General features: G+C 71.2%; 58 protein-coding genes and 1 pseudogene (2 of these 59 cut by a window edge). 27 read left to right on the plus strand and 32 right to left on the minus strand.

The genetic code is table 11. The features are described 5' to 3' along the window. Positions 1-113, plus strand: the 3' portion of a protein-coding gene (locus tag ACFO6S_RS02510) for a TetR/AcrR family transcriptional regulator (RefSeq protein WP_378413791.1). The gene continues 460 nt to the left of window position 1, outside the view; 113 of the gene's 573 nt are visible here — the last part of the coding sequence; its start codon lies beyond the left edge, outside the window; the stop codon is at positions 111-113. Between the two features lie 31 nt (positions 114-144). On the opposite strand, the gene lat is transcribed toward ACFO6S_RS02510, so the two are convergent. Together lat and ACFO6S_RS02520 are read right to left on the minus strand one after the other, a co-directional pair. Next, the gene (gene lat / locus ACFO6S_RS02515; protein ID WP_378413793.1) at positions 145-1,476 is read right to left on the minus strand and encodes an L-lysine 6-transaminase; all 1,332 of its coding nucleotides are present in this window, start codon (positions 1,474-1,476) and stop codon (positions 145-147) included. A gap of 64 nt (positions 1,477-1,540) precedes the next feature. Further along, the gene (locus tag ACFO6S_RS02520; RefSeq protein WP_378413795.1) at positions 1,541-1,978 is read right to left on the minus strand and encodes an Lrp/AsnC family transcriptional regulator; all 438 of its coding nucleotides are present in this window, start codon (positions 1,976-1,978) and stop codon (positions 1,541-1,543) included. Positions 1,979-2,040: 62 nt separating this feature from the next. On the opposite strand from ACFO6S_RS02520, the gene amaB reads away from it, so the two are divergent. Then, positions 2,041-3,564 carry an L-piperidine-6-carboxylate dehydrogenase gene (gene amaB, locus ACFO6S_RS02525; RefSeq protein ID WP_378413796.1) on the plus strand — a complete coding sequence of 508 codons (1,524 nt, stop codon included), beginning with the start codon at positions 2,041-2,043 and terminating at the stop codon, positions 3,562-3,564. Positions 3,565-3,607: 43 nt separating this feature from the next. Here the strand turns inward: amaB and ACFO6S_RS02530 are convergent, their stop codons facing one another. Genes ACFO6S_RS02530 through ACFO6S_RS02540 form a run of 3 tightly spaced genes read right to left on the minus strand, consistent with a single transcriptional unit; the run spans position 3,608 to position 6,836 of the window. Beyond that, a complete protein-coding gene (locus ACFO6S_RS02530; RefSeq protein WP_378413798.1) occupies positions 3,608-4,444 on the minus strand; it encodes an SDR family oxidoreductase in 837 nt (278 codons plus the stop codon). Beyond that, on the minus strand, positions 4,441-5,904 hold the full coding sequence (locus ACFO6S_RS02535; protein ID WP_378413800.1) for a flavin-containing monooxygenase: 1,464 nt from the start codon (positions 5,902-5,904) through the stop codon (positions 4,441-4,443). The genes ACFO6S_RS02530 and ACFO6S_RS02535 overlap by 4 nt, the downstream gene beginning before the upstream one ends. Further along, entirely contained in the window at positions 5,901-6,836 is a 936-nt protein-coding gene (locus ACFO6S_RS02540; RefSeq protein ID WP_378413802.1) for a patatin-like phospholipase family protein, read from the minus strand. Before ACFO6S_RS02540 ends, ACFO6S_RS02535 begins: the two co-directional genes overlap by 4 nt. A gap of 68 nt (positions 6,837-6,904) precedes the next feature. On the opposite strand from ACFO6S_RS02540, the gene ACFO6S_RS02545 reads away from it, so the two are divergent. Both ACFO6S_RS02545 and ACFO6S_RS02550 read left to right on the plus strand, forming a co-directional pair. Continuing rightward, positions 6,905-7,522 carry a TetR/AcrR family transcriptional regulator gene (locus tag ACFO6S_RS02545; RefSeq protein ID WP_378413804.1) on the plus strand — a complete coding sequence of 206 codons (618 nt, stop codon included), beginning with the start codon at positions 6,905-6,907 and terminating at the stop codon, positions 7,520-7,522. Beyond that, positions 7,519-8,541 (plus strand): acyl-CoA dehydrogenase family protein, encoded by a 1,023-nt coding sequence (locus ACFO6S_RS02550; protein WP_378413806.1) that lies wholly within the window; start codon positions 7,519-7,521, stop codon positions 8,539-8,541. The genes ACFO6S_RS02545 and ACFO6S_RS02550 overlap by 4 nt, the downstream gene beginning before the upstream one ends. Positions 8,542-8,569: 28 nt before the next feature. Here ACFO6S_RS02550 and ACFO6S_RS02555 read toward each other — a convergent pair whose 3' ends face one another. Both ACFO6S_RS02555 and ACFO6S_RS02560 read right to left on the minus strand, forming a co-directional pair. After that, positions 8,570-10,279 carry an alpha/beta hydrolase gene (locus ACFO6S_RS02555; RefSeq protein ID WP_378413808.1) on the minus strand — a complete coding sequence of 570 codons (1,710 nt, stop codon included), beginning with the start codon at positions 10,277-10,279 and terminating at the stop codon, positions 8,570-8,572. A 24-nt stretch (positions 10,280-10,303) separates the two neighbouring features. Beyond that, positions 10,304-10,708, minus strand: a complete 405-nt coding sequence (locus tag ACFO6S_RS02560; protein WP_378413810.1) for a DUF7144 family membrane protein — start codon at positions 10,706-10,708, stop codon at positions 10,304-10,306. Between the two features lie 81 nt (positions 10,709-10,789). On the opposite strand from ACFO6S_RS02560, the gene ACFO6S_RS02565 reads away from it, so the two are divergent. Together ACFO6S_RS02565 and ACFO6S_RS02570 are read left to right on the plus strand one after the other, a co-directional pair. Then, positions 10,790-15,328 carry an ATP-dependent helicase gene (locus ACFO6S_RS02565; protein WP_465269182.1) on the plus strand — a complete coding sequence of 1,513 codons (4,539 nt, stop codon included), beginning with the start codon at positions 10,790-10,792 and terminating at the stop codon, positions 15,326-15,328. Positions 15,329-15,331: 3 nt separating this feature from the next. Then, positions 15,332-16,120: a DNA-formamidopyrimidine glycosylase family protein gene (locus ACFO6S_RS02570; protein ID WP_378413814.1), complete on the plus strand. Its 789-nt coding sequence runs from the start codon at positions 15,332-15,334 to the stop codon at positions 16,118-16,120. A gap of 7 nt (positions 16,121-16,127) precedes the next feature. On the opposite strand, the gene ACFO6S_RS02575 is transcribed toward ACFO6S_RS02570, so the two are convergent. From ACFO6S_RS02575 to ACFO6S_RS02590, 4 genes are all read right to left on the minus strand, one after another. After that, entirely contained in the window at positions 16,128-17,477 is a 1,350-nt protein-coding gene (locus ACFO6S_RS02575; RefSeq protein ID WP_378413816.1) for a permease prefix domain 1-containing protein, read from the minus strand. After that, positions 17,474-17,839, minus strand: a complete 366-nt coding sequence (locus ACFO6S_RS02580) for a PadR family transcriptional regulator (protein ID WP_378413818.1) — start codon at positions 17,837-17,839, stop codon at positions 17,474-17,476. The genes ACFO6S_RS02575 and ACFO6S_RS02580 overlap by 4 nt, the downstream gene beginning before the upstream one ends. Before the next feature lie 91 nt (positions 17,840-17,930). After that, entirely contained in the window at positions 17,931-18,515 is a 585-nt protein-coding gene (locus ACFO6S_RS02585; protein ID WP_378413820.1) for a TetR/AcrR family transcriptional regulator, read from the minus strand. Positions 18,516-18,539: 24 nt separating this feature from the next. Continuing rightward, positions 18,540-19,307: an SDR family NAD(P)-dependent oxidoreductase gene (locus ACFO6S_RS02590; protein ID WP_378413822.1), complete on the minus strand. Its 768-nt coding sequence runs from the start codon at positions 19,305-19,307 to the stop codon at positions 18,540-18,542. Positions 19,308-19,389: 82 nt separating this feature from the next. Here ACFO6S_RS02590 and ACFO6S_RS02595 point away from each other — a divergent pair, with 82 nt between their 5' ends. Both ACFO6S_RS02595 and ACFO6S_RS02600 read left to right on the plus strand, forming a co-directional pair. Continuing rightward, positions 19,390-20,055, plus strand: a complete 666-nt coding sequence (locus ACFO6S_RS02595) for a TetR family transcriptional regulator (protein WP_378413823.1) — start codon at positions 19,390-19,392, stop codon at positions 20,053-20,055. Positions 20,056-20,348: 293 nt separating this feature from the next. After that, positions 20,349-20,843, plus strand: coding sequence for a hypothetical protein (locus ACFO6S_RS02600; RefSeq protein ID WP_378413824.1), 495 nt, complete (start codon positions 20,349-20,351; stop codon positions 20,841-20,843). 35 nt (positions 20,844-20,878) lie between these two features. On the opposite strand, the gene glpD is transcribed toward ACFO6S_RS02600, so the two are convergent. After that, positions 20,879-22,609 (minus strand): glycerol-3-phosphate dehydrogenase, encoded by a 1,731-nt coding sequence (glpD, locus tag ACFO6S_RS02605; RefSeq protein ID WP_378413826.1) that lies wholly within the window; start codon positions 22,607-22,609, stop codon positions 20,879-20,881. A 100-nt stretch (positions 22,610-22,709) separates the two neighbouring features. Here glpD and glpK point away from each other — a divergent pair, with 100 nt between their 5' ends. Further along, positions 22,710-24,161 (plus strand): glycerol kinase GlpK, encoded by a 1,452-nt coding sequence (gene glpK, locus ACFO6S_RS02610; protein ID WP_378413828.1) that lies wholly within the window; start codon positions 22,710-22,712, stop codon positions 24,159-24,161. 48 nt (positions 24,162-24,209) lie between these two features. Here glpK and ACFO6S_RS02615 read toward each other — a convergent pair whose 3' ends face one another. Both ACFO6S_RS02615 and ACFO6S_RS02620 read right to left on the minus strand, forming a co-directional pair. Beyond that, complete coding sequence (locus tag ACFO6S_RS02615) at positions 24,210-25,361, minus strand: aminotransferase-like domain-containing protein (RefSeq protein ID WP_378414071.1); 1,152 nt, start codon at positions 25,359-25,361, stop codon at positions 24,210-24,212. 208 nt (positions 25,362-25,569) lie between these two features. Further along, a complete protein-coding gene (locus tag ACFO6S_RS02620) occupies positions 25,570-26,973 on the minus strand; it encodes an NAD(P)H-quinone dehydrogenase (protein WP_378413830.1) in 1,404 nt (467 codons plus the stop codon). Positions 26,974-27,134: 161 nt separating this feature from the next. Here ACFO6S_RS02620 and ACFO6S_RS02625 point away from each other — a divergent pair, with 161 nt between their 5' ends. Beyond that, positions 27,135-27,608, plus strand: coding sequence for a gamma-glutamylcyclotransferase family protein (locus ACFO6S_RS02625; RefSeq protein WP_378413832.1), 474 nt, complete (start codon positions 27,135-27,137; stop codon positions 27,606-27,608). Between the two features lie 42 nt (positions 27,609-27,650). Here the strand turns inward: ACFO6S_RS02625 and ACFO6S_RS02630 are convergent, their stop codons facing one another. From ACFO6S_RS02630 to ACFO6S_RS02640, 3 genes are read right to left on the minus strand one after another with little or no spacing between them, the layout of a single operon-like run. Then, a complete protein-coding gene (locus ACFO6S_RS02630) occupies positions 27,651-28,811 on the minus strand; it encodes a M20 family metallopeptidase (RefSeq protein ID WP_378413833.1) in 1,161 nt (386 codons plus the stop codon). Next, positions 28,808-29,983, minus strand: coding sequence for a M20 family metallopeptidase (locus ACFO6S_RS02635; protein WP_378413834.1), 1,176 nt, complete (start codon positions 29,981-29,983; stop codon positions 28,808-28,810). The genes ACFO6S_RS02630 and ACFO6S_RS02635 overlap by 4 nt, the downstream gene beginning before the upstream one ends. 45 nt (positions 29,984-30,028) lie before the next feature. Then, a complete protein-coding gene (locus tag ACFO6S_RS02640) occupies positions 30,029-30,727 on the minus strand; it encodes an enoyl-CoA hydratase/isomerase family protein (RefSeq protein WP_378413836.1) in 699 nt (232 codons plus the stop codon). A 53-nt stretch (positions 30,728-30,780) separates the two neighbouring features. Between ACFO6S_RS02640 and ACFO6S_RS02645 the strand changes: the two genes are divergently transcribed. The 3 genes from ACFO6S_RS02645 to ACFO6S_RS02655 are packed head-to-tail and all read left to right on the plus strand — an operon-like array spanning position 30,781 to position 33,753. Beyond that, positions 30,781-31,566, plus strand: a complete 786-nt coding sequence (locus tag ACFO6S_RS02645) for a purine-nucleoside phosphorylase (protein ID WP_378413838.1) — start codon at positions 30,781-30,783, stop codon at positions 31,564-31,566. Next, positions 31,563-33,080: a phospho-sugar mutase gene (locus tag ACFO6S_RS02650; protein ID WP_378413840.1), complete on the plus strand. Its 1,518-nt coding sequence runs from the start codon at positions 31,563-31,565 to the stop codon at positions 33,078-33,080. Before ACFO6S_RS02645 ends, ACFO6S_RS02650 begins: the two co-directional genes overlap by 4 nt. A gap of 22 nt (positions 33,081-33,102) precedes the next feature. Then, positions 33,103-33,753, plus strand: a complete 651-nt coding sequence (locus ACFO6S_RS02655) for a hypothetical protein (RefSeq protein ID WP_378413842.1) — start codon at positions 33,103-33,105, stop codon at positions 33,751-33,753. A gap of 40 nt (positions 33,754-33,793) precedes the next feature. Here ACFO6S_RS02655 and upp read toward each other — a convergent pair whose 3' ends face one another. Beyond that, positions 33,794-34,423: a uracil phosphoribosyltransferase gene (gene upp, locus ACFO6S_RS02660; protein ID WP_378413844.1), complete on the minus strand. Its 630-nt coding sequence runs from the start codon at positions 34,421-34,423 to the stop codon at positions 33,794-33,796. Positions 34,424-34,515: 92 nt separating this feature from the next. Between upp and ACFO6S_RS02665 the strand changes: the two genes are divergently transcribed. Beyond that, positions 34,516-34,833: a type VII secretion target gene (locus tag ACFO6S_RS02665; RefSeq protein ID WP_378413846.1), complete on the plus strand. Its 318-nt coding sequence runs from the start codon at positions 34,516-34,518 to the stop codon at positions 34,831-34,833. 250 nt (positions 34,834-35,083) lie between these two features. Here ACFO6S_RS02665 and ACFO6S_RS02670 read toward each other — a convergent pair whose 3' ends face one another. After that, positions 35,084-35,320, minus strand: a complete 237-nt coding sequence (locus ACFO6S_RS02670) for a hypothetical protein (RefSeq protein WP_378413848.1) — start codon at positions 35,318-35,320, stop codon at positions 35,084-35,086. Between the two features lie 166 nt (positions 35,321-35,486). Next, positions 35,487-35,693 carry a hypothetical protein gene (locus ACFO6S_RS21240; protein ID WP_417714993.1) on the minus strand — a complete coding sequence of 69 codons (207 nt, stop codon included), beginning with the start codon at positions 35,691-35,693 and terminating at the stop codon, positions 35,487-35,489. On the opposite strand from ACFO6S_RS21240, the pseudogene ACFO6S_RS02675 reads away from it, so the two are divergent. The 4 genes and pseudogenes from ACFO6S_RS02675 to ACFO6S_RS02690 form a co-directional block, all read left to right on the plus strand. Then, a pseudogene (locus ACFO6S_RS02675) lies at positions 35,629-36,015 on the plus strand (C40 family peptidase); the annotation flags it as partial. The gene ACFO6S_RS21240 and the pseudogene ACFO6S_RS02675 overlap by 65 nt on opposite strands. Beyond that, entirely contained in the window at positions 36,012-36,353 is a 342-nt protein-coding gene (locus tag ACFO6S_RS02680) for a hypothetical protein (RefSeq protein WP_378413850.1), read from the plus strand. The pseudogene ACFO6S_RS02675 and the gene ACFO6S_RS02680, both read left to right, overlap by 4 nt. Continuing rightward, the gene (locus tag ACFO6S_RS02685; protein WP_378413852.1) at positions 36,350-36,652 is read left to right on the plus strand and encodes a YbaB/EbfC family DNA-binding protein; all 303 of its coding nucleotides are present in this window, start codon (positions 36,350-36,352) and stop codon (positions 36,650-36,652) included. Before ACFO6S_RS02680 ends, ACFO6S_RS02685 begins: the two co-directional genes overlap by 4 nt. A 10-nt stretch (positions 36,653-36,662) precedes the next feature. After that, the gene (locus tag ACFO6S_RS02690) at positions 36,663-37,934 is read left to right on the plus strand and encodes a primosomal protein (RefSeq protein ID WP_378413854.1); all 1,272 of its coding nucleotides are present in this window, start codon (positions 36,663-36,665) and stop codon (positions 37,932-37,934) included. A 28-nt stretch (positions 37,935-37,962) separates the two neighbouring features. On the opposite strand, the gene ACFO6S_RS02695 is transcribed toward ACFO6S_RS02690, so the two are convergent. Genes ACFO6S_RS02695 through ACFO6S_RS02705 form a run of 3 tightly spaced genes read right to left on the minus strand, consistent with a single transcriptional unit; the run spans position 37,963 to position 40,789 of the window. Then, on the minus strand, positions 37,963-39,084 hold the full coding sequence (locus ACFO6S_RS02695) for an adenosine deaminase (protein ID WP_378413855.1): 1,122 nt from the start codon (positions 39,082-39,084) through the stop codon (positions 37,963-37,965). After that, positions 39,081-40,382, minus strand: coding sequence for a thymidine phosphorylase (locus ACFO6S_RS02700; RefSeq protein WP_378413857.1), 1,302 nt, complete (start codon positions 40,380-40,382; stop codon positions 39,081-39,083). The genes ACFO6S_RS02695 and ACFO6S_RS02700 overlap by 4 nt, the downstream gene beginning before the upstream one ends. Beyond that, a complete protein-coding gene (locus ACFO6S_RS02705) occupies positions 40,379-40,789 on the minus strand; it encodes a cytidine deaminase (protein WP_378413859.1) in 411 nt (136 codons plus the stop codon). Before ACFO6S_RS02705 ends, ACFO6S_RS02700 begins: the two co-directional genes overlap by 4 nt. A gap of 266 nt (positions 40,790-41,055) precedes the next feature. Between ACFO6S_RS02705 and sdhC the strand changes: the two genes are divergently transcribed. The 5 genes from sdhC to ACFO6S_RS02730 all read left to right on the plus strand — a co-directional run bounded on the left by sdhC (position 41,056) and on the right by ACFO6S_RS02730 (position 45,023). After that, entirely contained in the window at positions 41,056-41,460 is a 405-nt protein-coding gene (gene sdhC, locus ACFO6S_RS02710; protein WP_378413861.1) for a succinate dehydrogenase, cytochrome b556 subunit, read from the plus strand. A 1-nt stretch (position 41,461) separates the two neighbouring features. Then, positions 41,462-41,899 carry a succinate dehydrogenase hydrophobic membrane anchor subunit gene (locus ACFO6S_RS02715; RefSeq protein WP_378413863.1) on the plus strand — a complete coding sequence of 146 codons (438 nt, stop codon included), beginning with the start codon at positions 41,462-41,464 and terminating at the stop codon, positions 41,897-41,899. A 15-nt stretch (positions 41,900-41,914) separates the two neighbouring features. Then, on the plus strand, positions 41,915-43,666 hold the full coding sequence (sdhA, locus tag ACFO6S_RS02720) for a succinate dehydrogenase flavoprotein subunit (protein ID WP_378413865.1): 1,752 nt from the start codon (positions 41,915-41,917) through the stop codon (positions 43,664-43,666). Next, the gene (locus ACFO6S_RS02725; protein WP_378413867.1) at positions 43,666-44,439 is read left to right on the plus strand and encodes a succinate dehydrogenase iron-sulfur subunit; all 774 of its coding nucleotides are present in this window, start codon (positions 43,666-43,668) and stop codon (positions 44,437-44,439) included. Before sdhA ends, ACFO6S_RS02725 begins: the two co-directional genes overlap by 1 nt. Positions 44,440-44,603: 164 nt before the next feature. Continuing rightward, the gene (locus ACFO6S_RS02730) at positions 44,604-45,023 is read left to right on the plus strand and encodes a helix-turn-helix domain-containing protein (protein WP_378414073.1); all 420 of its coding nucleotides are present in this window, start codon (positions 44,604-44,606) and stop codon (positions 45,021-45,023) included. Between the two features lie 130 nt (positions 45,024-45,153). Here the strand turns inward: ACFO6S_RS02730 and ACFO6S_RS02735 are convergent, their stop codons facing one another. Together ACFO6S_RS02735 and ACFO6S_RS02740 are read right to left on the minus strand one after the other, a co-directional pair. Beyond that, positions 45,154-45,291 carry a hypothetical protein gene (locus ACFO6S_RS02735; RefSeq protein WP_378413869.1) on the minus strand — a complete coding sequence of 46 codons (138 nt, stop codon included), beginning with the start codon at positions 45,289-45,291 and terminating at the stop codon, positions 45,154-45,156. A gap of 11 nt (positions 45,292-45,302) precedes the next feature. Next, positions 45,303-46,112: a hypothetical protein gene (locus ACFO6S_RS02740; protein ID WP_378413871.1), complete on the minus strand. Its 810-nt coding sequence runs from the start codon at positions 46,110-46,112 to the stop codon at positions 45,303-45,305. A gap of 229 nt (positions 46,113-46,341) precedes the next feature. Between ACFO6S_RS02740 and ACFO6S_RS02745 the strand changes: the two genes are divergently transcribed. From ACFO6S_RS02745 to ACFO6S_RS02760, 4 genes are read left to right on the plus strand one after another with little or no spacing between them, the layout of a single operon-like run. Continuing rightward, positions 46,342-46,629, plus strand: coding sequence for a hypothetical protein (locus ACFO6S_RS02745; RefSeq protein ID WP_378413873.1), 288 nt, complete (start codon positions 46,342-46,344; stop codon positions 46,627-46,629). Next, entirely contained in the window at positions 46,626-47,144 is a 519-nt protein-coding gene (locus tag ACFO6S_RS02750) for a M48 family metalloprotease (RefSeq protein ID WP_378413875.1), read from the plus strand. The genes ACFO6S_RS02745 and ACFO6S_RS02750 overlap by 4 nt, the downstream gene beginning before the upstream one ends. Then, entirely contained in the window at positions 47,141-48,148 is a 1,008-nt protein-coding gene (locus ACFO6S_RS02755; RefSeq protein ID WP_378413877.1) for a hypothetical protein, read from the plus strand. The genes ACFO6S_RS02750 and ACFO6S_RS02755 overlap by 4 nt, the downstream gene beginning before the upstream one ends. Then, on the plus strand, positions 48,145-49,479 hold the full coding sequence (locus ACFO6S_RS02760; protein ID WP_378413879.1) for a D-alanyl-D-alanine carboxypeptidase family protein: 1,335 nt from the start codon (positions 48,145-48,147) through the stop codon (positions 49,477-49,479). The genes ACFO6S_RS02755 and ACFO6S_RS02760 overlap by 4 nt, the downstream gene beginning before the upstream one ends. 24 nt (positions 49,480-49,503) lie before the next feature. On the opposite strand, the gene yhjD is transcribed toward ACFO6S_RS02760, so the two are convergent. From yhjD to ACFO6S_RS02795, 7 genes are all read right to left on the minus strand, one after another. Next, a complete protein-coding gene (gene yhjD / locus ACFO6S_RS02765) occupies positions 49,504-50,532 on the minus strand; it encodes an inner membrane protein YhjD (RefSeq protein WP_378413880.1) in 1,029 nt (342 codons plus the stop codon). A gap of 21 nt (positions 50,533-50,553) precedes the next feature. Continuing rightward, on the minus strand, positions 50,554-51,612 hold the full coding sequence (gene trpS, locus ACFO6S_RS02770) for a tryptophan--tRNA ligase (protein WP_378413882.1): 1,059 nt from the start codon (positions 51,610-51,612) through the stop codon (positions 50,554-50,556). Positions 51,613-51,677: 65 nt separating this feature from the next. Then, on the minus strand, positions 51,678-52,154 hold the full coding sequence (locus tag ACFO6S_RS02775; protein ID WP_378413884.1) for a barstar family protein: 477 nt from the start codon (positions 52,152-52,154) through the stop codon (positions 51,678-51,680). Continuing rightward, positions 52,154-52,717, minus strand: a complete 564-nt coding sequence (locus tag ACFO6S_RS02780) for a ribonuclease domain-containing protein (protein ID WP_378413885.1) — start codon at positions 52,715-52,717, stop codon at positions 52,154-52,156. The genes ACFO6S_RS02775 and ACFO6S_RS02780 overlap by 1 nt, the downstream gene beginning before the upstream one ends. Next, entirely contained in the window at positions 52,714-53,511 is a 798-nt protein-coding gene (locus tag ACFO6S_RS02785; RefSeq protein WP_378413887.1) for an exodeoxyribonuclease III, read from the minus strand. The genes ACFO6S_RS02780 and ACFO6S_RS02785 overlap by 4 nt, the downstream gene beginning before the upstream one ends. A gap of 46 nt (positions 53,512-53,557) precedes the next feature. Continuing rightward, a complete protein-coding gene (locus ACFO6S_RS02790; protein ID WP_378413889.1) occupies positions 53,558-54,745 on the minus strand; it encodes an MFS transporter in 1,188 nt (395 codons plus the stop codon). A gap of 142 nt (positions 54,746-54,887) precedes the next feature. Continuing rightward, positions 54,888-55,371 carry the 3' portion of an NADP-dependent isocitrate dehydrogenase gene (locus ACFO6S_RS02795; protein ID WP_378413891.1) on the minus strand. It continues 740 nt past the right edge of the window, so only the last 484 of its 1,224 coding nucleotides appear in the window; its start codon lies beyond the right edge, outside the window; its stop codon occupies positions 54,888-54,890.

A 55,371-nucleotide genomic window follows, 5' to 3' on the forward strand; every position in this document is an offset into this window, starting at 1 on the left:
TCACCTCGCTCGTCGAGGGCCTGAGCGAACGCTGGCTCAGCGGATCGATGACGCTCGATCGAGCGCGTGAACTCCTCGCAGGCGCGGTCGTCGTCGAGCTCGGCCCGTCGTAGAGGTCGGCGCCCGAACGTACCGGCGCGGCGGCTATGCCGACAGCACGCGGTCCAGCGCATCGACCGCCGCGTCGAGCTCCGCCGAGGTGACCGTGAGCGGGGGCCGGAACCGGAGCCCGCGGTCGCCGGTCCCGAGCATCAGTACCCGCTCGTCCGCGCGCAGGCGCGCGAGCACCGCGTCCCGCCGGGCCGGCGAGTCCAGGGTCACCGCACACATCAGCCCGCGGCCGCGCGGATCGGTGACGCACCCGTGCCGGGCGGCCAGCCGGTCCAGCCGACCCAGCAGGTGCGAGCCCAGCAGTCGCGCCCGGTCGACCAGCCGGTCCCGCTCGATCACCTCGAGGATCCGCCGGGCCCGGACCATGTCCGTCAGGTTGCCGCCCCAGGTGGAGTTGATGCGGGAGGAGACCCGGAAGACGTTGTCGGGCACCTCGTCCACCCGCCCGCCTGCCATCACGCCGCACACCTGGGTCTTCTTCCCGAACGCGACCACGTCCGGGTCGAGGCCGAGCTGCTGGTACGCCCAGGCGCTGCCGGTCATGCCGACCCCGGTCTGCACCTCGTCGAGCACGAACAGCGCGTCCCGGCGCCGGCACAACGCCGCCATCGCCTGCAGGAACTCGGGGCGGAAGTGGTGGTCGCCGCCCTCGCCCTGGATGGGCTCGGCCACGAAGCAGGCGATGTCGTGGGGGTGTTCGTCGAACGCGCGGCGCGCCTGCGACAGTGCGCGCGCCTCGGCGGCCTCGACGTCGCGGCCCGGTTCGAGGTAGGGCGCGTCGATCCGGGGCCAGTCGAACCTGGGGTACCGCGCCACCTTGCCGGGGTCGGTGTTGGTCAGCGACATCGTGTAACCGGTGCGGCCGTGGAAGGCGTGGGTCAGGTGCAGCACCCGGGTGCCGAGCGCGGGGTCGATCCCGCGTGCCTCGTTGTGGCGGCTCTTCCAGTCGAAGCAGACCTTGAGCGCGTTCTCGACGGCCAGCGCCCCGCCGTCGACGAGGAACAGGTGCGGCAGCGCCGGGTCGCCCAGCACCCGCACGAAGGTCTGCACGAACCTCGCCATCGGCACCGTGTACACGTCGGAGTTGCTCGGCTTGTTCACCGCGGCGGCGGCCAGTTCCGCGCGGAACCCCTCGTCCTCGGCGAGGTCCGGATGATTCATGCCCAGCGCGGAAGAGGCGAAGAAGCCGAACATGTCGAGGTACTCGGTGCCGTCACGGAGGTCGACGAGCCGCCGCCCGTGCGAGCGGTCGAGGTCGAGCACCAGGTCGAAACCGTCCACCAGCAGGCTCTCCCGCAGCACCGCAAGCACCCGGTCCGCGGGCAGAGGAACGGACGAATCGGATGACCACATCGCGGTGCTCATGCGCTCAGGATAGGCGTATTTACGTGAAATTGGCTATCACGCAGGAATTATGACGGCGCTGGCGCTACCGGTCGTAAAATGTCTGCAGGATGATGGTGCTGCGGGTCTGCACGTTGGCCGTCACCCGGATCGTCTGCAGCAGCGCCTCGAGCGCCCGCGGGGACGCCACCCGCACCATCAGCACGTAGCTGTCCTCCCCCGCCACCGAGTGGCAGGACTCGATCTCCGGCAGGTGCGCGAGCCGGGCGGGGGCGTCGTCCGGGGCGGACGGGTCAAAGGGGGTGATCGCGACGAACGCGGACAACCCGTGCCCGAGGGCCTCCGGGTCCACCTTCGCCGTGTAGCCGCGGATCATTCCGCGTCCCTCGAGCCGCCGCACCCGCGCCTGCACCGCCGAGACCGACAGGCCCGCCTTCTCGGCCAGCGCCGACAGGGTGGCCCGGCCGTCCGCGATCAGCTCACGCAGCAGCAGTGCGTCCGTCTCGTCCAGTTTCTCCGGCACCCGCGCAGGCTAACCCAGCGCACACTGGTCTCGGCGCACCCGCGCGAGAGAAAGGTCACGACATGATCATTCCCGACACCGACAGCCTGCGGGACCGGGCCGCGGCGGCGCTGGCCGCGTGCGGGGCCCGCGACGACCACCCCACCGCCGACGGCACCCTGATCGCCCGCAGCCCGATCACCGGCGGCACCCTCTGCCTGCTGACACCCTCGGAGCCGGAGCAGGTCACCGCTGCCGTCGCCGACGCGCACGACGCGTTCCTGCGGTGGCGGACGGTGCCTGCGCCGCGGCGCGGCGCGCTGGTGCGGCGGCTCGGCGAGCTGCTGACCGAGCACAAGTCGGACCTCGCGACCCTCGTCACGCTCGAGGCCGGGAAGATCACCGCCGAGGCTCTCGGCGAGGTACAGGAGATGATCGACGTCTGCGAGTTCGCGGTCGGGCTGTCCCGGCAGCTGTACGGCCGCACGATGCCGTCGGAGCGCCCCGGCCACCGCCTGACGGAGACCTGGCACCCGCTCGGTGTGGTCGCGGTGATCTCCGCGTTCAACTTCCCCGTGGCGGTGTGGTCCTGGAACACCGCGATCGCCCTGGTCTGCGGCGACACCGTGGTCTGGAAGCCGTCCGAACTGACACCGCTCACCGCGATCGCGTGCGATGCCCTGCTGCGCCGGGCGGCCGAGGACGTGGGCGCGCCGACCGGCGTCCACCGACTGGTGCTCGGCGCCGGTCCGGTCGGCGAGCGGCTCGTCGACGACCCGACGGTCGCCCTGGTCAGCGCGACCGGGTCGGTCCGGATGGGCCGGGAGGTCGGGCCGCGGGTCGCGCAGCGCTTCGGCCGGTGCCTGCTCGAGCTCGGCGGCAACAATGCGGCGGTGGTCGCGCCGTCCGCGGACCTCGACCTGGCCGTGCGCGGGATCGTGTTCTCCGCGGCCGGGACCGCGGGCCAGCGCTGCACCAGCCTGCGCAGGCTGATCGTGCACTCGTCGATTGCCGACGAGGTGGTGAAGCGGGTCGCGTCCGCCTACCGGCAGCTGCGGGCCGGCGACCCCTTCGCGGAGGGCACCCTGGTGGGCCCGCTGATCGGCGAACGGGCCTGGGACGCCATGTCCGCCGCGTTGGTCCGGGCCCGGGCGGACGGCGGCACCGTGGTCTGCGGCGGCGAGCGGGTGGAGTCCGATTCCGGCCACTACGCCACCCCGGCACTGGTCCGGATGCCGGCGCAGACCTCGGTGGTGCGCGAGGAGACCTTCGCGCCCATCCTCTACGTGCTCACCTACGAGACCCTCGGCGAGGCGATCACGCTGCACAACGAGGTGCCGCATGGACTTTCGTCGTCGATCTTCACCACGGACCAGCGCGAGGCCGAGCGGTTCCTCGCCTCGGACGGCTCCGACTGCGGGATCGCCAACGTCAACATCGGCACCTCCGGCGCGGAGATCGGCGGCGCGTTCGGCGGCGAGAAGGAGACCGGTGGCGGCCGCGAGTCCGGGTCCGACTCCTGGAAGGCGTACATGCGGCGGGCCACCAACACCGTCAACTACTCCGACCAGCTGCCGCTCGCCCAGGGCGTGAGGTTCGGGCGCTGACCCGCCCGTGCTTCCTTCCGGTCCCGGTGCGGGCCGGAGTCACTCACAGGCGCCGGACCCGCTCGTCGTAGTCGGCGCGCGCCGACGCGTCGACGGAGGTCACCGCCCGGTTCCCGCCGATCGCCCTGCGCACCAGGGTGATCAGCGGTTCGGGGGCCAGTGCCAGTCCGACGTCCAGGGCCGCCAGGTATCCGGGTACCGGGGTCTGCGCCCGCCGCGTCGACACCGTGCGCACGACCGCCGCCGCGATGTCCTCGGGGTCCACCGTCGGCAGTCCCTTGCCCAGCGGGAGACCGGAGGTCAGGGTGGTGCGGACCGCGCTGGGCAGCACCGTGGACACGCTGACCCCGTGTTCGGCGAACTCGAGCCGGGCGGTCGACGAGAGCCCCACGGCCGCAAACTTGCTGGCGTTGTACACCGCCAGTCCGGGGATCGCGACCTTGCCCGCGAGCGAGGCGACGTTGACGATGTGGCCGCGACCGCGGGCGATCATCGCCGGCGCCACCGCGCGCATCCCGTGGATCAGCCCCCACACGTTCACGTCGATCGTGGCCTCGCCGATCTGGTCCGGCTCGTCGAGGAACGGTGCGACCGGCATCACCCCGGCGTTGCCGACCAGCACGTCGACCGGCCCCAGGTCGGCCGTCGCCGCCGCCACGCAGGCGTCCCACGACGGCCGGGTCCGCACGTCGAGGGTGTACGCCCGTGCCGCCGAACCGATCTCGGCGACCGTCTCGTCGGCCGCGGTCCGGTCGAGGTCGGCGACCGCAACCGCGGCACCGCGTGCGGCCATGGCATGCGCGGTGGCGCGGCCGATGCCACGGCCCGCGCCCGTGATCAGGACGACGGCTCCGGACAGCTCGATCTGGGGGTATCTCATCGGGTCTCCATCTCGTAGGCGCGCTCGTCGAAATCGCCGAGCCTGGTCTTCATCCGCGCGGTGGACCACGGCCAGTTGAAGCTGTTGCGCCCGTTGGCGTCCAGGAAGTAGCTCTGGCACCCGCCGGCGTTGTAGACGGTGGTGGCCAGCGCCTGCTGCACCTCTGCGTTGAAGGCCGCCTGCACCTCCGGACGGGTCTCCATCCGGGTCCAGTTGCCGGCCCTGGCCGCGGCGATCGCCTTCGCCAGGTAGCCCAGCTGCGCCTCGAGGATCATGAACGCCGAGGTGTGGCCGGTGCCGAGCGCCGGGCCCAGCAGCACGTAGGCGTTGGGGAACCCGGCGATGGTGGTGCCGAGGTAGGCCTGCGGGCTGCCCTTCCAGTGTTCGTCGAGACTGCGGCCGGCACCGTCGAAGATCTTGCCGCCGATCGGCATGTCGAGGATGTGGAAGCCGGTGCCGAGGACGATCGCGTCGACCTCCCGCTCGGCGCCGTCGGCCCCGACCACGGTGTTGCCCCGGACGGCGGCGACGGCGTTGGCGTGCACCTCGACGTTGGGCCGGGTCAGCGCAGGCAGGTAGGTGTTCGACAGCAGCAGGCGCTTGCAGCCGAGGGTGTAGTCGGGCGTGAGGGCCTTGCGCAGCTCGGGGTCGCGGACCTGGACACGCAGCTGCGCCCGGCCGATCTGCTGGACGATCCGCAGGATCCACGGGTGCCGGAACCCGAGCCCGAGCGCCTCCATGATCGAGTACTCGATCGCGCGCAGGGCCCGGTGCGCGCCCGGAATCCGGCGCATCACCCAGCGTTCCGCCTTCGGCACGTGATGGTCCGGCTTCGGCAGCACCCACTGCGCGGTGCGCTGGTAGAGGTGCAGCTCCCCCACCCTCGGTGCGATCGCGGGCACGAACTGCACCGCGGAGGCACCGGTGCCGACGACCGCGACGCGCTTGCCCGTCAGGTCGTAGTCGTGGTCCCAGCGCGAGGAGTGGAACACCGTGCCGCCGAAGGTGTCCAGGCCGGGGATCGGCGGCACCAGCGGTTCGTTCCAGGGACCGACGGCCGCGACCACGGAGTTCGCGGTGAGCGTGCCGTTCGAGGTCTGCAGCACCCAGCGGTGGGCCGACTCGTCCCAGTCCGCGCGGACCAGCTCCGTGCCGAATCGCACGTGTGCGTCGACCCCGTGCTCGGCTGCGGTGCGGTCGATGTAGCGGCGGATCTCGTCCTGACCCGCGAACAGCCTGCTCCACTCCGGATTCGGCGCGAAGGAGAACGAGTACAGGCCGGACGGGACGTCGCAGGCGCACCCGGGATAGTCGTTGTCGCGCCAGGTGCCGCCGAGCGAATCGCCCTTCTCGAGGATCGTGAAGTCCGTGATCCCCATCCGCCGCAGGGTGATCCCGGCGCCGATGCCGGAGATGCCTGCCCCGACCACGATCACCTCGAAGTGCTGTTCCGGTGTCATGCGAGCACCTTTCGGGTGGTGCGCAGGGCGGCCTCCAGGGTGGCCGGACGCCTGCGGTCGTCCATGAAGTTCGGGCCCATCACGGCCAGGTCCTCGGCGGTGGCATCGAGCCGGACGACGCGGGTGCCGGCCGCCTCGACGGCGGCGACCTCCGCGTCCAGGCCTGCGCTCATCCAGCTCCGCAGCACCAGCCGTTCCGCGCGGGCGGCGCCTCGGGCGCGCACCGGACCGGTGGAGGCCATCGGCGCCAGCACCACCAGTTCGTCAAGTCCGAGCGGGGCGAGCAGGTCCGCGGAGGCGGTCGAGGCCGCTCCGCCGTCGACGTAGCGCCTGCCCCCGATCCGCACTGGCGGCATCCACCCCGGGATCGCCCAGGACGCGCGGAGTGCCTGCGAGAGTGTCGCTTCCGGAGCAGCGGGCGAGCCGAACGCGACGCGGGCGCCGGTGTCGTAGTCCATCGCGACCAGCCAGGTGGCGGGGTGCGGGACCCAGTCACGGCCGGGGTTCAGCCCCACCGCGAGCCGGTGCAGCCAGGACGCGTCGCCCCCGCCGGTCGGCAGCAGCCCGCTCAGCGCCGTCACGGGCGCGACCTCGCGGCGCAGCCCCGCGCGCACCAGCTTCGGCGAGCCGACGCCGAGTCGAGGCAGCGGCGGCAGCCTGCCGGGGGCGTCCGCCAGGTGCTCGCGCAGCGCCGGATGGGTCGGCTGCTCCCCCAGCTGCATGGCCAGGATCTCGTCGACGCTCACCCCGCTGCCGAGCATGGTGACCAGTTCCGCACCCGCGGAGGTGCCGACGAGGACGTCCGCGTCGCGGGGATCCCAGCCGAGCGCGTCGCGGACCGCCACCAGCGCCGCGACGGTCCAGGCGGCGCCGAGGGTGCCGCCGCAGCCGATGACGAGACCGCGGCGGAGATGTGTGTCACTCGAAGTCATATTCAGAAACTAACAGTATTTGGATACGATCGGTATACCAAAGTTCGATTTTCTCGAGAGGACCACAGATGGCGCGTTTGACCAGGTCCGAAAGCCAGGCCCAGACCAGAACCAACCTGATCGCGACCGCCCGTGACCTGTTTCTCGCCGACGGGTACGCCGCGACCTCGCTGGAGAAGGTCGCGGAGGAGGCCGGCTACTCCAAGGGCGCGGTGTACTCCAACTTCCGCAACAAGAACGAGCTGTGCCTCGAGGTGCTCCAACTGATCCATGTCACCAAGGGCGCAGAGGTGGCCGAGGTGATGGCGCAGCAGGCACCGATGGAGGAGCGGCTGGCGGCGTTCGAGAACTGGGCGGAGCGCACACTCGGGGACGTCGGCTGGACGACACTCGAGTTCGAGTTCATCGTGCTCGCCCGTCACGACCCGGAGCTGCGGGCCGCGCTGGTGTCCAGTCTCGGCATGGCTCGCGGCATCGTGGCCGCCGTGCTCGGTGCGCTGGTGGAGTCCGGCGAGATCACCCTGCCGATGTCGGTGGACGACGCGGCAACCAGCATGCTGAGCATGGGCGTCGGCCTCGGTATCCAGCGGGCCATCGACCCGACCGTCTCGACCGGCATCGTCACCCGCAACCTCCGCGCGCTTCTCACCGCCGACGGCTCCGCGGATCTACCCTCACAGGCGTGACGAACTGGCAGAAGCTCGCGCAGGACATTGCCGACGACGTGCTGTTCCCGGCCGCGGACAGCATCGACGCCGACGGCGAGATTCCCGTGAGCCACTTCGAGGCGCTGGCCGAGGCCGGCTTCTACGCGATGGCGGCGCCGCCCGACGTCGGCGGGCCGGGGCTCGGGATGGACGACCTCGTCGAGGTGGTGGAGACACTCTGCGGCGGCTGCCTCGCCACCACCTTCACCTGGATGCAGCACCACGGCGTGGTCGCGGGCCTGGCGTCGAGTCCGAATCACGATCTGCGCGAACGGTACTGGGACGGCGTGACGGACGGATCGGTTCGGGCCGGCGTCGCCTTCGCCGGCGCCGTCCCGCAGCCGCCACTGCTGTACGCACGCCGCGTCGACGGCGGGTACGTGCTCGACGGCGTCGCGCCGTTCGTGACCGGCTGGGGCATCGTCGACATCCTGCAGCTGAGTGCCCGCGACGAGTTCGACGACTCGATCGTCCATGCCGTCGTCGACGCGACCGACGGCCCGGGCGTGTCGGTGGAGGCGCTACCACTGATCGCCGCCCGTGGCAGCAACACCGTCCGGATGCGGTTCGACGGGTTCGAGGTACCGGACGAACGGGTCGCGGTGGTCGTCACCCCCGCCGAGTTCGCGGCCGGTCAGGTCTTCGGGTCCTGGCTCAACGGCTGCATGGCGATGGGCATCGCCCGGCGCTGCCTCGCCGAACTCGGCGAACGCGGCGTCGACACCGCCGGATTCGCATCGGAGACGGCCGCTGTCCGGGCGAACCTCGACGCGGCGCTCGGTGGCGGTTTCGACCTGTTCGCGGCGCGGGCCCAGGCGTCCGAGCTCGCGGTCCGGGCCGCCGCCGCGCTGGTGACCGCGACCGGCAGCTCCGCGGCGGTGAGCGGGACCACCGCGGAACGGCTGATGCGCGAGGCGACCTTCACCCTGGTGGCGGCGTCGCGGCCGTCGATGCGTGCGGCGCTGCTCGGCGAGCTCGGGGCCGACGCCGGCACCTGACCCGCGACCATCCCGAGGTGGGACGCCGTCACCCGCCGCCGCCGATGACGGCCCGGAGCGTGGCGAGCTGCTCACCTGTGAGACCCGCGGGTTGCAGGACCGCCCTCCATCCGTCGACGTACTCGGCCGTGTACTTGTGGCCATGCCCGCCCGGAACGCCGGTGGAGAACGGCAGGTCTGCGGTGATCTGCCAGAACGTCACGAACGGCATCCAGACCATGTCCTCGAGCACGTCCCGGCCGGGCGGCTGACCGATCCAGTCCGGCTCGCTCAGGATCAGGTTCGGGCTCCACCAGACGATCGGGTCGGACGGATGCATCAGGTACAGCACCCGGGCGCCGTCCCATGGGCTCCCCGTGGGAGGAATGCCGGCCTCGGGGTCGTTGCTGAACCGCACCGTCCGGCCGTTCCGGTAGACCGGCTCGACCTCGGGACTCCCCGGCTCCCGCCGGTCGGTGAACTCCCGGAACAGCGTGTTGAAGTTGGGTGGGCCCGCGAACAACGTTCCCGAGGTGCGGTTGCGCAGGTCGTACTCGCCGCTGAAGGCGGTCTCGCCGCCGAACGAGCCCAGGCTCTCCCCCGCCACGAACAGCTCGGGGCGGTTGTCCTGCGGCAGTTTCGACCACACGTCGTAGACCGCGTCGAACAGGTCGCGGCCGGCCTCCCGCGCCTTCGACTGGTCGACCAGGTAGGAGATCCACGACGGCAGGTACGAGTACTGGATCGCCACGGTCGCCGCGTCGCCACCGGTGAGGTACTCGAAGCTGTCCACCAGAGCCGGGTCCACCCAGCCGCTCCCCGTCGTGGTGACCACGAGCAGGTTGCCGCGCTGGAACCCGCCGGCCCGGCCGAGGTCCTCGACCGCCAGCGCCGCCCGGGACTCGGAGTCCGCAGAGGACGCCAGACCGGCGTAACTGCGAATCGGTTCCAGCGCCGGGCGATCGACGAACTGACCGATCTGCTCGGTGGACGGTCCGGTGCCGATGAAGCTGCGCCCCTGCCAGCCCAGCGAATCCCACGGCACCACCGACCCGGGTCCGCCCGACCGCAGGCCGGTGGCCGGCTGCTCGACGCCCTCCGGGGTCATCGTGTCGCGCACCGAGAACGCCCCGTTGGCGATGCCGACGAGGCCGCCGAGCAGCACTCCCGAGACCACCGCGTAGACGAGTCCGGCGACGAGAAACCAGCCGACCACGCCCGCGGCCCGCCGCCCGATCCACCGGTTCAGCAGCCCCGAGCTCGCGCGGTACAGGCCCCGGATGCCCCGTCCGAGCGCCAGGAGAAGACAGAAGAGCACTGCCGCGACGACGGGCCCGAGGACCACGAGCGCGATGTTGTAGTCGGTGACCCCCATCAACTTCCGGATCTGGTGCTGCCAGTACTGCCCCATGCCGAACGAGACGGCGAACAGCACCACCGCGCCGACGACGAAGACCCGCCAGGAGCGAGGCCGGGGACGCCGCGGCGACCGGTCGGCGAAGGCGCGCCACACGAAGGCCGCGAACACCCCGAGCCCGTACCCGATCGCGGCGGTGATGCCACAGACCACGCCCTGCAGGATGCCCCCGCGCGGGAGCAGCGACGGGGTGAACGACAGGCAGGCGAAGACGAGCGCACCCCAGCAACCGGGAAGGGTGACGTACGGCAGCTTCCGGCGCTCGCCGGACTCCGGCGGCCCGCCGTCGTCGACTCCGGCGGCGGACGGGCCGCCGGGCGAATCCAGGACCTTCGGATCCATGACCACCTCCGCCTACCGCACCGGCTACTCCCAGCCGGAGCTCGGCACCCAGGTCCATATCGCCCAGATGACGACGGCATCGATCGCGATGATCACACCGGCCCAGCCCGGCTGGTAGGGCAGCCACAGGAAGTTGACGACGATCGACAGCCCCGCGACGACGACGGCCAGCGTCCGCGCCCAGATGCCGCCTGCGAGCAGGGCGACACCCACCATCGCGACCACCACGCCGAGCACGAGGTGGGTCCAGCCCCAGACGGTCAGGTCGAACTCGTAGGTGTAGTCGGCGCCGACGACGAAGAGCTCGTCGCCGCCGACCGCGGCGATCCCCTGCAGGACCTGGAGGATGCCGACGGTGACGAACAGGACCGCGGCCCCGATCGACGTGCGGGCCGCGACCTTCTGTTTGTGGCTCAACTGATCGGACACGACGGTTCACCTCTCCGGAGTCGGATGCACTGCGCCCACTCAGTGTGCGCCGATCCGCCGGTGTCGGGGGCCCGAGGCACTATGGACACCATGGACACGGTGCTCGGCAGGTTCTCCGCCCCCACCCGGGAGTGGTTCGCCGGCGCCTTCCCCGCGCCCACCGCCGCCCAGCTGGGGGCCTGGGAGGCGATCGCGGACGGCTCGCACGCACTGGTGGTGGCCCCCACCGGGTCCGGCAAGACCCTCTCCGCCTTCCTGTGGGCGCTCGACCAGCTCGCCACCCGTCCGCACGACGAGACGCGTCCGCCCGGTACCACCGTGCTGTACATCTCGCCGCTCAAGGCCCTCGCGGTGGACGTCGAGCGCAACCTGCGCGCGCCGCTGGTCGGGATCACCCAGACCGCGAAACGGCTCGGGCTGGCGCCGCCGGAGATCACCGTCGGCGTCCGCTCCGGCGACACCACGCCCGCGGACCGCCGCGCCCTGGTCCGCACGCCGCCCGACATCCTCATCACCACGCCCGAGTCGCTGTTCCTGATGCTCACCTCCGCGGCCCGCGAGTCGCTCGCGACCGTGCGGACCGTCATCGTCGACGAGGTGCACGCCGTCGCGGCGACCAAACGCGGCGCGCACCTCGCGCTCTCGCTCGAACGGCTCGACATGCTGCTCACCCGTCCGGCCCAGCGCATCGGGCTCTCCGCCACCGTCCGGCCGCACGACGAGGTCGCACGGTTCCTGGCGGGCGCTGCGCCGGTGCACATCGTGTGCCCACCCGCACCGAAGACCTTCGACCTGACGGTGCGGGTGCCGGTCGAGGACATGACCGAACTCGGGGTCACGGCGGCCTCCGACGACTCGAATTCTCCCGCGCCGCAACAGGGCTCGATCTGGCCGCACGTCGAGGAACAGATCGTCGACCTGGTCCTGGAGCACTCCTCGTCGATCGTGTTCGCGAACTCGCGCCGGCTCGCCGAGCGGCTCACCGCCCGGCTCAACGAGGTCTACGCCGAGCGGCTCGGCGCCCCCGTCGACACCGTCCACCGGCCCGCGTCGCAGATCGGCGCCCCCACCGAGGTGAACCACGGCGCGGACCCGCTGCTGGCCCGCGCCCACCACGGATCGGTGAGCAAGGACCAGCGGGCGATCATCGAGGACGATCTCAAGTCGGGGCGACTGCGCTGCGTGGTCGCGACCAGCAGCCTCGAACTCGGCATCGACATGGGCGCGGTCGACCTGGTGGTGCAGGTCGAGGCACCGCCCTCCGTCGCCAGCGGTCTGCAGCGGGTCGGCCGGGCCGGACACCAGGTCGGCGAGATCTCCCGCGGCGTGCTCTTCCCCAAGCACCGCACCGACCTGATCCACTGCGCGGTCACCGTCGAGCGGATGGCGGCGGGGAAGATCGAGTCGCTCGCGGTGCCTGCCAACCCGCTCGACATCCTCGCCCAGCACACCGTCGCCGCCTGCGCACTGGACCCGCTCGACGCCGGCGTCTGGTTCGACGCGGTCCGGCGCACCGGGAGCTTCGCCGCCCTGCCGCGCTCGGCCTTCGACGCCACCCTCGACCTGCTCGCGGGGCGGTACCCGTCCGACGAGTTCGCCGAGCTGCGCCCGCGGCTGGTGTGGGACCGCGACGCCGACGTGCTCACCGGCAGGCCCGGCTCGCAACGCCTCGCCGTGACCTCGGGCGGCGCCATCCCGGACCGCGGCCTGTTCACCGTCTACATGGTCGGCGAGAAGGCTTCGCGCGTCGGCGAACTCGACGAGGAGATGGTCTACGAGTCCCGCGTCGGCGACGTCTTCGCGCTCGGCGCCACCAGCTGGCGGATCGAGGAGATCACCCACGACCGGGTCCTGGTCAGCCCCGCCTACGGCCTGCCCGGACGGCTGCCGTTCTGGCACGGCGACGGCCTCGGCCGGCCCGCCGAACTCGGTGCCGCGCTCGGCGAGTTCCTGCGCGAGATGTCCCTCGGCGACGCCGCCGACCTGCGCGCCCGCCTCACCGGCCAGGGCCTGGACACCAATGCCACCACCAACCTGCTGGCGCTGGTCGAGGAGCAACGGACCGCGACCGGGCAGGTGCCCAACGACCGGACCCTGGTGCTGGAGCGGTTCCGCGACGAGCTCGGCGACTGGCGACTGGTGCTGCACTCGCCGTACGGGCTGCCCGTGCACGCGCCGTGGGCACTGGCGGTCGGCGCCCGCCTGCAGGATCGGTACGGGATCGACTCCACGCCAACGGCATCCGACGACGGCATCATCGTCCGGTTGCCCGACACCGAGGACGCCCCGCCGGGCGTGGACCTGTTCGTCTTTGACCGCGACGAGATCGAGGACATCGTCACCGAGCAGGTCGGCCACTCCGCGCTGTTCGCGTCCCGGTTCCGCGAATGCGCCGCCCGGGCGCTGCTGCTGCCGCGCCGCAACCCCGGCAAGCGGGCGCCGCTGTGGCAGCAGCGGCAGCGGTCCGCGCAGCTGCTCGACGTGGCCCGCAAGTTCCCGACCTTCCCGATCCTGCTCGAGACGGTCCGCGAATGCCTGCAGGACGTGTACGACCTGCCCTCGTTGACCCGGCTCTTCGACGCCGTCGGCCGCAAGCAGATCCGGTTGGTCGAGGTCGAGACCGCCTCGCCCTCCCCCTTCGCCGGCGCGCTGCTCTTCGACTACGTCGGTGCATTCATGTACGAGGGTGACAGTCCCCTGGCCGAACGCCGCGCCGCCGCCCTGTCGCTGGACTCGACCCTGCTCGCCGAACTGCTCGGCCGGGTGGAACTGCGTGAACTGCTCGACGCGGACGTCATCGACCTCACCGAACGCGAACTGCAGCGCCTGGTCCCGGACCGCAAGGCCAGGGACGCGGAGGGCGTCGCCGACCTGCTGCGCCTGCTCGGGCCCCTGACCACCGAGGAGATCGCGGCGCGCGCCCTCGCCGAGCCGCGCGAGTGGCTGGCCGAGCTGGAGGCCCGCAAACGCGTCATGCGGGTCGCCTTCGCCGGCCACCGGTGGTGGGTGGCGATCGAGGACGCCAGCCGGATGCGCGACGCCCTCGGGGTGCCGCTGCCGATCGGGACGCCCGCCGCGTTCATCGAGCCGGCCCTGGACCCGCTCGGCGACCTGGTCGGCCGGTACGCGCGCAGCCACGGCCCCTTCACGCTCGCGGACGCCGCCGCCCGGTTCGGGCTCGGCACCTCCGTGGTGCGGGACGTGCTGCGCCGCCTCGCCGCCGACAGGCGCGTCGTCGAGGGCGAGTTCCGGCCTGCGGAGTCGGGCAGCGAGTGGTGTGACGCCGAGGTGCTGCGCCGGCTGCGGCGACGCTCGCTGGCCGCCGCGCGGCGCGACGTCGAGCCGGTCGAACCGGAGGCACTGGGCCGCTTCCTGCCCGACTGGCAGCACGTGGGCGGCAGCCTGCGCGGGATCGACGGCGTCGCGGCGGTCATCGAACAGCTTGCGGGCGTACCGATCCCGGCCTCGGCCTGGGAGTCGACGGTGCTGCGGTCGCGGGTGCGCGACTACCAGCCGTCGATGCTCGACGAGCTCACCACGACCGGCGAGGTGCTGTGGTCGGGTGCCGGGCAGATCTCCGGCAGCGACGGCTGGGTGTGCCTGCACCCCGCCGACGCGGCGCCACTGACGCTGACGCAGGCGGACTCCACCGAGCTCTCCGGGCAGGCCCGCGCGATCCTCGACGTGCTCGGCTCGGGCGGCGCCTTCTTCTTCCGCAACCTCGCCGACCAGGTCGGGTCCACCGACGACGAGGCCCTCGTCGCGACGCTGTGGGAACTGGTGTGGTCGGGACACGTGAGCGGCGACTCGTTCGCCCCGCTGCGCGCGCTGATGTCGGGTACCACCCGGTCCACCCCCAGCCACCGGGCGCCGCGCCGCACCCCACGGGCCCGCCCGTACCGCGCGCTCGCACGACCTGCGCTGCCCACCCGGACCGGACCCCCGACGGTGGCCGGACGCTGGTCGATCCTGCCGGAGCTCGAGGCGGATCCGACCGTCCGCGCCCACGCCCGTGCCGACCTGCTGCTCGAGCGGTACGGGGTGCTCACCCGGGGCAGCGTGGTGGCCGAGTCCGTGCCGGGCGGCTTCGCGCTGATGTACAAGGTGCTGCGCGGGTTCGAGGACAGCGGCCGGTGCCGCCGCGGCTACTTCGTCAGCACGCTCGGCGCCGCCCAGTTCTCGACCTCCGAGGTGGTGGACCGACTGCGCGGGTACGGCGACGGCGCGGCCGCCGAGCCGGCGCGCACCGCGGTGGCACTGGCGTCGACCGACCCGGCGAACCCGTTCGGTGCGGCGCTGCCCTGGCCCGCAGGCGAGGGTGGGCACCGGCCCGGACGCAAGGCGGGCGCCCTGGTCGTGTTGGTCGGCGGCGAGCTCGCGCTGTACGTGGAGCGGGGCGGCAAGACGATGCTCACCTTCACCGCCGACCCCGGTGACCTGCACACCGCCGCGATCGCGCTGGCCGACCTGGTGGACGGCGGCGGCGTGGAGAAGATCGTCATCGAGAAGGTGGACGGCGAGTCGGTGCACACCAGCGCGCTCTCCCCCGCGCTGGTCGAGGCCGGGTTCTCCGCCACCCCGCGCGGGCTGCGCAAACGGACCTCCTACGCGCGGGGCTGAGACGTGCCCGAGGGTGACACCGTCTGGCAGACCGCGGCCCGGCTGCGCACGGCACTGGCCGGGAAGGCGCTGACGGTCAGCGACTTCCGGGTGCCGCGGTACGCGACGGTGGACCTGACGCCGGGACCGGTCGACGAGGTGCTCAGCCGTGGCAAGCACCTGCTGGTCCGGGTCGGCGACACCACGGTGCACACCCACCTGAGGATGGAGGGCGCCTGGGACGTCTACCCGTCGGACGCCCGGTGGCGCAGGCCGGGCTGGCAGGCCCGGGTCCTGCTGGGCACCGACGACTGCGTGGCGGTCGGCTTCCAGCTCGGGATCGTCGAGGTCCTGGCCCGGGCCGACGAGGCAGGCGCGGTCGGGCACCTCGGACCGGACCTGCTCGGCCCCGACTGGGACGCGGCGCTGGCGGCTGCGAACCTGGCGGCGGACCCGGGCCGTCCGATCGGCCTCGCGCTGCTCGACCAGCGGGTGATGGCCGGTGTCGGCAACGTCTACCGCAACGAACTGTGCTTCCTGCGCGGCGTGCATCCGGCGACCCCGGTCGCGGCCGCCGGTGAACTCCGAGCCTGGACCGAGCTCGCGCACCGACTCCTGCTGGCGAACCGGGACCGCACCGTCCGCGTCACCACCGGCGACCGCCGCCGGGGCCGAACCACCTGGGTGTACGGCCGCGCCGGCAGGCCGTGCCTACGCTGCGGCACCCTGGTCCAGTCGGGGACCCTCGGCGACGACGCCACGCCGGAGCGGCAGATCCTCTGGTGCGCGCGCTGTCAGCCGGCCCGGAGCTGACCCGCGCTCACACGAAGCCGAACAGCGGTGGCACCAGCACGACGACCAGCGCCGCCCATCCCCCGAACACGGGCAGGTAGCGAGTCTGCCAGCGTTCGGTCGACTCGAATCCGACTCGGCCACGGACGAATCCGAGCAGCAGGCGGGCCGACCACACGAGGTTGACGAGCAGCACGAGGTTCAGTCCCAGCGCGACCACCTTGTTCGGCGTGAAGCCGAACTCCGCGATCCGGGTCAGCATCGCCGCCAACATCATCAGGTCCACCGCAAGCGCACTGACGACGAGCACCAACTGGAGCCGGTCGAACAGGTCCGGCGGCGCCAGCGGGTCCCGTGCCGACGTCGCGTACAGCACCAGCCCCAGCACGACCACGAGGATCAGGTCCATCAGGATCAGCAGGTTCCGGTCGACGTCGCCGACGTTGCCGTCCACCGCGAACGCGGCGAGCAGGACCAGCAGCATCACGATCGTGATCGGGGTGAACACGCGGGTCAGGACGGGCGCGATGTTCTCCACCACGGCCTGCTTGGCCTCGACGAGCCACGCCGCGACGACGACGGCACCGGCCGCACCGAACGGCAGCACCCAGTCCGCGATCACCCACTCCATGTCGGTGCCGAGCGAGTTGAACGCGCCGATCGTCAGCCCCATGAGGACGCCGCCGCCGAGCGCGAGCAGCGTCAGGTACACGACCCACTCGCCGGTGAACCGGATGAAGTCCATCCGCCTGCGGTCGGAGCGCCAGTCGCCGCCGACGTACGCCAGTCCGACGGCGAACCACAGCACGACCGGTGCGTGGATCGCGGCGACGAGTTCGGTCGATCCCTCCGGATCGAACGGAAAGAGGTTCAGCACCAGCGCGACTGCCGCGAACGGCACCACCAGCGCGGCCGCGACCCGGGCGCTCACCCGGCGCTTCCACGCGAAGTAGCCCGCGAGGAAGGGCAGGATGAAGACGCTGACATTGCGCGCGAAGACGTGGTCGTCGAGCCCGGCCCACCGCGCCAGCTCGAGGGTGACCCCCGCGCACAGCCCCAGCGCGAGGACGACGAACAGCTCCCGGCGAGGCGGGTGCGTGGTCGCGCCGGTGTCCGCCTGCACGAGCACCAACTGCTTCCAGAGCCGTTCGGAGTGCTCCCGGGCGAACTCACGGGAGATGGCGTCCACACTGCCCATCCGTTTGACCGCGACGAGGAAGGCCTCGTCGTCCGCCAGGCCGGCGTCGACGAGGTCCGAGATCCGGTCGCGCAGATGATCTTCCATCTCGTCGACATCCGCGGACGAGATCACGCGGTGCCGCTCGACGTAGCCGCGCCACTGGCCGATCTGGGACTCCAGCGCGGCGTCGGCCGTCATGCCCACCCCTGCGCGACGGCTGGCGGCGGCAGTTGCGCACTGCGCCACACCTGGTTCAGTGCGTCCGCGACGACGTCCCACTGGCCGCGCCGCTCGGCGAGCACGGCGCGTCCCGACTCGGTGATCGCATAGTGCTTACGCCTGCGCCCGGCGTCCGAGGTTCCCCACGACGCCGAGACGTACCCGGACCGTTCCAGGCGGTGCAGCAGCGGGTACAGCATCCCGTCGGTCCACTGGATCTTCCCGCCGGAGAGGTCGTGGACCCGCTTGAGGATGGCGTACCCGTACGACTCACCGTCCACCAGGATGCCCAGGACGAGCAGCGTCGCCGAGGCGGCCACCAAGTCCTTGTCGATGTGCACAGCGCCTCCCATACCTAGATCTACTAGGCGTTGACCCTAGCAGCTCTAGGTATCAAGGGAAGAGACCGTGGACTGCCGAACCGAATGTCGGTCACGCTCGGGCGGCGCGGTCCAGCAGGCCGAGGCAGTGCCGGATCAGCGTCTCCCTGGGCACCGTGACGGCGCCGTCGAGGTAGCCGATGAACAGGCTCGTCAGCGCGCCGACGAGGCCGAGCGCCCGCAGGGCACGCTCGTCGGGATCGGGCACGCCACGCAGTTGGTCCTGCACCAGCACAACGAAACTCGGCGCCAGCTCCAGGCCGCGCCCGCCCAGCGCGGGATCCCGCAGCGGCGCCAGCAGCAGGACCCGGCCCGCCTCGGGGCGGTCGAGGACGAGCGCTACGAACGCGCGGACCGCGAGTTCCGCGATCTCCGCCGGGGTCTCGGCGCCGACCACCGCGGCCACCAGTGCGGCACGGGCCTGCTCGCCGACCTCCGCGTACACCTCGCGAATGTAGGCGTCCCGGTCCGCGAAGCTCTCGTAGAAGTAGCGCTCGGTGACGCCTGCCGCCCGACAGGCGGCCCGCACGCTCACCGCCGGACCGGCACCGGCGCCGAGCAGATCCACCCCGACCTCGAGCAGCCGCGCCCGTCGCTGCAGGCGGCGCTGGTCGAGGCCGGGGCGGTCACTGGTCATCGCCGCAAAGTCTATGCGGCCAGGTCACATGTGGGTGCCGCCGTCGATCCGGATCTCGGTGCCGGTGACGAACTTTGCATCGTCGGAGGCGAGCATCGCGACGACGCCCGCGACATCCTCCGGCGGCGCGAAGCCCTCGCCGATCCACGGGTACAGCTTGCCGATCAGGCTCGGGTCGACGCCCTCCTCCGGGAAGCCCGGGTTGCTGGTCATGCCCGACGCGATGGAGCCGGGCTCGACGGCGACGGCACGCAGGCCCTGCTTGGCGTACTCGAGCGCGATGGCGTGGGTGAAGGACCGGATGCCGCCCTTGGTGGCCGCGTAGGCCGCCATGTACGGGTGCGCGAAGGAGGCGGAGGTGGAGCTGAAGTTCACCACCACGCCCTTGCCGGACTCGAGCAGCGCCGGCAGCGCCTGCCGGGTGACCAGGAAGGTGCCGGTCAGGTTGACGCCGATCATGGTGTTCCAGAAGTCGAGGGTGGTCTCCGCGGTGTGCGAGGACCGCAGGATGCCTGCCGCGTTGACGAGCACCTGCAGGCCGCCGAGTTCGGCGATCGCGCCGCCGAGCGCGTCCCGCACCGAGTTCTCGTCGGAGATGTCCGCGACCACCGTGATCAGCCGGTCCGCGACGCCCGCCTCCTCGGCGCGCTGACGGGTGAGCGCCAGCCCGTCCTCGGAGACGTCCGCGGCGGCGACGATGCCGCCCTCGGCGAGGATCCGGGCCACCGTCGCCTGCCCGATGCCCGAGCCGGCACCGGTGATCAGCACCTTGCGACCTTCGAAACGATTCATGTCCTGCGCTCCTTCTCATGTGGTCAACATGCCCTTGACTGCAAGCTACGCCAAGTTGGCACAACGTGCCATGATGATGTGCATGGCGGACCCCACTGCGCAAGACACCCGCTCACTCACCGAACGGCGCAAGGCCCAGACCGAGCTGGAGATCGCCCGCTGCGCCGCCGAGCTGTTCGCCGAGCGGGGCACCGCGGCGGTCACCGCGGACGAGATCGCGGCCGCGTCGGGCATCGGGCTGCGCACGTTCTACCGCTACTTCCGCACGAAGGAGGAGGCGGTCGCGCCGCTGCTCGCGGGTGGCGTCAGCGGCTGGATCGCCGACCTCGCGGCGGCTCCCCGCGACCTCGCCGCCGTCGCGGCACTCGAGTCGTCCGCCCGCCGCACCCTCACCCGCACAAGCCCGTTCGGCGTGGACGCGCTTCGACTGACCCGCGCGCTGCTGCGCGCCGTGCCGGGCGACCCGGCGCTCGAGTCGGTGTGGTTCCGGGTCGTACACGACACCGAGGAGGCGTTGGTGTCGGTGCTCGGCGACCGACTCGGCCCGGACGCGGACCCGCTCGAGGTCCGGTTGCTCGCGGTCGCGGGCAACACCGCGATGCGCCTGGCCGTCCAGACCTGGGCCGGGACCGACGACGCCGCCACGGGCGAGGAGGCCGGGCCGAGTCCCGCGGACATCGCCGTCCGGTGCATCCGCACCCTGACCGCAGGCGTCGCGGCCGCGGGTGTGCGGACGCCCCGGGGCTGACCCCGCCGTGCGGTCCGGCGCATTCTCAGCGAATTCACACCAGATGCCGATGTGCGTCACGGGTGCAGGCGTCAGGGTGGAACCCGTCCGGGAGACACCCGCACGGGAAGGCCCGTCATGATCACCGCACCCATCGCCGTCTTCGCCCTGCTCGCCATGGCGATCTCCGGACACCTCGCCCGCTCGGCACCGCGAAGCGTCGTACGCACCACGCACTGACGCGACCGGCGCAGGCGCCGCCGTGCCCGCGGCGCTGCCCACATACGGCTCCGCGGCATGCCAAGCTGTACCGCATGACGCGCGAGCCCCTGTCCGCCGAGGACTACGCCAGCCGAGTCAGCGCGTACGTCTACGGCAACGTGCTGATCCTGGCCGCGCTCGTGCCGCTGAACAACACCAGCGTGGCGCACGCGGGGCTGACCATCATCGCCACCGGGCTGTCGACCTTCGTCGCACACGCCTTCGCCGAGTCCGTGGGGCGCAGCACCCGCAGCGGGCGGGCGCTGACGAACATGGAGCGCATCGCCGAGCTGCGGGACTCGGTGCCGGTCCTGACCTCGGCGGTGATCCCCGCCGCACTGGTGGGCGCCGGCGGGTTGGGGTTGTTCGACCTGGGCACCGCACTGCTGCTCGCCGAGGTCTGGGTGGTCACCCGCATCGCCGGCATCGCCTACATCATCACCCGCCTGCGCGGCGAACGCCCGAACCGAGGCACCCTGGCCGCCTCCGTCGGGTTGGCCCTGGTCGCCGTGACCGTCGTCGCCGTCAAACTGCTGCTCACGCACTGAGCGGACGATTCGACCCGCACGGCCCGCACCGGCGCCTAGCTGCCCTCCACCGGCTCGAGAATTTCCGCGCGCGCCTCCGGGGCCGCCGCACGCAGGGCGTCCGCGGCCTCGTCGTCCGGCTGCGTCTGCGAGAGGATCTCGGCCTCGACCCGCGCCCGGTACGTCTCGACCTCCCGGTTGACGGTGGCCGCGTCCCAGCCCAGCACCGGCGCCACCAGGTTGGCCACCTGCTCCGCGCAGTTCACGCCGCGGTGCTGGTACTCGATGGAGATTCGGGTACGCCTGGCGAGAATGTCCTCGAGATGCAGCGCACCCTCCGCGGCCGCCGCGTACACGGCCTCCACCTGGAGATATGCGGGCGCATCGGTGATCGGGTCCAACAGTTCCGGTGCCCCCTCGGCGAGCGCGAGCACCTCGTGAATCAGTGAGCCGTAGCGGTCCAGCAGGTGCGTGACCCGGTACGGGTGCAGCCCGTACTGGGCGCCGACCTGCATGGTCTGGTTCACCAGGGCGAAGTAGCCGTCCGCCCCGACCAGCGGCACCTTCGCGGTGATCGACGAGGCCACCCGTGCCGGGATGTCCTCGGCCGCCAGGTCGACGGCGTCCTCGGCCATCACCCGGTAGGTGGTGTACTTGCCGCCCGCGATGGCCACCAGCCCCGGCGACACCCGCGCGACCGCATGCTCGCGGGAGAGCTTCGAGGTCTCGTCGCTCTCGCCTGCGAGCAGCGGCCGCAGTCCGGCGTAGACGCCGTCGATGTCGTCGTGGGTGAGCGGGGTGACCAGGACCTTGTTCACCTGACTGAGGAGGTAGTCGATGTCGGCCTTGGTCGCGGCCGGATGCGCGAGGTCGAGGTTCCAGTCGGTGTCGGTGGTGCCGATGATCCAGTGGCCGCCCCACGGGATCACGAACAGCACCGACTTCTCGGTCCGCAGGATGATCGCGGCCTCGCTGACCACCCGGTCCCGGGGCACCACGATGTGCACCCCCTTGGATGCCCGCACCCGGAACCGTCCGCGCTGCTTCGACAGCGCCTGGATCTCGTCGGTCCACACACCGGTGGCGTTGATCACCACGTGACCGCGCACCTCGGTGGTCTGCCCGTTCTCCGAGTCCCGCACCCTGACACCGGAGACCCGATCCGCCTCACGCAGGAAGCCGACCACCTGCGTGGAGGTGCGAACCACCGCGCCGTAGTGCGCCGCGGTGCGGGCCACCGTCATGGTGTGGCGGGCGTCGTCGACGACGGTGTCGAAGTATCGGATGCCACCGATCAGCGAGGAGCGCTTGAGACCCGGCGACATCCGCAGCGCGCCCGAACGGGTCAGGTGTTTCTGCGCGGGCACCGACTTGGCGCCGCCCATCTTGTCGTACAGGAAGATCCCGGCCGCCATGTACGGCCGCTCCCACACTCGACGGGTCAGGGGGAAGAGGAACTCGAGCGGCTTGACCAGGTGCGGGGCCAGGGTCGTGAGCGAGAGCTCCCGCTCGCGCAGCGCCTCCCGCACCAGGCCGAACTCGAGCTGCTCGAGGTAGCGCAGGCCGCCGTGGAACATCTTCGACGAGCGCGAGGACGTCCCGGACGCGAAGTCCCTGGCCTCGACGAGCGCCACCTTCAGGCCCCGGGTGGCGGCGTCGAGCGCGACACCGGTCCCGACCACGCCGCCACCGACCACGACGACGTCGAACTGCTCGGACCCCAGCCGATCCCACGCCTCCTGCCGCTGGGTCGGACTGAGGAACTGTGTTCCCGGCTGTGTATTCAACGCGGGCTCCTGGGTGTTGACGGCGGATTCGCACCCAGGCTAGTAGTTTCGGGGCGTGTATGTCGCCGCGATCGACCAGGGCACCACCTCGAGTCGCTGCATGATCTTCGATCATGCAGGTCGGGTGGTCACCTCCGCCCAGCAGGAACACCAGCAGATCTTTCCGCGCGCCGGGTGGGTCGAACACGACCCGACGGAGATCTGGCGAGCCGTCCGGGAGGTGACGGCGGCCGCCCTCGCCGAGCAGGAACTGACCCATCGGGACATCGCCGCGGTGGGCATCACCAACCAGCGTGAGACGACCGTCGTCTGGGACCGGAACACCGGGAAACCCGTGTACAACGCCATCGTCTGGCAGGACACCCGCACCGACGAACTGTGCGCCGAACTCGCAGGCGACGCCGGACCGGACCGCTACCGCGCCACCGTCGGACTGCCGCTGTCGACGTACTTCGCCGGGCCCAAGCTCCGCTGGATCCTCGACAACGTCGAGGGTGCGCGCGACCGAGCCGAGGCAGGCGAGCTCTGCTTCGGCACCATGGACAGCTGGATCCTGTGGAACCTGACCGGCGGCGCGGACGGCGGCCTGCACGCCACCGACGTGACCAACGCCTCGCGCACCATGCTGATGGACCTGAAGACGCTGGCCTGGGACGAGCAGATCTGTGACGACTTCGACATCCCGATGTCGATGCTGCCGCAGATCCGCAGCTCATCCGAGGAGTACGGCCGCGTCCGCGAGGGCGGCGTCCTCGCGGACGTGCCGATCGCGGGCATCCTCGGCGACCAGCACGCCGCGATGTTCGGGCAGGCCTGCCTGCGCCCGGGCGAGGCCAAGAACACCTACGGCACCGGAAACTTCCTGCTGCTCAACACCGGCACCACCCCGGTGTTCAGCGAGCACGGGCTGCTCACCACGCTGTGCTACCGAATCGGCGACGCCCCCGCGGTGTACGCACTGGAGGGGTCGATCGCGGTCACCGGGTCGCTGGTGCAGTGGCTGCGCGACAACCTGGGAATCATCGACTCCGCCAAGGAGGTCGAAACACTGGCGGCCACGGTCCCGGACAACGGCGGCGCGTACATCGTGCCTGCGTTCTCCGGGCTGTTCGCGCCGCGCTGGCGGCCCGACGCCCGCGGTGCGATCGTCGGGCTCACCCGCTTCGTGAACAAGGGGCACCTGGCTCGAGCGGCGCTGGAGGCCACCGCATTCCAGACCCGCGAGGTGATCGAGGCGTGCGTCAAGGACTCCGGCGTGGCGCTGACCGAACTCAAGGTCGACGGCGGCATGGTGCTCAACCAGACGCTGATGCAGTTCCAGGCCGACATCCTCGACGTCCCGGTGATCCGCCCGGTGGTGAACGAGACCACCGCGCTCGGCGCCGCCTACGCGGCAGGCCTGGCGGTCGGCTTCTGGGCCGGGGAGGACGACATCCGCGCCAACTGGGAGGTGGGGCAGACCTGGACCCCCGCGATGCCCGCCACCGAGCGCGACCGCCTGTACCGGGAGTGGAACAAGGCCGTCGAGCGCACCTACGACTGGGTCGACTGACCCGCGAGGGTGACCGCGCCGGCGCGCGCTCGCGAGGCCGGAGCCGGCTCAGGTCGACGCGGCGTGCGCGTCGGCCAGCCGGGCGACAGCCTCGCGCAGCAGGTCCGGACCGTTCGTCGTGAAGCACAGGCGAAGGCAGTGCCGGTGGCCGCCGTCGACCGCAAACGCGGAGCCCGGCACGAAGGCGACCTTGCGTTCGACCGCCGCGGCCAGCAGCGCGGCGGCATCGGTGCCGTCCCGGAACTCCAGCCAACTGAACATCCCGCCCCGGACGTCGGTGGCCGCGACCGTGTCCCCGAACCGCGCCGCGACGGCGTCACCCAGCGCTGCGGCCCGGACCCCGTACTCGCCCCGGATCGTCGTCAGGTGCGCCGCCAGCCACGGCCCGTCGGCCAGCAGTTCCGCCGCGACCTGCTGGGTCAGGCTCGAGCCGCACAGGTCGGCGCCCTGCTTCACCAGCTCCACCGCCGCGCAGATCTCGGCCGGTGCGCACAGCCAGCCGACCCGCAACGACGGTGCCAGGATCTTGGACACGCTCGACAACCGGATGACCCGATCCGAATGCGCGGCAACGGGTTCCGGCGGCGGTCCGCCGAACCAGATCTCGCCGTACGGGTCGTCCTCGATCACCCAGAAGCCGTACCGCTCGGCCAGCGCGGCCAGTCGACCACGCCGGTCCGCGGACAGGGTGACCCCGCGCGGGTTGTGGAAGTTGCTCACCGTGTGCACCAGCACCGGCCGCTCCCCCGCCGCCAGCATCTCCTCGAGCCGATCGGTGCACATCCCGTCGGCGTCCAACGGCACGGCGAGGATCCGCGCCTCCGCGGTCCGGAAGACCTGCAGCGCACCGGTGTAGGCGGGCTCCTCGACCACCACGGTGGCGCCGGGATCGAGGAGCACCTGCGCCAGCAGGCTCAGCGCCTGCTGCGAGCCGTGGGTGATCACCACCCGTCGCGGGTCCACCGCGGCCGACCGGCCCGCACCCTCCCGGTCGGCCACCACCTCGCGCAGCCCGAACCAGCCCGCGGTCTCGGTGTACTGCACCGACTCCGACGTGCTCAGCGCGCGGTCTGCCGACTCACGAATCCGTTTCCGCGGAACGAGTTCGGGATCCGGAAGGCCTCCGGCAAGGCTGATCACGTCGGGACGCGCGGTCACTGTCAGCAGGTCACGGATGGCGGAACTGCGCAGCGCGCGCATTCGACGAGCAAGGACGATCGACACGGAGACTCCCGGAGGCAGACGGCGGACAAGGCAGGAACACCTGTCGTCCCGGGTCTGCGGGGCGGGGCGGCGAAGGGCCGGTCGTGCCGACCACCCGCCCACCATCTCACAACCAAATCCACAACGTGAACACGAAATCTCATATTTCGAGAATCGCCGTTGCGGCGGAGTCACCCCGAGCGACTCAGTCCAGGTCGTCGTGGCGCATCAGCTGGCGCGCGGCCTCGGTGATCGAACCCGCCAGCGACGGGTACACCGAGAACGTCTGCGCCAGGTCGTTGACCGACAGGTTGTGCTGCACCGCGATCGTCAGCGGGAGGATCAGCTCGGATGCGGTGGGCGCGACGACCACGCCGCCGATCACCACACCGGTGGCCGGGCGGCAGAAGATCTTCACGAAACCACGCCGCAGACCCGACATCTTGGCGCGCGGGTTGGTGTTCAGCGGCAGCATCACCGTCCGGGCGGGCACCTCGCCGGAATCGATCACCGCCTGGCTGACACCGACGGTGGCGATCTCCGGCCGGGTGAACACCGCCGACGCCACGGTCTTGAGCTTGATCGGGGTGACGCCCTCGCCGAGGGCGTGGTACATCGCGATCCGGCCCTGCATGGCCGCGACCGACGCCAGCGGCAGCAGTCCCGTGCAGTCGCCGGCGGCGTAGATTCCCGACACCGTGGTGCGCGAGACCCGGTCGACCCGCAGGTAGCCGCCGCCGTCGAGTTCGATGCCGACCTTCTCCAGACCGAGGCCGGTGGTGTTCGGCGTCGAGCCGACCGTCATCAGGGCGTGGCTGCCGACCACCGTGCGACCGTCCGACAGCGTGATCAGCACGCCGTCCGCGGTGCGCTCGACCGAGTCGGCGCGGGCATGCTTGACGAGGGTGACACCCCGCTCGGAGAGCGCTTCCTCGAGCACCAGCGCGGCGTCCTCGTCCTCGTGCGGCAGGACCCGGTCCCGGCTCGACACCATCGTGACCTGCACGCCCATCTCGGTGTACGCGGAGACGAACTCGGCACCGGTGACACCGGACCCCACGACGACCAGGTGTTCGGGCAGTGCGTCGAGGTCGTAGAGCTGACGCCAGTTCAGGATCCGCTGACCGTCGGGCTCCGCGCCGGGGAGCACCCGCGGCGAGGCGCCGGTCGCGATGAGCACCACCTCCGCGTCGATGACCCGCTCGCTGCCGTCCGCGAGGGTGGCCTTGACCTGGTGCTCGGCCATCCCGATCACCGAGTCGACGAGCTCCGCGGTACCGGCGAGCAGCTCCACGCCCTCGCTCTGCAGCCGGTCGCGGATGTCCGAGGACTGGGCCTGGGCGAGCGACTTGACCCGCGCGTTGGTCTGCGACAGCGAGATCGTCGCCTGGCTGATGTCGAGGGTGATACCGAGGTCGGTGGCGCGGCGCATGTCGGTGCGGATGCCGGTGGAGGCGATGAAGGTCTTCGACGGCACGCAGTCCCACAGCACGCAGGCTCCGCCGATGCCGTCCGAGTCGATTACGGTCACGGCGGCCCCGTGCTGCGCCGCGACCAGCGCCGCCTCGTAGCCGGCAGGTCCGCCACCAATGATTACGATCCGGGTCATCCGTCCTCCATGTTTCGGCAGCACATCGCACACTTTTCGGTGTGTCCACGCTATTGCACCGAGCGCTGCGAGCGCACGCTGGCACCCTCTCCAGTGTGACGCCTCACTCGAAAGCCCCGCGCGCGGTTCTGTGTCCGGATGTGACGGTTTAGGCTTTCGTCGTGCCGATCTACGCCGCGTACGGATCAAACATGCATCCGGAACAGATGCTCGACCGCTGCCCGCACTCGCCGATGGCGGGTACGGGCTGGCTGCACGGGTGGCGGCTGACCTTCAGCGGTGGCGACATCGGCTGGGAGGGCGCGCTGGCGACCGTCGTCGAGGACGCCGACGCCAAGGTGTTCGTCGTGCTCTACGACGTCCCCGACGAGGACGAGGCCAGCCTCGACCGATGGGAGGGCTCCGAGTTCGGCATGCACCGCAAGATCCGGGTGCGGGTCGACACCAGCGGTGACCCGGTGCTGGCCTGGCTCTACGTCCTCGACGCCTACGAGGGCGGCCTGCCGTCCGCCCGCTACATCGGCGTGATCGCGGACGCCGCGGAGATCGCAGGCGCCCCGGCCGACTACGTGCGCGACCTGCGCACCCGCGACTCCCGCAACGTCGGGCCGGGTCCCGCAGGCTTCGGCGGCTGACCCGCGGCGCTACCGCGGGTCGAACTCACCGCCCGGTCGAACTCACCCGGCGGCGGCCAACGCCAGGTTCGCCAGCGTCCGGACGCCCACCGTCAGCGCCCGCTCGTCCAGGTCGAAGGTGGGCTGGTGGATGTCGAGTCGCTCGCCGATGCCCGACCAGACGCCGAGCCGCGCCATGGCACCGGGCACCTCCTCGAGGTACCAGGAGAAGTCCTCGCCGCCGCCGGACTGCGGGGTGTCCGCCAGCGCGTCGGGCCCGAGCGCTGCAACCGCCTGTTCGACCATCCGGGTGGACACCACGTCGTTGACGACCGGGGGCACCCCCCGCCGGTAGTTCAGTTCGTAGCGCACACCGGTCGGTGCGAGCAGGCCGTTGACGATCTCGCGGACCATCGGCTCGAGCAGCGCCCAGGTCTCGTGGTCCCCGGTGCGCACCGTGCCCACCAACCGACCGGACTGCGGGATCGCGTTCGGCGCCTGGCCTGCGGTGACCGCGCCCCACACCATCACGGTGCCGGTGCGCGGGTCGATCCGCCTGCTGAGCAGGCCGGGCAGGCCGGTGATGACGGTGCCCAGCGCGTACACCAGGTCGGTGGTCAGGTGCGGCCGTGAGGTGTGGCCACCGGGCGAGTCCAGCAGGAGCTCGACCGTGTCCGCGGCCGAGGTGATGGCACCGAGCCGGACACCCACCTTCCCCACTTCCAGGCGTGGATCGCAGTGCAGCGCAAAGATTCTGGACACGCCCTCCATCGCGCCCGCGGCGATCACGTCCAGCGCTCCGCCGGGCATCACCTCCTCGGCCGGCTGGAAGACCAACCGGACGCCCACCGGCAGCTCCGGCGCCTGCGCCAGCGCCAACCCGGCGCCCAGCAGGATGGTGGTGTGCGCGTCGTGCCCGCACGCGTGCGAGACACCCGGCACGGTGGAGGCGAACGGCAGGCCGGTGTCCTCCTGGAGCGGCAGGGCGTCCATGTCCGCCCGCAGCGCCACCCGCGGACCGGTCTCCGGACCCAGGTCGCAGGTCAGCCCGGTGCCGCCGGGCAGCACCTGCGGCTTCAGGCCCGCCGCGAGCAACCGGGCCTCGACGAACTCGGTGGTCGCGAACTCACTGCGAGCCAGTTCCGGGTTGGCGTGGATGTGCCTGCGCCACTGCGTGAGGTCCGCCTCGTGTTCGACGACCCAGCGGTCGAGCCAGTCCGTCACCGCCGGCCCGCCCGACGTCGCTCGACACCCTCGAGCAGACGCTGCCGCTGCGCCGGGTCGGTGGCCGCGGCCAGCGCGGTGCCTGCCAGGGCGCGCGCGCCGTCGACCACGGCCCGGTCCGCCGACTCGGTCACGCAGGCCGCCGCGAACGCCGGCTGATGGGTGGCCGCACCGCCGGACTCGATCCCGATCACCGGGTGGATTCCCGGCAGCAGGTGGGTCACGTTCCCCATGTCGGTACTTCCCAACGGACGCAGTCCTTCCCACATCGGGGCGAGCGGACTGCGCCCCATTCGTTCGATCAGCTCACGATAGGCCTGGACCAGCCAGGGGTCCGGCACCAGCTCGTCGTAGTTCGGTGACACGGTACGGATCTCGTGCGTGCACCCGGCCGCCATCGCGCCCGCGGCGAAGCAGGCCCTGGCCCGCTCGCCGAGTTCGTCCAGGGACGCCGAGGTCCGGGCCCGCAGGTAGTAGAGCATCTCCACGTGGGCAGGCACGATGTTCGGCGCGACGCCGCCGTCGCTAACGATGCCGTGCACCTGCTGGCCCGCCGAGAGGTGCTGGCGCAGCAGCCCCACCCCGACCTGGGCGACCGTCGCCGCGTCCGCGGCGTTGCGGCCGAGTTCCGGTGCGGCCGAGGCGTGCGACTCGCGACCGCTGAAGGTGACCGCGAGGTCGGCCATCGCCAACGACACTGCGCCGGCGATGTCCTCCGGTCCGGGATGGACCATCAGCGCGGCGCCGAGCGGGTCGAAGACGCCCCTCTCGAGCATCAGCACCTTGCCCCCGCCGCTCTCCTCGGCGGGGGTGCCGAGCACCCGCACCGTGATGCCGAGACGGTCCGCGAGCGGCGCCAGCGCCAGGCCCGCACCGACCGCGGACGCCGCGATGATGTTGTGCCCGCAGGCGTGCCCGATCTCCGGCAGCGCGTCGTACTCGGCGAGGATCCCGACGACCAGCTCCCCGCTGCCGTAGCTGGCGGAGAAGGCCGTCGGCAGGTCGGCGACCGGGGTCTCGATCTCGAACCCGTGCTGCGCCAGCAGCTCCGCGGTCTTGGCCGCGCTCCGATGCTCCTCGAACGCCAGCTCCGGTTCCGCGTGAATCGAGTGGGAGAGCGCGATCAGGTCGGCCGCCGCCGAGGCGACCGCGTCGTCCACTTCCGAGTTCACCCCACCAGTGTCTCACCCGACGCGGCCGCACCCGCAGCCGACGACTCAGCCGAGGGTGAGGTTGTCCGCGGTCGTCGGGACGGCGAGCGCGCTCACGATCGACGCGTGGATGCCGGCCTTGATCCGCCCGAGATTGTTGCCGCGGACGTTGGTCGACGCCGCGGCGCGGGCCACCGCCGCCGCCAGGACGCCGTCGCCCTCGACCGCCTCGTTGACGATGCCGGTCGCGACCGCGTCGGGACCGCCGTAGCGACGAGAACTGGTCATCGCCTCCACCGCGGTCGCGCGCGGCAGCTGGGTGGTCATCAGCGCGTTCATCCCGACGGTGAAGCCCATGTTCAGGTTGGCCTCGGGCAGGCAGTAGAAGCCACGGTCCGCGCGCATCACCCGCTGGTCGTGCGAGGTGGCGAGCATGGCGCCTGCCCCGAAGGCGTGGCCCTGCACCGCCGCGACGGTGGTCATCGGGAACTCGAGCAGCCGCGCGAACACGGTGTGCACCCGGTCCAGGTACCAGTGCGCCTTGTCGAGGTTCGCGAACAACCAGTCGGTGTCGAGACCGTTGGTGAAGAACTTGCCGGTGGCCGCGGTGACCAGCGACGCGGGGCCCTCGTGGGCCTCGACCTCGTCGAGAGTGGCGTGGATCGCGTCGATCCAGTCCGGATGGAAGCGGTTCTCGCTGTCGGTCTGACCTGCGTTGCCGAGGTACAGGATGAAGACGTCACCGTCGCGCTCGAGATAAGGCATGGCCGAATACTACCTGCGGGTAACTTCCCGTGTCGTCAGTATCGTGTCCGGTCATGGGCAACCTCGAACAGCAGGCCGCGCACGTCATCGGCGAACGCACCGGCGTCGCGAAGCACGACGTCGCGATCGTGCTCGGTTCCGGCTGGCAGGAGGCCGCCGACGCGTTCGGCGAACCGGTCGCCACCGTGCCGATGGCGGAACTTCCGGGCTTCGCCGCCCCGACCGCGGCCGGCCACACCGGCCAGGTCCGCTCCGTCCGGGTGGGCGAACACCGGGTGCTGCTCATGCTCGGCCGCACCCACGCCTACGAGGGACACGAGCTGTCCCGGGTGGTGCACCCCGTGCGCACCGCCTGCGCGGCCGGGGTCGGCACGGTGATCCTGACCAACGCCGCCGGCGGGATCCGACCGGACCTGGAGGTCGGGCAGCCGGTGCTGATCGCCGACCACCTGAACCTGACCGGACGCTCCCCGCTGGCCGGTGCCGAGTTCGTGAACATGGTCGACGCCTACTCCCCCGACCTGCGGGCGCTGGCCCGCCGCGTCGACCCGACGCTGACCGAGGGGGTGTACGCGGGGCTGCCGGGACCGCACTACGAGACGCCCGCGGAGATCCGGATGCTGGCCACGCTGGGCGCGGACCTGGTCGGCATGTCGACGGTGCACGAGACGATCGCGGCCCGCGCCCTCGGCGCCCGGGTGCTGGGCCTGTCGCTCGTGACCAACATGGCCGCAGGCATCACCGGTCGGCCGCTGGACCACGCCGAGGTGCTCGCCGCCGGGGCCGCCTCGGCGGCCGCGGTGGGGGCACTGCTGAGGTCCCTGGTGGCGCAGCTGTGACCGCCGAGTCCACACCGACCGACGAGGCCCCGCTGACCTTCGGCACCGCAGGCCTCCGGGGCCCGCTGCGACCCGGCCCCGGCGGGATGAACGTCGACACCGTCACCCACACCACTGCCGGACTGGCGGCCTGGTTGCAGGGCCGCTGCCTCGGCGGCAGCACCGTCGTCGTCGGGCGCGACGCCCGGCACGGATCGGCGGAGTTCGCCACGGCCACCGCGGAGGTGCTCGCCGCGGCCGGATTCGAGGTCGTGCTGCTGCCCCGCCCCCTGCCCACCCCCGTGCTGGCGTACGCGGTCCGCGAACTTCGGGCGCCTGCGGGCGTACAGATCACCGCCTCCCACAACCCGGCAGGCGACAACGGCTACAAGGTGTTCCTCGACGGCGGTGCCCAGTTGATCTCGCCCGCCGACCGGGAGATCGAGGCGGCCGTCGCCGCGGTCGGACCCGCCACCGCGGTGCCGCGGACTCCCGTCCACCCGACCGACGACGCCCTACTGCGCGGCTACCTCGCCCGGGTCGCCGCACTGCCCCGGGGCTCGGACCGGGCACTGCGGATCGCGTTGACCCCGCTGCACGGCGTCGGCGGCGACACCGCCGTGGCGGCGCTGGCCGCCGCCGGGTTCACCGACGTCCACACCGTGGCAAGCCAATTCGATCCCGACCCGGACTTCCCCACCGTGCTCTTCCCGAACCCCGAGGAACCCGGCGCCACCGACGCCCTGCTCGAGTTGGCGGCCCGGGTCGGCGCGGACGTGGCCCTGGCGCTGGATCCCGACGCCGACCGCTGCGCGGTCGGGGTGCCAGGGCCGGGCGGCTGGCGGATGCTCAGCGGCGACGAGACCGGCGTGCTGCTGGGCGGCCACGTGCTCGAGACCGCCGGCCCGGATCCGCTCGTGGCCACCACGATCGTCTCGTCCCGACTGCTGGCCAAGGTCGCCGCGGCCCGCGGCGCCCGGTTCGCCGAGACGCTCACCGGGTTCAAGTGGCTGATGCGGGCCGGGGCCGGACTGGTGTACGCCTACGAGGAGGCGATCGGGTACTGCGTCGACCCACTCGCGGTGCGGGACAAGGACGGCATCTCCGCCGCGGTGCTCGTCGCGGACCTGGCAGCAGGGCTCGCGGCCCGCGGCCGGACCCTGCCCGACGTCCTGGACGACTACGCGGTGGAGTTCGGCGTGCACGCCACCGCGCAGGTGTCCCGGCGCGTCGACCGGCCGGGCGAGATCTCCGCACTGATGGCCCGGCTGCGCGACAACCTGCCGACCGCCCTCGCCGGCGACCCGGTGCACGCCGAGGACCTGCTGGAGCGACGCGGCCAGGGCCGCACCGACGCGGTGGTGCTCGGCGGCGAGCGCACCCGGATGGTGGTGCGGCCGTCGGGAACCGAGCCGAAGCTCAAGTGCTACCTCGAGGTGGTCGAGCCGGTGACACTCCGCAGCGACCTTCCCGGCGCCCGCGCCGCCGCGGCCGCCAGGATCCGGGCGCTGACCGACGTGGCGCTCGACCTGTGACCGGTACCTAGACTGCGTGGCGATGAACGAGGATCCGACGCTGCCCGACGCGGCCATGCACCCCGACCACCCGTCGGCGCCGATGCCGACGCCGACGCAGCATCGGGCGCCGATGCTGATCGCGGCCTTCGCCGTCGGTCTGCTCGCGGCGGCCGGGATCGTCGCGGCGGCAATGGCCTGGATCCCGGCGCCGAACCGGGGTCCCGTCCCGGTGGCGCCCCTCGTGGCGGCGGCGCCGAGCACCGTGTACGTCACGGTGCCCGCGACCTCGCCGCCGCCGGCCCCGGTCGGCACGGCCAGGATGACCGTCAATCCCGTCGTCGCGGCCGCCGCACCCGACGCCGCGACTCCGGCCGTGCGCGGCACCGACGGGCAGGGCTTCGTGGGATCCCCTGCGGCCCACTGCCGGTCCGGCCATCCCGCGGCGGCGGTCCTGCGCACCGCGGTCTCGCAGGCCGTGATCTGTCAGGGTGACGACGGCGGCTACTACTACCGGGCGGTCCGGCTCGCGGACGGCGCGGCACTCGAGGTCGGCGGCGCGAGCCCCACCGGCGACGGCTTCGTCGCCCGTACCGGCAGCTACTCCTACCTGGTGTCCCCCGTCGGCCTGACCGTCAGCCGGTACGGAAACACCCTCTCGACGCAGCAGGCGCTCGAGTTCTGGGCACGCTGAACGCGTCGGTCGACGACACCGCCGACGACGACGACGACGATCAGATCCAGCGGGGGCCGAACTGCCGGTCCCCCGCGTCGCCGAGCCCGGGCACGATGAACGCGTCCTCGTTGAGTCCCTCGTCGACGGCGGCGGTGACCAGGCGCACCGGGAATCCCGAGTTCTCCAGCGCGGCAACGCCCTGCGGGGCCGCGACCACACAGACCGCGGTGATGTCGGTGGCACCCCGGTGGACCAGCAGCTCGATGGTGCGCACCATCGAACCGCCGGTCGCCAGCATCGGGTCCAGGACGTAGACCGGGATCCCGGACAGGTCGTGCGGCAGGGATTCGAGGTAGGGCACCGGCTGATGGGTCTGCTCGTCACGCGCCATGCCCACGAAGCCGACCTGGGACTGCGGAATCAGCGAGCTGGCCTGCTCGACCATGCCGAGCCCGGCGCGAAGCACCGGCACCAGCAGCGGCGGATTCGCCAACCGCACCCCGCGGGTCGTCGCCACCGGGGTCTGCACGTCGAAGATCTCGATCTCGGCGTCCCGGATGGCCTCGTAGATGAGCATCTGGGTGAGCTGTCGCAGCGCGGACCGGAAGGTGGGGTTGTCGCTGCGCGCGTCACGCATCGTGGTCAGCAACGCGGCCGCCAGCGGATGATCGACGAATTGCGTCTCCATACCGCCAACAATATGCGCCGACGGGAACCTGTGCGGGGCAGAAGGCGTCCAACCCGGTGACAGGACAATTCATCGAACCCGGGGGGACCGAGATGAACGAGTTTTCGGCGGCGACGGACGGCATCCGCGGTTTCGGTGCGGTGGCAGGCACGCTCGCGACACAGGTGCACGCGGCCGCGGTGGGGGCCGCGGCGGCCGGGCCGGCGTTGCTCGGTCCGGCCTTCGGCCTGATCGGCGGCGAGTTCGTGACGGCCTTCGCGGCCGCCCAGGACCGCCACACTCGGTCCCTGACCGACCTGGCCGTCGTCCTCGACAGCATGTCGACCACCGCGGCGACCAACGCCGACGCGTACGACCGCGTCGACGACGGGGTGGCGACCGGCCTGCGGGTCGTCGGACCGGGGGCATGAGCATGCTCGACGTCGATGTCCTGGCCCGGCCCCTGATCGACCTGCTCGACACCTTCGGTACCGGTGTGCTGCCACCCGACGGCCCCGCAGACGCGCTGCGACTGGCCTCGGTGGCCCTGGACACCGCGTACGCCCTCGGCAGCCGCGGAATCGCCGAACTCGGCGGCGTCTGGACCGGTGCCGCCGCGCAGGCCGCGGCCGCGAAGGCGGAGCAGACGCAGGTGCAGCAGGTGCAGCTCTCGGACCGGGGTCAGGAGATCGCCACCGTCCTCACCGCGGCCTCGACGGACGTCGGTGCGGGAGTCGCGGAACTCGAGGCCCTGGTGACGTCGTTCGTCTCGGTGGCGACCGCGGCCGGCCCCGCACTGACCACCCCGGTCGGCCAGGTGATGATCCTGGCCTCGGCGATCGACCACGTCACCCGCGGCCTCGCGGTGGTGGCGCGGGTGCGGGCCGAACTGTCCGCCCACACCGCGGCGATGACCACCGGCGCCGACCGCGGCCCAGGCCGACCCGGGCGCGCTGTCTGCGGCGGTCCGCCCCAGCGGTGCCGGGCCGACCATCGACACCGCGGGGCTGCAGCAGCGGGGCGACGCGTTCAGCGGTTTCGGCCGCAGCCTCGCCGGCGCGGCCTCGGACGTACCGGGCGGGTCCTATCCGGGGTTCTCCGGCGCGCCCGCGCCCGTACTGTCCACCACCCGGACCGCCGCCGCCCCGCGCCGCGGCACCGGCGGCGCGGACTTCACCGGCCGCGGCACCGGTTCGTCGGCGGGCAGCAGCACCGGCAGCGTCGAGGTGTACCTCCCCGACGGCAGCACCGCGATGGCGCCGAACCAGGCGGCGGCCGACGCAGTCCGCAACGCGCTCAGCCAGCAGGGCGTGCCCTACCAGTGGGGCGGCACCACCCCGGGCCAGGGCCTGGACTGCTCCGGACTGACCCAGTGGGCGTACGGCGAGGCCGGAGTGGACCTGCCCAGGCTCGCGCAGGAGCAGGACATCGGGATCGCAGTCGACCAGTCCGAGCTGATGCCCGGCGACCTCGCCGTCTGGGACGGGCACGTGGCGATGGTGATCGGCGGCAATCAGATGGTCGAAGCGGGCGACCCGGTCCAGGTCAGTGCCGTGCGGACCGAGAACATCGGCATGGGCTTCCACGGCTTCTACCGGCCCACCACCGCATGACCGTCGAACCCCCCGGCGACGTCGCGACGGCCCTGGCCCGCAACCGCGCCGGGACGGTGGCGGTGCGGTGCACCGACCGCGGACTCCCGCTCGAGGTCCGACTCGACCAGCGCGAACTGCGCTACGGCGGCGCCCGGCTCGCCGCGACGATCCTGGACCTGAGCCGCCGCGCCACCGCCGAGGCCAAGGCGGTGCGTCGCATCGAACTCGCCGAGGCCGGGGTGCGCGCGGACGTACTCGACGCGCTCGGGCTGCCGACCCGCGCCGAACACTCCCGTGCCGAGCGGGCGGCCGCCGCGGACCGCCCCGCCCCGTCGAGCTGGCTGCGGCCGCTGTGAGCGCCGCCGAGATGGACCGGGTCCTCGCCGACGCCACCGGTCGGGTGGAGGCCCTGGAGGCGGCATTGCACGGCCTCACCCGGCTGCGCGCCCGGCTCACCCACCCGTCGGGCGTGCTCAGTGTCGAAGTCGACGAGAACGGCGGGCTCTGCGGGCTGTGGATCTCCGAGGCGCTGGACCGAGTCGACGCCGCCGAACTGGGACGGGCGCTGACCGAGACCGCGGACCGGGCCGCGGAAATGGTCGCCGGGCAACGAGATCGGATCCTGGCATCGCTTCACGACGCCCTCACCCACTAGGATTCCGGCCATGGCAGGAGACATCGTCCCGATCCAGCTCGGTCTGACCGACGGAGACCTCGTAACGCTGTGGGCCCCGAAGTGGCGGGAGGGAGACGACGAGTGGGAGGCCTTCCTCGGCAACGAGGAGAGCCTCTACGCGTTCGAGACGGTGGCCGAGTTGGCCGCCTTCGTCCGCAACAACTCCGCGCACGACCTCGCCGAGCATCCGTCGTGGGCGACCGTCTCCGCGCTCGCCGCCGCGGAATTCGAGCCGGACGAGGCACAGTCCTACGACCTGGTCGGGGTGCCGGAGCTGGCTGCCGAGGACCCGGACGCGGACACCGTCGCAGAGCTCGAGCGGTGCCTGGACATGGCACACACCCTCGGCGACGCCTGCGAACTCGACGTGGTCACCAAGTTCTTCGGGGCGAACCCCATCCTGGGTGCCCTGGCCGCCGGGCCCAGCGCGTTCGCCGGCCGCGAGGGCGAGGAGTACTGGTCACGGGTCGGTACCGCGCTGGCCACCGGGTGGGACGACGTGCTCGACGCGCTCGACGCCGTGATCGCCACGCCGAGCGTCGACGCCACCGCGGTCGCCGAGGCGGAGGCCGAGCTCCTCGCCGCCGAGGAGAACACGGTCGACGCGGACGACGCGGCCGGTGACGACGAGACCGACGAGGACCTCGAGTTCATGACGCTCGACCTCGACGACGACACCACCGATCCGATCGCCCTTGCGGCGGAAGAGGAAACGTTCTGGACGTCGGTCGGCATCGACCCAATCAAGATCATCACCGCAGGCGAGACCTACTACACGCTGCGGTGCTACCTCGGCGACGACCCGGTCTTCCTCGGTCGCGCCGGGCGGATCTTCGTCTTCACCTCCGAGCGGACGCTGGCCCGATACCTCGCCGACAACCACGACCACGACCTGGCGCGGGTGAGCACCTATGGCGAGGTGCAGACCGCCGCCGTCGACGGCGTCCTCGAGGTCGAGGTCACCGAGGACAACATCTACGTGCTGCCCGGACTCGTCGACGACCTGGCCGCGGGCCCGAGCTCGGTCGACGCCGACCAGCTCGACCTCGCGGTCGAGCTGCTCACCGACGCCGCGGCGTACGCGGAGGACGAGAGCACCGAGGCCGCGCTGGCCGCGTCCACGCCGCTGGGCTGGTACGTCTCCTACACGCTCAACCCCGACCCCACCCGGCTGGCACCGAGCCCGCCGTACGCCGCCGAGGCCGAGTCCTGGCGGGCGCTCGAGCGCGAGTTCGAGGGCCGGCTGCGCCCCACCGAGTAGTCCCGCGACGCACCCCGGTCGGCAGCGGTCAGCCGATCAGCACCGCGTAGCCCGGCTTGACCACGTCGTCGATGAGTCGGAGCCGATCGGGGAACGGGATGAATGCCGACTTGACGGCATTGATGGTGAATCGTTCGAGGTCGGACCAGCCGTACCCGAACGTCCGGACCAGCGCGAGCATCTCCCCGCTCATGGTGGTCGCGCTCATCAACCGGTTGTCGGTGTTGACGGTGACCCGGAACCGCAACCGCGCCAGCACGTCGAACGGGTGCTCCTCCAGGCTGGCCACCGCGCCGGTCTGGACGTTCGAACTCGGGCAGAGCTCCAGCGGAATCCGCTTGTCCCGCACATAGTTCGCGACGCGGCCGAGAACTGCGCCGCCGCCCGGCCCGATCTCGATGTCGTCGGTGATCCGCACCCCGTGGCCGAGCCGGTCCGCACCGCAGAACGCAATGGCCTCGTGGATCGACGGCAGCCCGAACGCCTCACCGGCGTGAATCGTGAAGTGCGCGTTGTTCGCCCGCATGTGCTCGAACGCGTCGAGGTGCCGGCTCGGCGGGTGCCCGGCCTCCGCGCCTGCGATGTCGAAGCCCACCACGCCCCGGTCCCGGAAGCGCACCGCCAGTTCCGCGATTTCCCGGGACCGCGCCGCGTGCCGCATTGCGGTGAGCAGGCACCCGATCCGGATCTCCCGGCCCAGCTCCCGCGCACGGGCGATGCCCTCCTCGAATCCGAGCAGCGTGTGGTGCACCACCTCGTCGAGCGTCAGCCCACGCTCGAGGTGCTGTTCCGGCGCGAATCGAACCTCCGCGTACACCACCGAGTCCTCGGCCAGGTCCAGCGCACACTCGGCGGCCACCCGCGCCAGGCCGGCCGGGGTCTGCATGACCGCGACCGTGTGCTCGAAGGTCTCCAGGTAGCGCACCAGCGAACCGCTGCCCGCGGCCGCCGCGAACCACTCGGCCAGCGATTCGGCGTCGTCCGCAGGCAGCCCCTCGTACCCGCAGTCCCGCGCGAGTTCCAGCACGGTGGCAGGCCGCAGGCCGCCGTCGAGGTGGTCGTGCAGCAGCACCTTCGGTGCGGTCCGCAGCGTCCCCAGGTCGATCGGGGCGGGGCCGGTCAGCTCGGATCGATCCGCGGGAGTGCTCATGAGCCGACGCTAGCGGGGACCGGTCCGATCCGCTCGATCACCAGCGGCCCGGCGCGGTGTGTCCCGCCGAGCGCGCACGCCCCCGCCAGTGCCGCCCGCGCGGGCCCGAACCGGTCCGGGTCGTCGGTGTACAGGGTGAACAGCGGCTGCCCCGCCCGTACGGTGTCGCCAGGCCGGACGTGCCAGCGCACCCCCGCCCCGGCCTGCACGGGTTCGCCCTGGCGCAGCCGGCCGGCGCCGAGCAGTCGGGCCGCGATCCCGACGGCCATCGCGTCCAGTCCGGTGACGACGCCGGATCCGGTCGCCGCGACCACCTCGCTCTCGCGGGCCCGCGGCAACGGCGCGACCGGGTCCCCGCCCTGCGCCCGCACCATGGCCCGCCAGCGGTCCATCGCCCGGCCGTCGCGCAGCGCCGCCGCGGGGTCCGCGTCGTACAGGCCCGCCGCCCCGAGCATTTCCTCGGCCAGGGTCAGGGTCAGGGCCACCACGTCGGCAGGCCCCCCACCCGCCAGTACCTCGACGGACTCGGCCACCTCGAGCGCGTTGCCCGCGGTGTACCCGAGCGGGCTGTCCATCGCGGTGAGCAGCGCGACGGTGTGCATCCCGGCATCGGCCCCGAGCTCGACCATCACCGTGGCCAGTTCCCGGGCGCCTGCCAGGGTCTTCATGAAGGCGCCGGCCCCCACCTTCACGTCCAGGACCAGCGCCCCGGCGCCCTCGGCGATCTTCTTGCTCATGATCGAACTGGCCAGCAGCGGGACCGACTCGACGGTGCCGGTGACGTCCCGCAGCGCGTAGAGCTTCTTGTCCGCCGGCGCCAGGCCCGCACCGGCGGCGCACACCACCGCGCCGATCTCGGGATCCACCAGGATCGCGAGGATCTCCTCGCCGGTCAGCTCGGCCCGCCAGCCGGGGATGGACTCGAGTTTGTCCAGCGTGCCGCCGGTGTGCCCGAGACCGCGGCCGGAGAGCTGTGGCACCGCGGCGCCGCACGCCGCCACCAGCGGCGCCAGCGGCAGGGTGATCTTGTCCCCCACCCCGCCGGTGGAGTGCTTGTCGACGGTGGGCCGGCGCAGTGCGGACAGGTCCATCCGCTGACCGGTGGCGATCATCGCCGCCGTCCAGCGGGCGGTCTCGGCGCGGGTCAGGCCGTTGAAGACGATCGCCATGGCCAGCGCCGACATCTGCTCGTCCGCCACCTCGCCACGCGTGAAGGCGTCGATCACCCAGTCGATCTGCCGGTCGGTGAGCTCGCGGCCGTCGCGCTTGGCGGTGATCACCGAGATCGCGTCGGTCACGCCTGTCCCCCGCGGACCCGGTCGAGGTCCTGCGGCCCGAACGCCGCGGGCAGCAGGTCCGCGAGAGCTACAGCGCCCGTGGGGGTGTCGATCGCCAACTCGGGTCCACCGTGCTCGAGCAGAAGCTGGCGGCAGCGGCCGCACGGCATCAGGATCGCACCGGAACCGTCCCGGCAGGAGAGCGCCACCAGACGCCCGCCACCGGAGCTGTGCAAGTTACTGACCAGTCCACATTCGGCACACAGGCTCAGGCCGTATGAGACATTTTCCACATTGCAACCGACCACGATTCGGCCGTCGTCGACTAGGGCCGCCGCACCCACCGGAAACCGGGAGTACGGCGCGTAGGCACCCCGCATCACCCTATCGGCATTGTCCCGCAACACATTCCACTCAGTTTCCGTCACGGTTGACCATCCTGGCACGCGCACTGAATTGATGCAGAAGATCGCCCGACGAGGCTCCGCTCCTTCGGGCAGGCAAACCTAAGAAGGATCGCGGCTCGCGGTACGAACCGCCGATTGAATTAGTTCCCGCATTCTGAGGGGATTACAGTGCAGGGAGTCGGTTCAGGTTCTCGTCGCGCCAAGGCTGAAAACTCCAGGGTCGTCCCCAGAAACAGCCGCCAGGGGTGCGACGCGTCCAATCAATGACGTTGGAGGCACAGCACTCGATGAGTAGCACGACTGAAGCCGCTCCGGCGAAGGAGCGCACACGGTCGCTATACCGGGGCGACCCCGGAATGTGGTCATGGGTTCTACACCGGATCACGGGCGTCGCAACTTTCTTCTTCCTTTTTGTCCACGTGCTCGACACCGCGCTGGTGCGAGTCAATCCGGACACCTACGACAAGGTCATCGAGACCTACAAGAACCCGCTGGTCGGGCTCATGGAGCTCGCCCTGGTCGCGATGGTGCTCTACCACGCGCTCAACGGCGTCCGGGTGATGACCATCGACTTCTGGTCGAAGGGTCCGAAGTACCAGCGCCCGATGCTCTGGATCATCATCGCGATCTGGTTCGCGGTCATGATTCCCGGCGCGGCGCGCATCTTCTACAACATGTTTGCGGGGCACTGACATGACTGAAGCCAAATCCCTCGGTACGTCGTTCGACCGTCCCGCCAGCCTGGACAGCCCGCGCTCGCCGCGGCGCCAGTCCAAGAACAACTTCGAGCTCTACGCCTGGTTGTTCATGCGCCTGTCCGGTCTCGCGCTGATCGTGCTCGTCCTCGGGCACCTGTTCATCATGCTGATGGTGGACAACGGCGTGCACCGGATCAACTTCGCCTTCGTGGCCGGCCGCTGGTCCAGCCCGTTCTGGCAGATGTGGGACCTGACCATGCTCTGGCTCGCCCAGCTGCACGGCGGCAACGGCCTGCGCACGGTGATCGCGGACTACTCCCGCAAGGACTCCACGCGCTTCTGGCTGAACACGATCCTCGTGGTGTCCATGATCCTGATCATGGCCCTCGGCACGTACGTCATCTTCACCTTCGACCCCAACATCACGGCCTAGGGGAGTAGAAACTTCATGCAGGAACATCGTTACGACGTCGTCATCGTCGGCGCCGGCGGCGCCGGGATGCGCGCAGCCATCGAGTCCGGTCCCCGGGTCCGCACCGCGGTCCTGACCAAGCTCTACCCCACCCGCAGCCACACCGGTGCGGCCCAGGGCGGCATGTGCGCCGCGCTGGCGAACGTGGAGGAAGACAACTGGGAGTGGCACACCTTCGACACCGTCAAGGGCGGCGACTACCTCGCCGACCAGGACGCCGTCGAGATCATGGCCAAGGAGGCCATCGATGCGGTGCTCGACCTGGAGAAGATGGGCCTGCCGTTCAACCGGACGCCCGAGGGCAAGATCGACCAGCGGCGCTTCGGCGGCCACACCCGTGACCACGGCAAGGCACCGGTCCGCCGGGCCTGCTACGCCGCGGACCGCACCGGTCACATGATCCTGCAGACGCTGTACCAGAACTGCGTCAAGCACGACGTCGAGTTCTTCAACGAGTTCTACGCCCTCGACCTGGCGCTGACCGAGACCGAGGACGGCCCGGTCGCGACCGGTGTCATCGCCTACGAGCTCTCCACCGGCGAGCTGCACGTCTTCCACGCGAAGTCCATCGTGTTCGCCACCGGCGGCTCGGGCCGGATGTACAAGACGACGTCCAACGCACACACCCTCACCGGTGACGGCATGGGCATCATCTTCCGCAAGGGTCTGCCGCTGGAGGACATGGAGTTCCACCAGTTCCATCCGACAGGCCTCGCCGGCCTGGGCATCCTGATCTCCGAGGCCGTGCGCGGCGAGGGCGGCATCCTCCGCAACGCCGACGGCGAGCGGTTCATGGAGCGCTACGCCCCCACCATCAAGGACCTCGCGCCCCGCGACATCGTGGCCCGGTCCATGGTGCTCGAGGTGCTCGAGGGCCGCGGCGCCGGACCGAACAAGGACTACGTCTACATCGACGTGACCCACCTCGGTGCGGAGGTGCTCGAGGAGAAGCTCCCCGACATCACCGAGTTCGCCCGTACCTACCTGGGCGTGGACCCGGTGACCGAGCTGGTCCCCGTGTACCCGACCTGCCACTACGTGATGGGCGGCATCCCCACCAAGATCCGCGGTGAGGTGCTGCGCAACAACGAGGACATCGTCCCCGGCCTGTACGCCGCCGGCGAGTGCGCCTGCGTCTCCGTGCACGGCGCGAACCGTCTCGGCACCAACTCGCTGCTCGACATCAACGTCTTCGGCCGTCGCGCCGGCATCGCCGCCGCGGAGCACGCCGAGAACACCGACTTCGTGCCGCTGCCGGAGAACCCGGCGAAGATGGTCCAGGACTGGCTCGAGGTCATCCTCTCCGACCACGGTCACGAGCGCGTCGCGGACATCCGCACCGAGCTGCAGCAGACCATGGACAACAACGCGTCCGTGTTCCGCACCGACACCACGTTGACCAACGCACTCAAGGACGTCCGCGCCCTCAAGGAGCGATACAACCACATCACGGTGCAGGACAAGGGCAAGCGCTTCAACAGCGACCTGCTCGAGGCCCTCGAGCTCGGCTTCCTGTTGGAGATGGCCGAGGTCACGGTCGTCGGCGCACTGAACCGCAAGGAGTCGCGCGGCGGCCACGCCCGCGAGGACTACCCGGATCGCAACGACGCCGAGTACATGCAGCACACGATGGCATACAAGGAGGGCACCGGCCTGCTCTCCGACATCCGTCTCGACTACAAGCCGGTAGTCCAGACCCGCTACGAGCCCATGGAGCGTAAGTACTGATGTCCGCACCCGTTGTAGACAAAGACGCCCCCGCCCTGCCGCCCGTGCCCGAGGGCGCCGTCATGGTGACCCTCAAGATCGCCCGGTTCAACCCGGAGGACGGCGACGGTCAGCGCTGGGAGAGCTTCCAGGTCCCGGCCCTGCCGACCGACCGCATGCTGAACCTGCTGCTGTACGTGAAGGGCTACCTGGACGGCTCCCTGACGTTCCGGCGCTCCTGCGCGCACGGCGTGTGCGGCTCGGACGCCATGCGGATCAACGGCGTCAACCGTCTGGCCTGCAAGATCCTGATGAAGGACATGCTGCCCAAGGACGGCAAGCCCGTCACCATCACCATCGAGCCGATCAAGGGCCTGCCGGTGGAGAAGGACCTCGTGGTCGACATGGAGCCCTTCTTCGACGCGTTCCGCGCCGTGAAGCCGTTCCTCATGACCACCGGGAACGAGCCGACCTACGAGCGCATCCAGTCGCAGGCCGACCGCGCCCGTTTCGACGACACCACCAAGTGCATCCTCTGCGCGTGCTGCACCACCTCGTGCCCGGTGTACTGGGCGGACGGAAGCTACTTCGGTCCGGCCGCGATCGTGAACGCACACCGGTTCATCTTCGACAGCCGTGACGAGGGCGCCAGCGAGCGTCTCGACATCCTGAACGACAAGGAAGGCGTGTGGCGCTGCCGCACCACCTTCAACTGCACCGACGCGTGCCCCCGTGGCATCCAGGTGACGAAGGCGATCCAGGAAGTCAAGCGCGCTCTCCTGTTCGCCCGATAGTTCGAATCCCACCATTTGGATGTTAAAAGAAAAGGCACGGTTCTCATGTAACGAGAACCGTGCCTTTTCCGATGTCAAGTCGGCTACCAATCGGTTACCCTTGGCCGAACAATCGATGCGCCTCACCCGAGGACGCACACATGAAGGGACCGGGGACCACGGCAATGGAGTCAGACTTCGCATCTCGACTGAACAAACTTTTCGAGACCGTGCACCCGGCCGGCCGAAAGCCGCACACCAACACCGAGGTTGCCGAGTCGCTCAACGCCTCCGGCCATCGGATCTCCAAGCCGTACATCTCGCAGCTGCGCAACGGTCAGCGGACCAACCCGTCCCCCGACACCGTCGCCGCGCTGGCCCAGTTCTTCAAGGTGAAGTCCGACTACTTCTTCGACGACATCTACGCCGCTCGAATCGACCATGACCTCGAATTGCTTGCGCAGCTTCGTGGTTACGGACTCCGCCGCCTCTCGGCCCGAGCGTTCGACCTGTCCTCCGAGTCGCAGGAGCTACTCACGGCCATGGCCGAGAAGCTCCGCCGGAGCGAGGGGCTACCGGCGACTCCGCCGGACTCCACCGAGTAGACAAAAGGGGCCGGGTGCATTGCACCCGGCCTCTTTGCGTACGGTGTTCGACTATTCATACCAAGGGATTGAGAACGTGACGACGACCAACCGTCGCCGTGGAGCCCGACGCGCACTGGCGGTCGGGCTGCTACTCGGCACCACCGCCGTACTTCCGGCGCTCGTACTGGCCCAGTCGGGAGCGGCTCCGGCGCCCGACGGCGGCCGGATGGTCGAGGCCAGCAAATTCGGGGACAAACACTGCGACGACGATGATCGTCACGGTCACCATCACGATCATCACCACTGCGGCGGCGGCAAGCCGACCAAGCCCCCCAAGCCGACGAAGCCCCCGAAGCCGACGACCACTCCCCGGCCCACGACTTCGGTTGTGCCCACCACGACTGTCGTCGCACCGACCACGACGACTGAGGCGCCCACGACCACGACTGAGGCGCCGACCACCACGTCGGAAGCACCCACCACCACGACTGAGGCGCCCACCACCACGTCGGAAGCACCCACCACCACGACTGAGGCGCCCACCACCACGTCGGAAGCACCCACCACCACGACTGAGGCGCCGACCACCACGTCGGAAGCACCCACCACCACGACTGAGGCGCCCACCACCACGTCGGAAGCACCCACCACCACGTCGGAAGCACCGACCACCACCGAGGCGCCCACCACGACCACGGAAGCACCGACGACATCCGTCGCACCCACCACCTCGGAAGTTCCGACCACCACGACTGAGGCGCCAGCCACGACGACCGAAGCGCCCACCACCACCTCGGAAGCGCCCACCACCACGTCGGAAGCACCGACCACCACCGAGGCGCCCACCACGACCACGGAAGCACCGACGACATCCGTCGCACCCACCACCTCGGAAGTTCCGACCACCACGACTGAGGCACCGACCACCACGTCCGAGGCGCCGGCCACCACCACCGAAGCACCGACCACGACGACCGAAGCGCCCACGACCACGTCGGAAGTACCGACCACCACGTCGGAATCGCCCACCACCACGATTTCGGTCACGCCGACGACTTCGGCCAAGCCCGCCACTTCGACGAAGACCACCACACCGGCCAGGCCCACGACTCCCGCCTCCGCGCCCGCGCCGACAACGACGCCGACCAGTTCCGTCGTCCCGACCGTTCCCGCTGCCGCCGGCCCCCCGGACCCCAGTGACGGTCCTCAGCCGACCGATCCGACCGATCCGACCGATCCGACCGATCCGACCGATCCGACCGACGATCCGCTGCCGCCGACCGACGAGGCACCGGCGACGGAGCCGGACCCGCAGACCCCGCCGGGCGAGCAGTCTGTGACCGACGAACCCGACCTCGCGCCGGCTGACGCCCGGGTCCAGGCACTGGCGGCCCGTCCGGGCGTCGAAGCCGCGGCGCTCGCGTCGGGTCAGACGCTCACGGCGGCCGCCGCTGAGGTCTCCGCGGCACCGACGCTCCCCGACGGGGACATCGGCGCGGCAACCGCAGGTGTCAGCGCAGTCCTCCTTGCGGCGGGTGCCACCGGATTCGCCAGCTTCCGCGGCGCCAGGGCCACCCGAACCCGCCTCAACCTCGCCCGCGCCGAGTTCCTGGACCCGCGATGATGTCGGGCAACGCGGCGGGTAGCCGCCCGATTCGCTCACATCGTCGCGTCCTCGCCGCGGTCGACGCCGTCCTCGACATGGCCGCGCAGACACACTCGGTGACCATCGAGGACATCGCCGCGGCCCTCGCCGAGGTTCGTCAGCGCCCGATCCAGATCCAGTTCGCCGACCTGGGCCCCGGTGTGTGGGGGCAACGCCGCGAGTTCTCGGACCGAGACGAGATCGTGCTCGCCCGCAGCCTGCCGAGCGTCGAACGCACCCTGGCGCACGAGATCGGCCACATCGTGTTCCGGCATCCCGGCGCCGAGACCGCCGAGACCGTCCTCGCCGCGGACGACGACCTGATCGCATACATGCTCAGCCAGCGGGCGGCGGCCTCGTCCGAGGTCACGCACGAGGCCCTGCACGAGTGGGAGGCGGAGGCTTTCGCCGCACGACTGCTGCAACGTCTCGGGCACTTCGAGCACGACCAGAACTGGCGTCCACTGCTCTGCTACGACGAGGCACTCGGATGATCACCTGGATAGTCGCACTGATCTGCTCGACCGCCGTCGGCGCCCGGATCGGCCGCCTCACCGTTCGCCCGCCGTCGCTGGCACGGGTGTCCATCGCGATTGCGGCGATCGCGGTCACCCTGGCCGCGACGATCGACACCGACACCATGATCGACATGCTCGACTCCACCGGGCTCGGCACCGCCGAGACCGCGTTCACGGTGTCCTGGATCGCGTTCACCACCGCGACTGCCCTGATCGCGGCCGTCTCGCTGCCACGGGTCAGTGCCTGGCCGCAGTGGTTGCTCTCGGCCGCCGCCGTCGGCGTGGGACTGGCGGTGACCACGGTCGAACTGGTCGCCGCCGGCCACAGCCCGGTCACCGACCTGTACCTGGCTGCCGCCGGCCTGTTCGCGGTGGGCGCAGGCGCCCGGCAGATCAGATGGAACCCGTTGGGCCGCGCCATCGGCCTGTTCTGCGCGGGCACCCTCGTCGTCGCCGCGATGTGCCTGCGGTCCCTGTTCGCAGGCCCGACCCGGGACCTCGCACTCACCAGCGGGTGGTGGTCGCTCGCCATCGTCCTGATCAGCGCCGGTTGCTCGTCGGTGATGATCGAGTCCTGGCTCCGGGCCAAGACCGACCTTCGCCGCACGTTCCGGCTGTGGTCGACGCTGACCCGCGCCCACCCCGAACTCCTCGACACCGACTACCGCTCGGCGACGGCGGCGCTGGCGTCGAGCGACCGCATCTCCCAGATCCTCGACGGCCTCTATCTCCATGCCGGCGGCGGGCTGGTGACCGCGGACGACTCACAACCGCCGACCGCGCTCTCCGAGCATGCCGACGAGGTCGCGCAGTGGCTGCACCGGTCCGCCGTCGCCGTCGAACTGTTCAACCCGGCCTGGCTCAGCACCCCCGACCACCTCGGCGACCGCGACTGGATCGTCGCCGTCGCGACCGCCTACAACGCGGGACCGCGGGTCTCGGCACCGGCCGAGTTATCGGATACCCTGCCTTCTCGATGACTGTGCAGGCGCGAACCCTGGCCACACTGATCACCGCGGCGGGGGTCGCGTTGATCGGTGCCCCCGTCGCTGCCCAGCCCCCGCCACCCGGGCCGCCGGGCGCCACCACGGTCACCACCACGCCGTTCACCACACCCAACACCGACAACTGCCCGCACCGCAGTTCGCCGCCCCGGGCGATCGACCTCTCCGAGGTGCCCGCCCCCGGCCAGTCGGCGCCACGGCCGCTGCCGGTCCCCGCAGATCCGGTCGGCGGCGGACGGCTCGGCGAGTGCGGCACGCTCGCACCGGCAGGCACTCCCCCGCTGCCCGCCGACATCTCGGCCACCGGATGGGCGCTGGTGGACCTCGACTCGGGCGCCGTCGTGGCCGCGAAGGACCCGCACGGCCGGTACCGGCCCGCGAGCACCATCAAGATCCTGCTGGCGTTGGTCGCCCTCGACGAGCTCGACCTGGACCGCACAGTGGTGGCGACCGCCGAGGACGCGAACACGGAGGGCAGCGCCGTCGGGCTCGGCAAGGACGGGCGCTACACCAACCGGCAACTGCTGCAGGGGCTGGTGATGGCGTCCGGGAACGACGCCGCCCACGCGCTCGCCGCGCAGCTCGGCGGCGACGAGTCCGCCGTGGCCAAGATGAACGCCCTGGCCGCGCGGCTCGGCGCGCTGGACACCCGGACCGCGACACCGTCCGGCCTCGACGGTCCCGGCATGTCCAGCTCCGCCTACGACCTCGCCCTGCTGTTCCGGGAGGCCATGCGCAACAGCACCTTTGCGGCACTGATCCACACCGAGACCGTGCAGTTCCCCGGGTTCCCGAAGGACCCGACCAACCCGGACGACACCGAGCATCCGGAGTTCACCCTCGCCAACGACAACAAGCTGCTCTACAACTACGACGGCGCGCTCGGCGGCAAGACCGGGTACACCGACGACGCGCGGCAGACCTTCGTCGGCGGAGCCGAGCGCGGCGGCCGCCGTCTCGCGGTCACCCTGATGGCAGGCGACGTCAAACCGATCCGGCCGTGGGAGCAGGCCGTCCGGCTGCTCGACTACGGGTTCGCGCAGCCGGAGACCGCGCAGGTCGGCACCCTGGTCGAGCCGGGCACCGGGTCCGCGCCGGACACCGCACCGGTCACCCTGGCCGCTCCCCCCGCGGACGCCCTGTCCGATGACGCCTCGTCGAGCGACACCGCGAGTGCCGTGTCCGCGGCCGGACCGGGTACCGCCGCGGCCACCGGGCGCGACCGGGCCACCGTGGCGCTGGTCGGCGCCGCGGTCATCGGCGCGCTGTTGCTCGCGGCGCGGCGAGTGCAACGCCGGCGGCGCTGAGCGCGCACACGCCGGGCGGTCCGGTCAGTCCGGGTCGCGACGTCGCCGCAGCAACCCGCCGAGCCCGAGGGTGGCCACCACGCCGACGCCGACCAGCGCCAGCGACTCGGCGAGCGTCGGTCCGCCTGCCCGCGACGAATTGACCTCGATGACAACCGGGTCCGGCGGCGGCACGAAGGCCAGCGCCTGATTCTCCGATGCCGTGGCCGCCCAGGCGGTGGCCAGCAGCACCAGTCGGGCGGTGAAGTAGATGAACACCAGCAGGCCGATGATCGGCCCGAACGTCACTCCGGCGGGCGAGTTGGTCACCGACTGCAGGTAGACGACGCCGATCCGTTTGAACACCTCGAAGCCGATCGACGCGAACAGCGCCGCGGCCGCCGCGCTGCGCACGGTCACCGGCTCCCGCGGCAACCGCGCGATCGTCCACACGAACAGCGCCCACGTCGCCACCACCGCCAGCAGCGAGGTCAGCACCCGCACCGCGACGGCCACCCAGGCCACGTCGTCGATGCCCAGCCAGGCCAACACCGTCCCGGTCACGGCGCCGTCGGCAACCACCGTCAACCCCACCGACAGCGCCAGCATCCCGAACAGGCCCAGCAGCTTGACCAGGTCCCTGAGCTTGGTGCGGACGAAGTTGGTCGCCGGGTGCCGCTGGTCCCACATGGCGCTGAGCGCCTCACGCAGGTTCGCCATCCAGCCGAGCCCGGAGTACGCGGCGACGACCAGGCCGATCACCCCGACCCGGGTGCGGGCGTCGATGGCCGCGGTGATCAGGTCGTTGATCTGGTCACCCAGGTTGCCGGGCAGGGCCTTGCTGACCGCGTCGTGAATCGACGTCAGCCAATCCGGGTGTTGCACCAGGACGAAACCGGCCGCGGCGAACCCCACCATCAGCAGTGGGAACAGCGCGAACACGCTGAAGTAGGTGATCCCGGCGGCGAAGTAGTCGCCCTTCTGGTCCTGGTAGCGACCGCCCGCCCGGATCAGGTGGTCGAGCCACGGTCGTGCCGCGCGTTGACGCTCGAAGAAAGCCTTCACGTCCGGCACGATGGCTCAGCCCTTCTTCCGTCAGGCCTTCTGGGGCAGGAACCCCACCTTGTCGTACACCGTAGCGAGGGTGCGTGCCGAAACCTCGCGGGCGCGGTCCGCGCCTGCCTCGAGGATCCGGTCCAGCTCCGCCTCGTCGGCGAGGAAGCCGTCCACCTTGGCCTTGAGCGGCGTCACGAACTCGACGAGCACCTCGGCGGTGTCGGACTTCAGGTCGCCGTAGCCCTTGCCCTCGTAGCCGAGCACCAACTCGTCGACGGTGCGGCCCGAGAGCGCTGCCTGGATGGTGAGCAGGTTGCTCACGCCGGGCTTGTTCTCCCGGTCGAAGCGGATCTCCCGCTCGTTGTCGGTGACCGCGGACTTGATCTTCTTGGCGGAGACCTTGGGGTCGTCGAGCAGGTTGATCAGGCCGGCTTCCGAGGCCGCCGACTTGCTCATCTTCGACGTCGGGTCCTGCAGGTCGTAGATCTTCGAGGTGCCCTTGATCATCTGCGCCTCGGGGATCACGAACGCCTTGCCGAACCGGGTGTTGAAACGCTGAGCGAGGTCCCGCGCCATCTCCAGGTGCTGTCGCTGGTCCTCGCCCACCGGCACCCGCTGCGGGCGGTAGAGCAGGATGTCCGCGGCCATCAGCACCGGGTAGGTGAACAGCCCCACCGTCGCGGACTCGGTGCCCTGCTTGGCGGACTTGTCCTTGAACTGCGTCATCCGGCTGGCCTCGCCGAACCCGGTGATGCAGTTGAGCACCCACGCGAGCTGGGCGTGCTCGGGGACCTGGCTCTGCACGAACAGGGTGGACCGGTCGGGGTCGATGCCGAGGGCCAACAGCTGGGCCGCGGCGATCTTGGTGCGCCGACGCAGCTCCTTCGGGTCCTGCGGGACCGTGATCGCGTGCAGGTCCGGGATGAAGTAGAAGGCGTCGAACTCGTCCTGCAGCGGCACCCACTGCGCCAGCGCACCGAGGAAGTTGCCGAGGTGGAACGAGTCGGCGGTCGGCTGGATGCCGGAGAGCACCCGGTGCCGGGCGGCGGTGGCGGTGGGTGCGGAAGTCGCTGGTGCAGAGGATTCGGAACTCGACATGCGCTCGATCCTTTCATGTCCCGACCGAGGCGCACCGCCACGCCCCGTCCCCGGCCGGGCGGCGGTCAGGACCCGAGCGCGGCCAACCGGTGCCCGGCCGCGACCCACCGCCGGGCCAGCGACGCGCTCGCGTCCGCGTCGGCCTGCAAGATCAGCCGGAACGGCGCCGCCGCGTGCGCCGCGGCCCGGTCCTCGACGGCCTCGGCGAACCAGCGCAGTTCGTCGGGTTCGGCCACCAGCAGGTCGTCCGCGCCACGGACGACCACGATCAGCCCCGCCGACTCCCCCAGCCAGTCGGCCGCGTCGCGCAGGCACTCGTCGAAGGCGTCCTTGTTGGCGCCGAAGTAGTACGGGAACTGCAGCGCGGCCGCGAACTCGTCGAATACCCCGGCCACCGTCGTCATGGCGCGGCCACGCACCACCCGGACGGTGTACCCGTCGGCCGCCAGCGCGGCGGCGGCGTTGTCCGCGGCGCGGGGCGAGCCGGTCAGCAGCCCGGTCGCCGGGCCGGCGCCGGCGACGAATTCGGTCACCGTGGTCATCAGCGCATCCTCACGAAGCTGGTGTAGTGGTCGGCGGTGTACCAGGCGGAGCCGTCGCTGCCGGTGACGATCCGTTCCGCGTCACGCGTCTCGCCGCGACGCTTCGGGTTGACGTCCCACTCCCGGTAGCTGACCGTGGCCCCCGACCCGGTCTTGGCGGGTAGCGTCCGGTCCCGGTTGCGCCAGGGGTCGCCGCCCTTGGTCCCCGGCGCGTTCGCCGAGTCCGGCCAGTCGCCAGAGTCGATCTCGTCGAGCGTCGCCAGTGCGGCCGCGGTGACCGCGGCGGGGACCACCCCGCGGGGACCGGCGGTCGGCGGCGGGGTGGCGGCCTGGCTGACGGGTCGCGTGGACGACGCGACCGTGACCGACCCGTCCGGCTCTACGACCACACGCTGCGGCATCGTCGAGGTGCCCGGCGCCTGCGTGGTGGTCACGGACTCCGCGACCGTCGCGTCCTGCCCGGTGCCACCGCCGCCGCCCGCCGTGGCGTACGCGACCAGCCCGAGCAGGACCAGCAGCAGTACCCCGACGACGACGCGGGAGCGGGTCCCGAGCCGGCTCACCGGTACTGGACCGTGACCGGCGCGTGGTCGGACCACCGCAGGTCGTAGGACACCGCCCGTTCGACGACGGCCTCCTTGGCCAACTCCGCGAGCGCGGGCGTGCACACCTGGTAGTCGATGCGCCAGCCGGAGTCGTTGTCGAACGCCTTGCCGCGGTAGGACCACCACGTGTACGGCCCGTCCACGTCCGGGTGCAGCCCACGGACCACGTCCACCCAGCCGAGGTCACCGAACACCGAGCCCATCCACTCCCGCTCGTGCGGCAGGAAGCCCGAGTTCTTCTTGTTGCCCTTGTGGTTCTTCAGGTCGAGCTCGGTGTGTGCGATGTTCCAGTCGCCACAGACCGCCACCTTCCGCCCCGTCGCCGCGGTCGTGCGCAGGTGCGCGCCGAAGGAGTCCAGGAATCGCTCCTTCTCCTCCTGCCGCGGCGTCTGCGCCTCCCCCGACGGCAGGTAGAGGCTGGCGACGGTCAGGTCGTCGAAGTCGACCTCGAGGTAGCGGCCGGCGTCGGCGAACTCGTCGTCACCGTGCCCGACGCGGACCGCGTCGGGCACCACTCGGGAGAGCACCGCCACCCCGTTGCGCCCGGCGACCGCGGACTCGGCCGACGCCAGCTGCCAGCCCGCGTCGAGGGCCGGGGCGAGCGCCTTGCGCAGCTGCGCGTCGGTGGCCCGGGTCTCCTGCAGACACACCACATCGGCGGTGGTGTCGGCGAGCCAGGCCAGCAGGCCGTGCTCCTTCGTGGTGGCGGCGCGGACGCCGTTGACGTTGACGGTGGAGATGATGTGCGGCACGGCTAGCACCGTATCCAAGTCGGGTACGAAAATCAGATCCCGCCGGTCAGCCGACGGATGTCACCGTGGCAGACGCGCTCGCTCGGCGCTGCAGGACCACCGCGGTGGCGAGCACTCCCAGTCCGGCCACGGCCAGCAACGATCCCACCGCCGCCGGGGCCGTGTACCCGTAGCCGGCCGCGATCACCACGCCGCCGATCCAGGCGCCGAACGCGTTGGCGATGTTGAGCGCGGCATGGTTCAGCGACGCGGCGAGTGTCTGCGCGTCGTCCGCGACGTCCATCAGGCGGGTCTGCAGTCCGGGTACCAGCGACGAGCCCACGACGCCGATCAGGAAGACGAACACCAGCGCGGTCACCGGGTTCCGGACGGCCAGCCCGAACACCGCCAGGATCACCGCCATCGCGGCCATCGCCCCGAACAGTCCCGGCATCAGGACCCGGTCGGCCAGGTAGCCACCGAGGTAGTTGCCGACCACCATGCCGACCCCGTAGATCATCAGGGCGAGTGGGACGAGGGACTTCGCCAGCCCGGACACCTCGGTCAGCGTGCTGCTGATGTAGCTGTAGACGGCGAACATCCCGCCGAAGCCCACCATCGCGACGATCAGCGTCATCCACACCTGGATTCGGCGCAGCGCGCCGAGTTCGGTGACCGGATTGGTCACCGGCATGCCGTCGAGCCGCGGGATCCAGGCCGCCAGTGCGGCCACGGTGGCGACACCGATCACCGCGACCAGGGCGAACGCGCTGCGCCAGCCGAGGCTCTGACCGATCCACGTCGCCACCGGCACCCCGACCACGTTCGCCACCGACAGCCCCATCATCACCGTCGCGACGGCCTTCGCCCGGTGCCCCGGCTCGGCGAGGTAGGCGGCCACCAGCGCGGCCACCCCGAAGTAGGCGCCGTGCGGCAGGCCTGCGACGAACCGCGCGGCCATCAGCGTCGAGTAGGACGGCGCGAGCACCGACGCAAGGTTGCCGACGGTGAAGGCGACCATCAGCGCGATCAGCAGCGTGCGACGCGGCACCCGCGCGGCCAGTGCGGCGATGGTGGGCGCGCCGACCACCACGCCAAGCGCGTACGCGGAGATCAGGTGCCCGGCGGTCGGCTCGGAGATGCCGAGGCCGGCGGACATCTCGGGCAGCAGGCCCATCGCGACGAACTCGGTGGTACCGATCCCGAACCCGCCCAGGCACAGGGCGAGGATCGCCGGCCGGCGCGAGGTGGTCACCGCTCAATGGTGGTGGCCACGGTGGTGCAACTCCAAACGGTGGGCTGTGAATTCACTCACCGGCCGCCCACGAGACGACGAACGGGACGCTCGAGGTTCCGAGCGTCCCGTTCGTCGGGTCAGTCCTGGCGACTGCGTACGGCTAGCGCGAGGCGTACGACTTCTGCAGGTTCTCGTCCAGCGCACCGAGGAACTCCTCGGTGGTCAGGTAGCCCTGCTCGCCGCCGACCAGGGACGCGAGGTCCTTGGTCATCTGGCCGCCCTCGACGGTCTTGATGACGACGTCCTCGAGCTGCTGCGCGAAGCCGATGACCTCGGGGGTGCCGTCCAGCTTGCCCCGGTGCTCGAGCCCACGGGTCCACGCGAAGATGGACGCGATCGGGTTGGTCGAGGTGGGCTTGCCCTGCTGGTGCTGACGGAAGTGCCGGGTGACGGTGCCGTGCGCGGCCTCCGCCTCGACGGTCTTGCCGTCGGGGGTCATCAGCACGGAGGTCATCAGACCCAGCGAGCCGTAGCCCTGTGCGACGGTGTCCGACTGGACGTCGCCGTCGTAGTTCTTGCAGGCCCAGACGTAGCCGCCCTCCCACTTGAGCGAGGAGGCAACCATGTCGTCGATGAGCCGGTGC

This window comes from Rhodococcus kronopolitis, from assembly GCF_042654025.1.
In the GTDB taxonomy this organism is placed as follows: Bacteria; Actinomycetota; Actinomycetes; order Mycobacteriales; family Mycobacteriaceae; genus Rhodococcus_G; species Rhodococcus_G kronopolitis.

Excerpts from the sequence above, each read along its gene's own strand:
- lat (WP_378413793.1), bottom strand. The coding sequence starts at position 1,476 with ATGAGCACCGCGATGTGGTCATCCGATTCGTCCGTTCCTCTGCCCGCG.
- amaB (WP_378413796.1), top strand. The coding sequence starts at position 2,041 with ATGATCATTCCCGACACCGACAGCCTGCGGGACCGGGCCGCGGCGGCG.
- ACFO6S_RS02530 (WP_378413798.1), bottom strand. The coding sequence starts at position 4,444 with ATGAGATACCCCCAGATCGAGCTGTCCGGAGCCGTCGTCCTGATCACG.
- ACFO6S_RS02535 (WP_378413800.1), bottom strand. The coding sequence starts at position 5,904 with ATGACACCGGAACAGCACTTCGAGGTGATCGTGGTCGGGGCAGGCATC.
- ACFO6S_RS02540 (WP_378413802.1), bottom strand. The coding sequence starts at position 6,836 with ATGACTTCGAGTGACACACATCTCCGCCGCGGTCTCGTCATCGGCTGC.
- ACFO6S_RS02545 (WP_378413804.1), top strand. The coding sequence starts at position 6,905 with ATGGCGCGTTTGACCAGGTCCGAAAGCCAGGCCCAGACCAGAACCAAC.
- ACFO6S_RS02555 (WP_378413808.1), bottom strand. The coding sequence starts at position 10,279 with ATGGATCCGAAGGTCCTGGATTCGCCCGGCGGCCCGTCCGCCGCCGGA.
- ACFO6S_RS02565 (WP_465269182.1), top strand. The coding sequence starts at position 10,790 with ATGGACACCATGGACACGGTGCTCGGCAGGTTCTCCGCCCCCACCCGG.
- ACFO6S_RS02575 (WP_378413816.1), bottom strand. The coding sequence starts at position 17,477 with ATGACGGCCGACGCCGCGCTGGAGTCCCAGATCGGCCAGTGGCGCGGC.
- ACFO6S_RS02585 (WP_378413820.1), bottom strand. The coding sequence starts at position 18,515 with ATGACCAGTGACCGCCCCGGCCTCGACCAGCGCCGCCTGCAGCGACGG.
- ACFO6S_RS02590 (WP_378413822.1), bottom strand. The coding sequence starts at position 19,307 with ATGAATCGTTTCGAAGGTCGCAAGGTGCTGATCACCGGTGCCGGCTCG.
- ACFO6S_RS02595 (WP_378413823.1), top strand. The coding sequence starts at position 19,390 with ATGGCGGACCCCACTGCGCAAGACACCCGCTCACTCACCGAACGGCGC.
- ACFO6S_RS02600 (WP_378413824.1), top strand. The coding sequence starts at position 20,349 with ATGACGCGCGAGCCCCTGTCCGCCGAGGACTACGCCAGCCGAGTCAGC.
- glpK (WP_378413828.1), top strand. The coding sequence starts at position 22,710 with ATGATCTTCGATCATGCAGGTCGGGTGGTCACCTCCGCCCAGCAGGAA.
- ACFO6S_RS02615 (WP_378414071.1), bottom strand. The coding sequence starts at position 25,361 with ATGCGCGCGCTGCGCAGTTCCGCCATCCGTGACCTGCTGACAGTGACC.
- ACFO6S_RS02620 (WP_378413830.1), bottom strand. The coding sequence starts at position 26,973 with ATGACCCGGATCGTAATCATTGGTGGCGGACCTGCCGGCTACGAGGCG.
- ACFO6S_RS02640 (WP_378413836.1), bottom strand. The coding sequence starts at position 30,727 with ATGCCTTATCTCGAGCGCGACGGTGACGTCTTCATCCTGTACCTCGGC.
- ACFO6S_RS02645 (WP_378413838.1), top strand. The coding sequence starts at position 30,781 with ATGGGCAACCTCGAACAGCAGGCCGCGCACGTCATCGGCGAACGCACC.
- ACFO6S_RS02655 (WP_378413842.1), top strand. The coding sequence starts at position 33,103 with ATGAACGAGGATCCGACGCTGCCCGACGCGGCCATGCACCCCGACCAC.
- upp (WP_378413844.1), bottom strand. The coding sequence starts at position 34,423 with ATGGAGACGCAATTCGTCGATCATCCGCTGGCGGCCGCGTTGCTGACC.
- ACFO6S_RS02665 (WP_378413846.1), top strand. The coding sequence starts at position 34,516 with ATGAACGAGTTTTCGGCGGCGACGGACGGCATCCGCGGTTTCGGTGCG.
- ACFO6S_RS02680 (WP_378413850.1), top strand. The coding sequence starts at position 36,012 with ATGACCGTCGAACCCCCCGGCGACGTCGCGACGGCCCTGGCCCGCAAC.
- ACFO6S_RS02690 (WP_378413854.1), top strand. The coding sequence starts at position 36,663 with ATGGCAGGAGACATCGTCCCGATCCAGCTCGGTCTGACCGACGGAGAC.
- ACFO6S_RS02695 (WP_378413855.1), bottom strand. The coding sequence starts at position 39,084 with ATGAGCACTCCCGCGGATCGATCCGAGCTGACCGGCCCCGCCCCGATC.
- sdhC (WP_378413861.1), top strand. The coding sequence starts at position 41,056 with ATGAGTAGCACGACTGAAGCCGCTCCGGCGAAGGAGCGCACACGGTCG.
- ACFO6S_RS02715 (WP_378413863.1), top strand. The coding sequence starts at position 41,462 with ATGACTGAAGCCAAATCCCTCGGTACGTCGTTCGACCGTCCCGCCAGC.
- sdhA (WP_378413865.1), top strand. The coding sequence starts at position 41,915 with ATGCAGGAACATCGTTACGACGTCGTCATCGTCGGCGCCGGCGGCGCC.
- ACFO6S_RS02725 (WP_378413867.1), top strand. The coding sequence starts at position 43,666 with ATGTCCGCACCCGTTGTAGACAAAGACGCCCCCGCCCTGCCGCCCGTG.
- ACFO6S_RS02730 (WP_378414073.1), top strand. The coding sequence starts at position 44,604 with ATGGAGTCAGACTTCGCATCTCGACTGAACAAACTTTTCGAGACCGTG.
- ACFO6S_RS02750 (WP_378413875.1), top strand. The coding sequence starts at position 46,626 with ATGATGTCGGGCAACGCGGCGGGTAGCCGCCCGATTCGCTCACATCGT.
- ACFO6S_RS02755 (WP_378413877.1), top strand. The coding sequence starts at position 47,141 with ATGATCACCTGGATAGTCGCACTGATCTGCTCGACCGCCGTCGGCGCC.
- ACFO6S_RS02760 (WP_378413879.1), top strand. The coding sequence starts at position 48,145 with ATGACTGTGCAGGCGCGAACCCTGGCCACACTGATCACCGCGGCGGGG.
- trpS (WP_378413882.1), bottom strand. The coding sequence starts at position 51,612 with ATGTCGAGTTCCGAATCCTCTGCACCAGCGACTTCCGCACCCACCGCC.
- ACFO6S_RS02775 (WP_378413884.1), bottom strand. The coding sequence starts at position 52,154 with ATGACCACGGTGACCGAATTCGTCGCCGGCGCCGGCCCGGCGACCGGG.